The organism is Clavibacter tessellarius (assembly GCF_001618005.1).
GTDB lineage: Bacteria > Actinomycetota > Actinomycetes > Actinomycetales > Microbacteriaceae > Clavibacter > Clavibacter tessellarius_A.
The window spans coordinates 1-50414 of record NZ_LQXA01000015.1; the positions used below are offsets into that span (position 1 = coordinate 1).

The following is a 50414-nucleotide window of genomic DNA, read 5'->3' on the forward strand; positions in this document are numbered from 1 at the left end:
GCGCCCGCCGCGCCGAGCACCGGATCCATCCGCCGCCTCCCCGAGGGCACGGGCGTGATCCGCCTGCCCGACCTGTCCGACGGGCAGGGCGGCACCGCGTCCGCCGACGGACGCGACGACGCCGAGCTCGCCGAGCTCGGTCTGGCCGAGAAGCTGGGGCTCCGCGCCCGCGGCGAGTCGCCGGACGACACCGGCGCACAGGATGTGGGGCCCACGCGATGAGACTCGGACTCGTCCTCTCCGAGGTCGGCCACGGCCTCCGTCGGAACGTCAGCATGGTCGTGTCGGTCGTGCTCGTCACCTTCATCTCGCTCACGTTCGTGGGCGCCGCGGTGCTGCTGCAGATGCAGATCGGCCAGATGAAGAACTACTGGTACGACCGCGCCCAGGTCGCCATCGACTTCTGCACCGACACGTCGGTGCCGAGCGCCACGTGCGTGAACGGCAAGGCCACGCAGGAGCAGATGGACGCGGTGAAGGAGCGCCTCGACAGCGCGACGCTCACCCCGTTCATCGACAAGTACTACTTCGAGGACCAGGACACGGCGTACAAGAACTTCCAGGAGCAGTTCAAGGGCGATCCCGTCACCGAGCTGGTGCAGCCCGAGTTCCTCAACGAGGCGTTCTGGGTGAACCTCAAGGACCCGTCGAAGTCCGACATCCTCAAGGACAGCCTCTCGGGGCTCGCGGGGGTCGAGAACGTGGTGGACCAGCGGCAGTACCTCGACCAGATCTTCTCCATACTCAACGCCGCGAGCCTCACCGCGGTCGGCATCGCCGGCCTCATGCTCGTGGCCGCCGCCCTCCTCATCGCCACCACCATCCGGCTGTCCGCGTTCTCGCGGAGACGGGAGCTGGGCATCATGAGGCTGGTCGGGGCGTCGAACCGCTTCATCCAGACCCCGTTCATCCTCGAGGGCGTGTTCGCGGCGCTCATCGGGAGCGTGCTCGCGAGCGCGGCCACGGTGGCACTCGTCAAGTTCTTCGTGCAGGGCTTCCTGAGCACGCGCCTCACGTCGATATCCCTGGTGAACATGGACGACGCTCTGCTCGTGGTGCCGATCCTGCTCGCGGTGGGCGTCGTGCTGTCCGCGGTCTCGGCGAACTTCGCGATCAGCAGGTACCTGCGGATCTGATCCTCCGGTAGGCTGATGGGCTGCCCGGATCCGGGCGCATCCACCCGAACCATCGAGGAGTCCACCGTGCCCAGGGAACGTGGCGAGAAGGTGGTGGCGACCAACCGCAAGGCTCGCCACGACTACACCATCGAGTCGACCTACGAGGCCGGCCTCGTGCTCACGGGCACCGAGGTCAAGTCGCTCCGGCAGGGGCGCGCGTCCCTCGTGGACGGCTACGCCTTCGTGGACGCGGGCGAGGCGTGGCTCGACGCGGTGCACATCCCCGAGTACAACCAGGGCACCTGGAACAACCACCCGGTCAGGCGGAAGCGCAAGCTGCTCCTGCACAAGGAGCAGATCCTCAAGATCCACTCCAAGGTGAAGGAGGGCGGCTACACGGTCGTGCCCCTGCAGCTCTACTTCGTCGACGGCCGCGCCAAGGTGGAGCTCGCCATCGCGAAGGGCAAGAAGGAGTACGACAAGCGCCAGACGCTCCGGGAGCGCCAGGACAAGCGCGAGGCCGATCGCGCCATGTCGTCGCACCGCCGGCTCGGCGAGTAGGCGCACCGGCCGTCGGCGGTGGTGCGGGCGTCGCGCGTCGGCTATCATTGAGGGCTGGCCGGGGTTCGCTCCGGTCGACGATTGACAACTCGACAGCGTGGAACATGCGACCCGGCTCGGGTGCCTCTCGAGGCGCTCTGCCGTTCATGGGGATGATCGGTTTCGACATTGCCTGAATGACTGCGAGAAGCGGGTCGAGGATGCAGGGCTATCTCGTAAACGCTCTCTGCAAAATACAACTGCCAATAACAAGCAGTCGTCCTTCGCTCTCGCTGCCTAAGCGAGCGCACTAACAGGACCGTCGACCCGGTGATGCTCTCTAACCGGTAAGTCGGCGTCAGAAAAGGGAGCTCGCTGCGCGGTCGTGCCTCAGGGCCGCGCGGGACTCGAACTGAGGCTGGGCCCGTCGGATCAGATGCCAGGAGCAAGTTCCGGGGCCGAGCAGGACGCCTTTCCTGGATACACCCGTAGAAGGCGCAGGATTACAGCAGTGGACCGGGGTTCGATTCCCCGCATCTCCACCATCGCGTCGCATGTCCCACGCTCGTCGAGGGGCCGGATCCGTCCGGTCGCGACGAAGGCCCCGTCCACCGGACGGGGCCTTCCGTCTGCCCGGTCTCAGCCCACGGGCGCGCGCGGCGCGGCGGGGGCGGGTGCGCCGGGGTCGCTCGTCGCCAGCGCCGGGGCCGTCGTCTCGACCGCGGGAGATCCGGTCCGGCCGCGGCGCCGCTTCCGCCCGCCGGAGCGCCCGTACACGAGGTACATCGTGAGCCCCATGATGATCATGAGGAGCACCGTGTACACGAACGTGATGCTCATCGAGTCGAGGTTCGCCTCTCCCTCCGTGCTCGCCTTGATGGCGATGCCGAGCGGCTCGTACAGCGGCTGGTAGAGGAACACCGCGGCGTCGTAGTCGTCGAGGAGGCTGTTGAAGTTGAGCGCCGTGATGGCGGCGACCGTCGGGATCACGAGCGGCACCAGCACGCGGCGGAACGTCGTGAGCGAGCGCGCCCCGAGGATCCGCGCGGCGTCCTCGAGCGATTGCGGCACGCTCGCGAACGCGGCCTTCAGCAGCCGCAGGGTGAACGGCACCTTCACGATGATGTACGCGACGAGCAGCAGCCACGTCGTGCCCGTGAGCACCTGCCCGCCGATGAGCGGCTGCGGCCGGTCGAAGGTCTGCAGCAGCGCCAGGGCGATGAGGATGGTCGGCAGGATCCACGGGATGTGCAGCAGGTACTCGATGGCCGCGGTCGCCCAGTTGCGGTTGCGCTGCACGAGGCGCGCGACGAAGAGCAGCCCCGCCACCACGATCACGGCGGCCAGCGCGCTGTAGACGAGGCTCACGACGAACGGGCGCAGCACGTCGGGGGAGCCGAGCACGGTCGCGTAGTTCCGCAGGGTGAAGGAGTCGAGCGTGATGGTGCCCGTCTGCACGCTCTTCGAGTCGAGGAACGAGAACAGCACGATGAGCACGACGGGCAGGGCGTAGACCACGAAGAGCACGTACGCGACGACGTGCACGACGCCGTTGACGATCGGGTTCCGGATGCGCTGCTTCTGCAGCGGCGTCGCGACCTTCGCCACCGAGAAGTACACGCCCGACTTCTCGACGCGGTTCATGATCGCCAGCAGCGCGATGGTCGCGACGCCCAGCACGATGGCGAGCAGCGCCGCGAGGTCGCGGGAGCTCGTGCTCTTGGAGAAGGTGACGATCATGGGCGCCACCGTCTGGAAGCCCGTGCCGCCGAGCACCAGGGGAGCGGTGAGCGCCCCGAGGCCGGTGAGGAACGTGAGCACGGTGACCGCGAAGATCATGGGCCGCAGGGCCGGCAGCACGATGCGGAAGAGGATCCGGCCGGTGCCCGCGCCCATGCTCCGGGCCGCCTCGATGGTCTGGTGGTCGATGGCCGCGAGCGAGGAGCGGAGGAAGAGCATGTGGTTCGTGGTCGTGGCGAACGTCATCACGATGACGACCGCGAAGTACCCGGAGAACCAGTCGGGGTCGAGATCGGGGACGACGCGCTGGGCGATGGCCGTGACGAACCCGTAGCGTCCGTAGATGAAGTCGTAGCCGGCCGCGAGCACGATGCCGCCGTAGATGAGCGTGGTGGCGTACCCGAGCCAGAGCACGCGGGACCCGCGCACCACGAAGTACTCCGTGACCAGCACGATGAAGATGCCGACCACGTTGACGGTGATCGCGAGGGTCACGGCGAGCAGCAGGCTGTTGCCGACGCTCCGCATCGCCCGGTCGGAGCTGACGAGCTTCTCGAGCGCCCGCCCGCTGAACGACCCGTCGGGGAAGAACGTCGTGATCAGCAGGTTGGCGTTCGGGAACACCAGGAACGTGACGATGAACCACAGCGCGGCGATGAGCACCACGACGCCGAGGGGGGAGCGCAGCAGCGCGCGGACGGGGGTGCGCACGGCTACGACCGGTACCGCAGGATCGCGGCCGGGTCGATGCCCACGACGACCTCGGCGCCGGGCGCGAGGGGCGCGGCGCCCGTCTCGGCCACGAGCGCCTCGACGGCGTCGTCCCCGAGGTCGACCCGGTACGTGCTGTAGGACCCGTGGTACTTGCGCTCGGCCACCACGCCGTCGAGGCGGACGCGGCCGGCGTCGGTCACCGCGGATCCGCGCGGATCCACCGACACGCGCTCGAGCCGCACGTAGGCGCGGCTCGAGGCGTCGAGGCCCGGCGCCCCCGCGTCGCGGAGGCGGGCGACCGTGGACGGGCCGAGCGCGTTGATCGCCCCGACGAAGGTCGCGACGAACTCGGTGGCCGAGCGGTCGTAGATGTCCTCCGGGGTCCCGACCTGCTCGATCCGCCCCGCGTCGAAGACGGCGATGCGGTCGCTCATGGTGAGCGCCTCCTCCTGGTCGTGCGTGACGTAGACCGTCGTGATCCCGAGCCGGGACTGCAGGCCCTTCAGCTGGTCGCGCAGCTGCACACGGAGCTTGGCGTCGAGGTTGGAGAGCGGCTCGTCGAGCAGCAGGATCCGCGGCTCCAGCACGAGCGCCCGCGCGATGGCGACGCGCTGCTGCTGACCGCCGGACAGCTCGGCCACGTCCTTGTCGAGCTGGGCCGCGCTCAGCTCGACCTGATCGGCCATGGCGCGCACGAGCCGGTCGGTCTCGGCCTTGCCGGCCTTCCGCACCGTGAGGCCGAACGCGATGTTCTGCCGCACCGACATGCTCGGGAACAGCGCGTAGTTCTGGAACACCATGCCCACGCGGCGCTTCTCGCTGGGCAGCCGCGTGGCGACCTGCCCGTCGATGACGACCTCGCCGCGGCTCGGGTCGACGAAGCCGGCGAGCGTGCGCAGCGCCGTCGTCTTGCCGCAGCCCGACGGCCCGAGCAGGGTGAAGAACTCGCCCTCGTGGATCTCCAGGTCGAGCCCCGGGATCGCCACCTGGTCGCCGAAGCGCACCTCGACGTCGTCGAAGCGGATCATCAGGGCAGGTACTCCAGCTCGGTCTTCTCGACCCAGTCGGCGATGTGCTCGCGCACGAAGCCGTAGTCGACGTCCTGCTTGTCGAGCGACTCGATGAGCGTCTTCACGGCCGGCAGCGCCTTCTCCCGCGCGGTCGTGTTGACGGGGTAGCTCGAGAACTTCTCCGCGAACGCGCCCTGCACGTCGGCGCTGCCGAACCAGTCGATGAAGGCGCGGGCCCGCTCCTCCTTCTTCGTGCCGGCGATCTCGGCGATCTGCTCGGTCACGAACGGGACGCCGGCCTTCGCGGGCACGATCTCGGTGGTGGTGCCGTACTGCGCGTCGCGCGCCGCGATGCCGCTCGACGCCAGGGTGCCGAAGGACACCTCGCCGCGGGAGAGGCGCGCGTAGAGGTCCGTGCCCTCGACCGCGGGGGAGCCGTTCGCGAAGTAGTCCTTCACGACCTGCCAGCCCTCGTCGCTGATGCCCAGGTCGCCGTCGGGGTCCGCGTAGGGCGCGAGGAGGCCCGCGAGGATGAGCTGCGGCGTGGCCTCGCCGAGGCGCGTGTTGACCTCGTACTTCCCCTGGTACGCGGAGGAGTGCAGGTCGGTGACGTCCTTCGGCACGTCGCCGCCGGAGGTCTGCTTCGCGTCGTGCACGGTGACGATGGCCTGCTCCACGAGCGGCCAGTAGGCGCCGCCGTCGGGGTCGCCCGAGGCCTGGTCGACCTCGCCGGACCACGCGGGCGTGTACGCCGTGATGGCGTCCTCCGCCTTGAGGTTCTCGAAGTACATGTTGTTGAGGCCGAACACCACGTCCCCGACGGGGTTGTTCTTCTCCGCGACGATGCGGTTCGCGAGGTCGGCGCCGCCGAGGCCCACGATCTGGATGTCGAAGCCCGCCTTGGCCGCCTCGGCCGTGACCCAGTCCCCGCGGCCATCGCCGTTGGAGTTCGTGTAGACGATGAGGGTGTCGCCCGAGGCGGGGGAGGCGCCGGGATCCGCGCTGCCGCCGCCCGACGATCCGCATCCGGAGAGGGCGAGCCCGGCCGCGACGACGGCGGCGAGGGAGGCGGTGAGACGGCGGGCGCGGTTCTTCATGGTGTCCTCTCGGAGGGAGCACGTCGGCGTGCTCGCGGGCGGCGCGCCGTTCCGGCGCGAAGTCCCCACCCTAGGAGCGGGATCCGCGGCGGCCCGGTCCGGCGGTCGCTGTTGGCTCGCTGTTCAGCATAGGGACACCGGAGACGATTCCCTCACCTGGGGAGCAAGCTGGTCGGGGCGCGTCGCGCCGCTCGCGGGAGCGGGAATACATAGCACGTGCATTGGATTCGATACCTCATGACCGGACGCACCATCGCGGGGACCCCCTCGAGCACCGAACCCGCCGACGACCGCGACCGCACGCGCTGGCAGGCGTTCTGGGTCTGCGTCGGCGTCGCGGCCCTGACGATCCTCGACCTCTCGAAGGTGAACGTCGGGCTGCCGTCGATCGAGGAGTCGCTCGGCGCCGGATCCACGGACCTGCAGCTCATCGTCGCCGGCTACGCGCTCGCGTTCGGCCTGGCCCTCGTGCCGGCCGGGCGGCTCGGCGACATCCGCAGCCGGCGCCTCATGTTCGTGATCGGCCTCAGCGCCTTCACGCTCGCGAGCCTCCTCTGCGCGCTCGCGCCCGACGTGAACACGCTCGTGGTCGCGCGGATCCTGCAGGGCGTCGCCGCGGGCATCCAGATGCCGCAGGTGCTCGGCCTCATCCAGCAGCTCTTCCAGGGCGAGGAGCGCGCGCGGGCGTTCGGCCTGTTCGGCGCGGTCGTGGGCGTCGCGACGGCGTTCGGCCCGACCGTGGGCGGCCTGCTGATCCAGCTCGGTGGCCCGGAGGACGGCTGGCGGCTGCTCTTCTGGATGAACATCCCGCTCGGCATCGCCGCCATCCTCTTCGCGCTCAAGCTCCTGCCGAAGCGGCAGGCCCGGCCGGAGGGGAAGGTCGGGCTGGATCCCGTCGGCATCCTGCTTCTCGCCGTCGCCACCTTCTCGCTGATGCTGCCGTTCGTGCTCACGACCGGCGGCCCGGACGACGACCCGCGCCGCTGGCTCGCGCTCGCGGTAGCCGCGGTGGCCGCCGGGCTCTTCGTCGCGTGGGAGCGGCGCTACGCGTCGCAGGGCAAGTCGCCCGTCGTGCACTTCGCGCTGTTCCGGCTGTCGTCGTACCGGAACGGGATCCTCATCGCGACGGCGTACTTCGCCGCGATCCCGGCGGTGTTCCTGCTCACGACCCTCTACCTCCAGCAGGGCCTCGGCCTCGCACCCGTGTTCGCCGGCATGGTCGGCATCCCGTTCGCGCTGTCCTCGGCCGTGACGGCGTGGATCGGCGGACGGCTCGTGTCCCGGCTCGGCCGGCAGCTCGTGGTCATCGGCCTCGCGGTCGTCGTGGTCGGGATCACCCTGCTGCTCCTCGCGGCCGTGCTCACGCCGCGCGAGGTCACCCCGTGGGCCATGGCCGCGGCGATGCTCGTGGCGGGCATCGGCGCGGGCTTCGTCATCTCGCCGAACCAGACCCTGACGCTCGCGGAGATCCCGGTCACCGAGGGTGGCGTGGCCGGATCCATGGCGCAGGTGGGCCAGCGCGTCGGCACGGCCGTGGGCGTCGCGGCGGCCTCCGCCACGTTCTTCAGCACGCTCTACGCGGAGGCGGCCGGCGGATCCGACGCGAGCCTGGCGGTGTACCACGACGGCTTCCGCAACGGCTTCCTCGTCACCATCTCGCTGGTGGCGGTGGCGCTGCTGCTCGGCCTCGTGGACCTCGGGCAGCGGCGCCGACGTCAGCGGGCCGCGACCGCCTGAGCGCGTCGGGCCGGCCGCGTCCGGCGACGGCTCGCGACGGTCAGCGCGCCACGACCGCCAGAACGGCGTCGTGCAGGTGCCCGTTGGTCGCGAGCGCGGACCCGTGCCAGGGGCCGGCCTCGCCGTCGATGGAGGTGAAGCGGCCGCCGGCCTCCTCGATCACGGGGATGAGCGCGGCCATGTCGTAGGGCTTGAGGTCGTGCTCGCCCGCGATGTCGAGGAGCCCCTCGGCCAGGAGCATGTAGGCCCACATGTCGCCGAAGTCGCGGGAGCGCTTGACCCGGGCCGAGAGGTCGAGGAGCTCGTCGAGGCGGTCGGCGTCGCGCCAGCGCTGCACGCCGGCGACGCTCATGGAGGCGTCCTCGAGCCGGGCGACGTCCGAGACGCGGATGCGCCGCTCCTCGGAGGTGGTGGCCTGGCCGAGCGTGTCGTCGACGTAGGCGCCGAGCCCGGTCGCGCCCCACCAGCGGCGGCCGAGCGCGGGCGCGCTCACCACGCCGACCACGGGCACGCCGTCGACCGCCAGCGCGATGAGGGTGCCCCACACGGGCACCCCGCGCGCGAAGTTCGAGGTGCCGTCGATCGGGTCGACGATCCACTGCCTCGATGACGAGCCGGACGTGCCGTACTCCTCGCCGAGGACGCTGTCGTGGGGCCGGCTCTCGGCGATGCCCGCCCGGATCGCCCGCTCGACGGAGGTGTCGGCGTCGGTGACCCAGCTGGAGTCGGCCTTCGTCTCGATGGCGAGGTCGGCGGAGCGGAAGCGGTCGAGCGAGATGGCGTCGGCCATGTCGGCCAGCTCCCTCGCGAGCCGCAGGTCGGACGACAGGGAGTGCAGGGGTTCGGAGGCCACGGGGACGAGCCTAGCGATCGGCCCCGCGCCGCCCGGTCACTCTCCCTTGACGGCGTCCGACCGGTTCGACACGAGGTGCTGCAGCGAGTGGAGGCGCTCGCGCCCCGCGTCGCCGAGCTCGCCCGCCTCGACCCGGTCGACGATCTCCCAGTCGTGCGCCTCCGTGAGCGGGATGCCGCCCGGGGGCTCGCCCTCGGGCAGGTGCGCGTAGCTCGCGAACGAGCGGAGGATGTTGGCCGGATCCACGTGCCCGAGGCCGAAGGAGCGCACACCCGGGGTGTCGATGATCCAGCCGTGTCCGCCGTCGCCCGTCTCGACGCGCATCGAGACCGTGGAGCTCGACGTGTGCCGCCCGCGCCCGGTGACCTGGTTGACGACGCCCGTGGCGCGCTTGGCGTCGGGCACGAGCGCGTTGACGAGCGTGGACTTGCCGACGCCGGAATGGCCCACCGCGACGGTCGTGCGGTCGGCCAGCAGGGCGCGCAGCTCGTCGAGCGGCACGGCGTCCGAGCGGCTCAGCACGATCGGCACGTCCAGCACCCGGAAGTGCGCGGCGAACGGCGCGGGATCCGCGACGTCGGCCTTCGTGATGCAGAGGATGGGCTGGATCCCCGCGTCGAAGGCCGCGACCAGGTAGCGGTCGACGAGGCGCGCGCGCGGCTCGGGCTCGGCGGCGGCGACCACGATGAGCATCTGGTCGGCGTTGGCGACGATGACGCGCTCGACGGCGTCGGAGTCGTCGGCGCTGCGGCGCAGCAGCGTGCGGCGCGGGGCGATGCGGACGATGCGCGACAGGCTGCCCTCGTCGCCCGAGGTGTCGCCCACGATGTCGACGCGGTCGTTGGTGACCACGGCCTTCTTGCCGAGCTCGCGGGCGCGGGTGGCGGTCAGGGTGTGCTCGTCCGGGGTGTCCTCGCCCACGAGCACCCCGAAGCGGCCGCGGTCGACCGTGAGGACGCGGCCCTCGACGGCGTCCGTGTGGCCCGGCCGCTGCTTGCTGCGCGGCTTGTTGCCCTTGGGGTTCGGCCGCACGCGCACCGAGGACTCGTCGTAGGCGTCCCAGACGCCGTCGTCCTGCTCGGGATCCGCGAGCCAGCTCACAGGATCCCGCCGAGGCCGCCCGGGCCGGTCATGCCGCCGAGCGCCAGCGGATCGACGACCACGCGCGGGCCGCGGCCGAGCAGCGCGCCGAGCCACAGCTCGGGGAACTGGGGGAGCGTCTTGGCGGTCGTGCCGATGTCGTCGATCTCGACGCCCGGCACCGCGAGTCCGATGATCGCCCCCGCCGTGGCCATGCGGTGGTCCTCGTACGCGTGCCAGAGGCCGCCGTGCAGCGGCGCCGGCTCGATGGCGAGGCCGTCCTCGAGCTCCGTGACGGATCCGCCGAGCCGGGTGATCTCCGCCGCCAGCGCCGCGAGGCGGTCGGTCTCGTGCCCGCGGAGGTGGCCGATGCCGGTGATCCGGCTGGGTCCGTCCGCCAGCGCCGCGAGCGCGACCAGGGCGGGGGCGAGCTCGCCGCCGCGGCTGAGGTCGAGGTCGACGCCCGGGATGCGGCCGCCCGCGGCGAGGCCCGGCCCGCCGTCGACGACGAGCGCGCCGCCCTCGCGCGTGACGGTGGCGCCGAAGCGCGGCAGCAGCTCGATGAGGTCGGCGCCGACCTGCGTGGTCTCCGAGGGCCAGCCGGGGACCGTGACGCGTCCGCCGGCGACGAGCGCCGCGACGAGGAAGGGCGCGGCGTTGGACAGGTCGGGCTCGATGGACACGTCGCGGCCGGCGATGGCCGACGGCGGCACCACCCAGACTCTCGGCTCCGGACTCTCGACGACCACGCCGCGCTCGGCGAGCGTGCGGATCGTCATCTCGATGTGCGGCATGCTCGGCAGCGTCCGGCCCGTGTGCCGGAGCCGCAGGCCGTCGGTGAAGCGCGGCGCCGCCAGGAGGAGACCGGAGACGAACTGGCTGGAGGCGGACGCGTCGATGCCGATCTCGCCGCCCGGCACCTCGCCGGTGCCGTAGAGGCTGAAGGGGAGTGCGCGGCGGCCGTCGTCGTTCACGTCGACGCCGAGGGCCCGCAGCGCCTCGATCGTGCCCGACATGGGCCGGCGGCGGGCGCTCGGGTCGCCGTCGAACGAGACGGGTCCGAGCGCGAGCGCGGCGACGGGCGGCAGGAAGCGCATCACGGTGCCGGCGAGGCCGCACTCGATCGTGACGCCGCCCGCGAGCTCCGCCGGCGTGATCCGGAGGTCGGGTCCGAACGCGCCGTCCCCCTCGACCTCCTCGATGCCGGCGCCGAGCGCGCGCAGGGCCTCGATCATGAGCCGCGTGTCCCGCGAGTGCAGCGGCGCGCGGAGGAGGGAGGGCGCATCCGCGAGGGCGGAGAGCACGAGCTCCCGGTTCGTGAGGCTCTTGGAACCCGGCAGCGGCACGATGGCGTCGAGCGGGCCGTCCGCGACGGGCGCGGCCCACGGCCCGTCGTCCTCGGGGACCGGCTGGTGGGTCCGGTCGTCGTCGTACGGGCTGAAGGTCGGACCGGAATACCTGAAGATCTCCATGGGTTCACCAGAGTACCGGGCACGCGTCCGGCAGGCCCGGATCCCGGGCCGGGAAGGAACACCCGTGATCACGAGGACAGCACCGGCGGCCCCGTCCGCCGAGCTCGTGCGCGCCGTAGAATCTGCCTTGATGGCCAATTCGAGGAACACCAGTCACGACGCGCCGGCCGAGACCGCGGAGGGCGTCGCGCCCGCCGCATCGACCGCGCCCGCCGAGCTCGTGGAGGCCGTCGTGCACTCCACCGAGGAGGCGGCCGACCAGCAGGAGGCCGAGCGGGCCGAGGCGGAGGAGCCGCGCGCGGCCCAGCCCGGCGACAATCGCGAGCTCTTCGAGGAGCAGGCGCTCCCGTTCATCGACCAGCTGTACGCCGCGGGCCTCCGCATGACGCGCAATCCCGCCGACGCGCAGGACCTCGTGCAGGAGACGTTCGTGAAGGCCTACACCGCCTTCCACCAGTTCAAGCAGGGCACGAACCTCAAGGCCTGGCTGTACCGGATCCTCACGAACACCTTCATCAACAACTACCGCAAAAAGCAGCGGGATCCCTACAGCGGCACCATCGACGAGCTCGAGGACTGGCAGCTGGGCGGGGCCACCTCCGCCACCGCCACCACCACGCGCTCCGCCGAGGCGGAGGCCATCGACCACCTCCCGGACAGCACCGTCAAGGACGCGCTGCAGTCCATCCCGGAGGACTTCCGCATGGCGGTCTACTTCGCGGACGTCGAGGGCTTCTCCTACCAGGAGATCGCCGACATCATGAAGACCCCCGTGGGCACCGTCATGAGCCGCCTGCACCGCGGCCGCCGGATGCTGCGGGGCCTCCTTTCCGACTACGCGCGCGAGCGGGGCATCTCCACCGCGCACCTCACTGGAGCGACCAAATGAGCGACTGTGGCTGCGACAAGGCCAAGAAGGATCTCGAGGAGTACCTGCACCACGAGCTCGACAAGGCGGACGCCGCGGACATCCGCGAGCACATGGCGAACTGCGCCGACTGCGCGCGCGAGCACCGCGTGGGCGTCGTCCTGCGCGACACCGTGCGCCGCGCCTGCACCGAGGCGGCCCCGGAGGACCTCCGCACGCAGGTGATGGAGAAGCTGCGCGCGATCCAGGCGACCCACTGACCGGAGCGGTCGCGCGCGGCCGGTAATCTCGGCATGTGACCAACACGATCCAGTCCCTCGGGATGCCGTCCCCCTCCGACCTGACCGTCATCGTCGAGCTTCTGCGGCTGCTCGACTACGAGGTGGACGAGGAGCGGGTGGCAGCCCGCCTGTCGCGCATGACCGCGGCGGCGGGCCACGAGACCTGGGTCGTCCGGGACGACGCCGGCGAGATCGCCGGTCTCGCGGGCGGCCACCTCATGTGGGGCCTCGCCGACGACGAGCCGATCGCGCAGCTCATCATCCTGGTGGTCCGCGAGGGGCGGCAGGCCGGCGGCATCGGCTCCGACCTCATCCGCCACTACGAGGCCTGGGCGCGCGAGCACGGCGCCTCGCGCTTCCTCGCCACCAGCGCCGCCGCGCGCGACAACGTCACGCGGTTCTACGCCCGGCGCGGCTATCACGCGTCCGGCATCCGCTACTCGAAGCTCGGCTGATCCGGCCACGCGGGCTCGCGCCCGCCACGGACCATCGACGAGGAGAGGCCCGATCCCAGGGGGATCGGGCCTCTCGTCGTCCCAGGGCATGCGCCCCGGTGGATCACTCCGCGGTCGCGCGCGCGATCAGGTCGGTCTGCTCCGTGGCGTGGCGCTTGCTCGAGCCGGCGGCGGGCGATGCGGCCGCCGGACGCGACACGACGCGCACGGCGCGGTCGGGGAGGACCCGGCTGAGCTCCACGTGGACGAACGGCCAGGCACCCTGGTTCTCCGGCTCGTCCTGCACCCAGACCACCTCGGCGTCCGGGTACGACTCGACGACGCGGCGCACCTGCTCCTCGGGGAACGGGTAGTACTGCTCCAGGCGCACGAGGGCGATGGACGTGTCCTGGCGCTTCTCCAGCTCGCCGAGCAGGTCGTAGTGGACCTTCCCCGAGTGCAGGAGCACGCGCCGGACGGCGCCGCGGTCCTCGATGCGCACGTCGTCGATCACCGGCTCGAAGCGGCCCGAGGTGAAGGCCTCGACGTCGCTCGTCGCACCGCGCAGCCGCAGCATGGCCTTCGGCGTGAAGACCACGAGCGGGCGGCGCGGCCGCGAGTACGCCTGGCGACGCAGCAGGTGGAAGTACGACGCCGGGGTCGAGGGGCGCGCGACCGTCATGTTCTGCTCCGCGCAGAGCTGGAGGAAGCGCTCGATGCGCGCGGACGAGTGGTCCGGCCCCTGGCCCTCGTAGCCGTGCGGCAGCAGCAGCACGACGCTCGAGCGCTGGCCCCACTTCTGCTCGGCGGACGAGATGAACTCGTCGATGATGGTCTGCGCGCCGTTCGCGAAGTCGCCGAACTGGGCCTCCCACAGCACGAGGGCGTCGGGCCGCTCCACGGAGTAGCCGTACTCGAAGCCCATCGCGGCGTACTCGCTGAGCAGCGTGTCGTAGATCCAGAACCGCGCCTGGCGGTCGCTGAGGTTCGCGAGGGGCAGCCACTCCTGGCCGTTGTCGCGGTCGTGCAGCACCGCGTGGCGCTGGACGAACGTGCCGCGGCGGGAGTCCTGACCGGCGAGGCGGACGGGGGTGTTCTCCAGGAGAAGGGAGCCGATGGCGAGGAGCTCGCCGAACGCCCAGTCGATGGATCCGCTGCGGCTCATCTCCAGGCGCTTGCGCATGAGCGCCTGCAGCTTCGGGTGCACGGAGAAGCCCTGCGGCGGGTTGTCGTGCGCGTCGCCGACCGCCTGGACGACGGACTCGGAGACGCCCGTGGTCTCGGGCTCGCCGTGGCCGTCGTCCTGCTGCGAGTCGGGGCGCTCGAGGTCGGACACCGCGCCCTCGTCGTCGGTCTGGATGGGGATGGAGGAGGTCTGCGCCGCATGCGTCTCCGCGAAGGCGCGCTCCAGGCGGTCCTGGAAGTCCTTCTGCGCCGCGTCGTACTCCTCCTGCGTGATGTCGCCGCGGCCGACGAGCGCCTCCGTGTACAGCTTCCGCACCGAGCGCTTGGCCTCGATGAGGTTGTACATGAGCGGCTGCGTCATCGACGGGTCGTCGCCCTCGTTGTGGCCGCGGCGGCGGTAGCAGACGAGGTCGATGACGACGTCCTTCTTGAACTCCTGGCGGAACTCGAACGCGAGGTGCGCGACGCGCGCCACGGCCTCGGGGTCGTCGCCGTTCACGTGGAAGATCGGCGCCTGGATGCTCTTGGCCACGTCGGTCGAGTACACCGACGAGCGGGACTCCGACGGCGGCGTCGTGAAGCCGACCTGGTTGTTGATCACGATGTGGACCGTGCCGCCCGTGCGGTACGCGCGCAGCTGCGAGAGCTGCAGCGTCTCGAACACGACGCCCTGGCCGGCCATCGACGCGTCGCCGTGCACGAGGATCGGCAGCACCGAGAACGAGCCGATCGGCTTCCGGTCCTGCTTCGCGCGCACGATGCCCTCGAGCACGCCGTTGACGGCCTCGAGGTGCGACGGGTTCGCCGCGAGGTACACCGGCATCTCCTCGCCGTGGACGCCGCGGAAGGTGCCCTCGGTGCCGAGGTGGTACTTGACGTCGCCGGAGCCCTGCACGGTGCGCGGGTCCTGCGTGCCCTCGAACTCGCGGAAGATCTGGCCGTAGCTCTTGCCCGCGATGTTGGTGAGGACGTTGAGGCGGCCGCGGTGGGCCATGCCGATCGCGACCTCGTCGAGGCCGTGGTCGGCCGCGCCCTGGAGCAGGGTGTCGAGCAGCGAGATGGTGGACTCGCCGCCCTCGAGGCTGAAGCGCTTCTGCCCGACGTACTTGGTCTGCAGGAACGTCTCGAAGGCCTCCGACTCGTTGAGCTTGGAGAGGATGCGCATCTGCTCGTCGTGCGTGGGCTTGGCGTAGGGCTGCTCGACCTTGCCCTGGATCCACTCGCGCTCGTCGGGCTGCTGGATGTGCATGTACTCGATGCCGATGGTGCGGCAGTACGAGTCGCGCAGGATGCCGAGGATGTCGCGGAGGAGCGCCTGCCGGCGTCCGCCGAAGCCGCCCGTGACGAACTCCCGGTCGAGGTCCCAGAAGGTGAGGCCGTGGTTCGTGATCTCGAGGTCGGGGTGCGTGCGCTGCTGGTACTCGAGCGGGTCGATGTCCGCCATGAGGTGGCCGCGGACGCGGTACGCGTTGATGAGCTCCTGCACGCGGCCGGTCTTGGAGACGCGCTCCGAGAGGTCGACGTTGATGTCCGTGGCCCACTGGATGGGGTCGTAGGGGATGCGCAGCGCCGCGAAGATGTCCTCGTAGAAGCCGTGCTGGCCGATGAGGCGCTCATGCACGATCTTCAGGAACTCGCCGGAGCCCGCGCCCTGGATCACGCGGTGGTCGTACGTGCTCGTGAGCGTGATGGTCTTGCCGATGCCGAGCTCGACGAGCGTCTTCGGGCTCGCGCCCTGGAACTCGGCCGGGTACTCCAGCGCGCCGGCGCCGATGATGGCGCCCTGGCCCTTCATGAGGCGGGGGACCGAGTGCACGGTGCCGATGCCGCCGGGGTTCGTGAGGGAGATGGTGGTGCCGGCGAAGTCGCCCGCGGCGAGCTTGTTGCCGCGCGCCTTCTTCACGAGGTCCTCGTAGGCGGTGAGGAACTCGCCGAAGGTCATGCCCTCGGCCTCCTTGATGCTCGGCACGAGGAGGGCGCGGGTCCCGTCGGGCTTCGGCATGTCGATGGCGATGCCGAGGTTGATGTGCGCGGGGGAGACGACGCTGGGCTTGCCGTCGACCTCGTCGTAGTGCACGTTCTGGCTCGGGAACTCCTTGAGCGCCTGGATGAGCGCCCAGCCGATGAGGTGCGTGAAGGAGACCTTGCCGCCGCGGGCGCGCTTGAGGTGGTTGTTGATGACGATGCGGTTGTCGATCATCAGCTTCGCCGGGATCGTGCGCACGCTCGTCGCGGTGGGGATCGAGAGCGACGCGTCCATGTTGGTCGCGAGGCTCTTCGCCATGCCGCGGAGCGGGGACACCTCGTCCTCGCCGGGCGGGGTGGGCTCGGCGCCCTTCTTGGCCGGCGCCTTCGCGGGGGCCTGGGCCGGGATCGGCTGCTGCTTGGGCGCGATGCTCGTGGTGCGCGCCGCGGGCTGCGACCCGGTCGCGGGCTGCTGCGCCTGCGCGTCGGGCTGGCCGGCGGAGGCGGGGGACGGCGTCGCGGCCGGGGCGCCCGTGTTGGTCGCGGCGGGCGCGGACGTCTCGTCCGACTCCGGGATCTGCGGCTCGGCGGTCTGGTCGCCGGTGGCCGGCGTCGCCTCGCGGCCCTCGATCACGGTCGCGTGGTAGTTCTCCAGGATCGGCCACCAGCTGCGGTCCACCGCGTCCTTGTCGACCACGTACCTCTCGTACATCTCGTCGACGAGCCACTCGTTGGCTCCGAAGTCGCCCGTGGAACCGTCATCGGTCCCCGTACCAGTCACCTGGCTCGACACAGTTGATCGCCCGCTCTCTTGCTGTTGGTCGTCTGCCTCGCGCGGTCGTTCGCTCGCCGCGCGTCCACGATGACCCAGCCTAAACCTTCCGCCGGTGGGGCCGGAGGGGTCGTCGGCGGAGCGGCGCGTCGCGCGCGCCCGATCCATCCGGAGGGTGCCCTGGTGCGGACGCGGAGCCCGGGTTAGCGTCGGGGCATGAGGTTCACCGGAGAGGCTCCCGCCCACGACCTGACGTACTCGGACGTGTTCCTGAGCCCCGGACGGTCGGACGTCGGCAGCCGCATGGACGTGGACCTCGCGCCGGGCGACGACACCCCGTGCACCATCCCGGTCGTCGCCAGCAACATGGGCTCGGTCACCGGCCCGCGGCTGGCGGCCGTGCTCGCGCGGCGCGGCGGCATCGGGATCCTCCCGCAGGACCTGCGACCGCAGGAGCTCGACGCGGCCATCCGCCGGGTGAAGGACCAGCCGGTCGCCTACGACTCGCCGCTCGAGCTGCCGCCGGACGCGACGGCCGGGCAGGCGCGGGAGCTGCTGCCGCCCATCGCCGGCCACGGGATCGTGCTGCGGGACGCCGACGGGGAGATGGTCGGCTGCCTCGAGGGGACCCAGCTCGCCGGGGTCCCGGACGGCACGCGCCTCGCCGACCTCCCGCACGGCGCGCTCGCCTCCCTGGACGCCGACGACGTGCCCACGGGCCGCGCCGCGTTCGAGCTGATGCACGCGGCCGGCATCGACTTCGCGCCCGTCCTCGCGCACGGCCGCCTCGTCGGCACGCTGAGCCGTCGCAGCGCCCTCCGCTCCACCGTCTACGCGCCCGCCGTCGACGGACACGGCCGCCTCGCCGTGGGGGCCGCCGTCGGGGTCAACGGCGATCCGGTCGGCCGGGCCCGCGCGCTCCTCGCCGCCGGGGTGGACGTCATCGTGCTCGACACCGCCCACGGGCACCAGGAGGCGATGCTCCGCGCGGTCCGCGCCGTGCGGGCGCTCGATCCCGCGGTGCCGCTCGTCGCCGGCAACGTCGTGACCGCGGGCGGCGCGCGCGACCTGGTCGAGGCGGGAGCGGACATCGTCAAGGTCGGCGTCGGCCCCGGCGCCATGTGCACCACGCGCATGATGACCGCCGTCGGCCGCCCGCAGTTCTCCGCCGTGCTCGACACGGCGGAGGCCGCGCGGGCCGCCGGCGCGCTCGTCTGGGCGGACGGGGGCGTGCGGTACCCGCGCGACGTGGCCCTCGCGTTGGCCGCGGGCGCCGCGAGCGTGATGATCGGATCGTGGTTCGCGGGCACCGTCGAGTCGCCCGGCCGCCTGCTCGTCGACGAGGACGGCGGCCTGGCCAAGGAGAGCTGGGGCATGGCGTCCACCCGCGCCGTGCAGGAGCGCTTCGGCCGCCGCGAGGCGTTCGAGCTGGCCCGGCGCACGCTGTTCGCGGAGGGGATCTCGACGAGCCGCATCCGCATCGACCCGCTCCGTCCCGGGCTCGAGGACCTGCTCGACACCATCACCTCCGGGGTCCGCAGCGCGTTCACCTACGCCGGGGCGCGCACGCGGGCCGAGTTCGCCGAGCGCGCCACCGTCGGGATCCAGTCCGCGGCGGGCTACGAGGAGGGCAAGCCCCTGCCGGTCGGCTGGTGAGCCCCGGTATGCTCGACGGACGATGGACGACCCCCCTCCTGCTCATAGACCCCCGCCCCGCGCCGCCCACGACCTGAGGCCGGCCGCGCGCCCGGTGCCCGGGAGCCGCTCCGGTGCATGAATGGCTCCTCCTCGCCGTCGGCCTGCTCCTCACCCTCGGCACCGGCCTCTTCGTGGCCAGCGAGTTCGCGCTCGTCAACCTCGACCGCTCCGACCTCGAGAAGCGCCAGGAGCGCGGCGAGAAGCGGCTCGGCCCGCCCATCCGCGCCCTCCGAATCACCTCCACGCACCTCTCGAGCGCCCAGCTCGGCATCACCCTGACCACGCTCCTCACCGGATACACGATGGAGCCGGCACTCAGCCTGCTGCTCGCCGGTCCGCTCACGTCCGCGGGCCTCGCCGAGGGGCTCGTGTCGCCGGTGTCGACCGTGGTGGCGCTCGTCGTCGCGACGCTCCTGTCGATGATCATCGGCGAGCTGGTGCCCAAGAACTTCGCCCTGGCCCTGCCGCGCGAGACGGCCAAGCTCGTCATCCCGTTCCAGACCCTGTTCACCACGGTCTTCAAGCCCGCCGTGCTGCTGCTCAACGACAGCGCGAACGGCATCCTGCGCCTCGTCGGCATCGAGCCGAAGGAGGAGCTGTCGGGCGCCCGGAGCGCCGAGGAGCTGTCCTCGCTCGTGCGGCGCTCGGCGCTCGCCGGCCTCCTCGAGGACGACACGGCGATGCTCCTCAGCCGCACGCTGCGCTTCGCCGACCTCACGGCGTCCGACGTCATGACGCCGCGGCTCCGCGTGAAGTCGGTCGAGCGCACCGACAGCGCGCAGACCGTGATCGAGCTGGCCATGACCACGGGCTACTCCCGCTTCCCGGTCACCGACGACGGCGTGGACGACGTCATCGGCCTCGTGCACGTGAAGCAGGCCGTGGCCGTGCCGCGGGAGAAGCGGGCCCAGGTGCCCGTCACGGCGCTGCAGTCCGAGGCGATCCGCGTGCCCGAGACCATGAAGCTCGACGATCTGCTCGGCGAGCTGCGCGGCCGCGGCTTCCAGATGGCCGTCGTGGTGGACGAGTACGGCGGCACCGCCGGCGTCGCGACGCTCGAGGACCTGGTGGAGGAGCTGGTCGGCGAGCTCGCCGACGAGCACGACCGCACGCGAGCCGGCGTCGTCCGCTCGCGCGACTCGCTGACGTTCCCCGGCATGCTGCGGCCCGACGAGCTCCTCGAGCGCACCGGGCTCCGGATCCCCGAGGAGGGCCCCTACGAGACGGCCGCCGGCTTCGTCATGAGCGAGCTCGGCCGCCTGCCCGTCGTGGGCGACGAGCTGCAGCTCGAGACGGGGATCCTCCGGGTCGAGCGGCTCGACGGCCGGCGCATCGACCGCATCCGCTTCACCCCGTCGCCCGAGCCCGTCGCCACCGCGGTGGGCACCACCCGCGCCGAGCGCCAGGCCGACAGGCAGGCGGGCCGCCAGGCCGATCGCGAGGCGGGCCGCCAGGCCGTCGCGGATCGCGCCGCCAGCAGGAAGGAGCCGTCCCGTGGGTGAGTACGCCGGGGGGATCATCGCGCTCGTCGTGCTGCTCGCCGTCAACGCGTTCTTCGTCGGCGCCGAGTTCGCGGTCATCTCCGCGAAGCGGTCGCAGATCGAGCCGCGGGCGGAGGAGGGCAGCCGCGCCGCGCGCGTCACGCTCTACGCCATGGAGCACGCGACGCTCATGCTCGCGACGACGCAGCTCGGCATCACCGTGTGCTCGCTGCTGATCCTCAACGTGTCCGAGCCGGCGATCCACCACCTGCTCGAGATCCCGCTGCACGCGACCGGGCTGCCCGAGGAGGCGATCTCGACGATCGCGTTCGTCATCGCGCTGCTCCTGGTGTCGTTCCTGCACGTCGTGCTCGGCGAGATGGTGCCGAAGAACATCTCGTTCTCGGTGCCCGACCGGGCGGCGCTGCTGCTCGCGCCGCCGCTCGTGGGCATCGCCCGCGTGGTGAAGCCGCTCATCGTGGCCCTCAACGCCATCTCGAACGCCGTGCTGCGCGCGTTCCGGGTGGAGCCGAAGGACGAGGCCGCGAGCGCCTTCACGCTGGACGAGGTGCAGGGCATCGTCGACCAGTCGACGCGCGAGGGGCTGCTGGAGGACCGCACGGGCGCGCTCACCGCGGCGTTCGAGTTCACGGGCAAGAAGGTCGAGGACATCGCGATCCCGCTCGGCGCGCTCGTCAGCCTGCCCGAGACCGCGTCGCCCTCCGACGTGGAGCGCGCCGTCGCGCGGCACGGCTTCTCGCGCTACGTGCTGGTGGACGAGGCCGGTGAGCCGTCCGGCTACCTGCACCTGAAGGACGTGATCGACCTCGACGAGGCCGACGAGTTCGTCCGCCCGGTGCCGGCCAAGCGGATCCGCCAGCTCGTCTCCGTCTTCGAGGGCACCGAGCTCGAGGACGCGCTCGCGATGATGCGCCGGTCCGGAGCCCACCTCGCGCGCGCCTTCACGGAGGCGGGCGAGACGACGGGCGTGCTGTTCCTCGAGGACATCATCGAGGAGCTCGTCGGCGAGGTGCAGGACGCCACCCGGCGGGTCTGACCCCGTGCACGACGACGGCCCGGCACCCCTCGCGGGTGCCGGGCCGTCGTGGTCGGCGCGGGGAGGTCAGGCCGCCCAGCGGGCGCGGTCGTACTGCTTGGGCCAGTAGTCGATCTCGACGCCGAGCTCGTGCGCGGCGCGGAGCGCGAAGTGCGGGTCGCGCAGCATCTCGCGGCCGAGCATCACGGCGTCCGCGCGGCCCTCGGCGACGACCGCCTCGGCCTGCGCGGGCTCCGTGATGAGGCCCACGGCGTTGAGGGCGACCTTCGCGTGCTCCTTCACGTACTCGGCGAAGGGCACCTGGTAGCCGGGGGCGACGGGGATGGTGACGCCCGTGGTGTTGCCGCCCGTGGAGATGTCGAAGAAGTCCGCTCCGTGCTCGGCCGCCCAGCCGGCGACGGTCGCGGTCTGCGCCTCGTCCCAGCCGGCGTCGCCCGCCCAGTCGGTGGCGGAGAAGCGCACCAGCAGCGGCGCGTCGGGGACCTCGGCGCGCACGGCGTCGATCACCTGGAGCAGCAGGCGCGCCCGGTTCTCGAGGCTGCCGCCGAACTCGTCCTCGCGGTGGTTGCTGAGCGGCGAGAGGAACTGGTGCAGGAGGTACCCGTGCGCCGCGTGGAGCTCGAGCACGTCGAAGCCGGCGTCCACGGAGCGGCGCGCGGCCGCGGCGAAGTCGTCGACGACCTTCCGGATCCCCGCGGCGTCGAGCGCGACGGGCGTGCCGTAGCCGGGGAACGGCTCGGCCGACGGGGCGACCGTCTCCCAGCCGCCCTCCTCGGCCGGCATCGTGCCGCGCCCCGAGAACGAGTACGTGGATGCCTTGCGGCCGGCGTGCGCGAGCTGGATCGCGGCGACGGCGCCCATCCCGTGGATGAAGTCGACGATCGGCCTCCAGGCGTCGCGCTGGGCGTCGTCCCAGATGCCGGTGTCCTCGGGCGTGATGCGCGCCTCGGGGCTGACGCCCGTGGCCTCCGCCATCACGAGGCCGGCGCCGCCCCGGGCGAACGAGCCGAGGTGCGCGAGGTGCCACGCGCCCGGGACGCCGTCGCGCGCGTCGATGCTGTACTGGCACATGGGCGCGACCCAGATGCGGTTGCGGGCGGTGACGCCGCGGACGGTGATCGGCTCGAAGAGCGGGGACGTGGTCATGGGGATCCTTCCAGGCGGGCGGCGGCGCGGATCCGGGTGGGAGGCGCGGCGCGCGGGGACGGGCGGAGGGCGACGGCGGCCTCATGGACCCAAGGCCCGGCGTGGTCGTCGCATTCCCTCCCGCCTATCGTGAGGGGATGAGCGACGCGCGCGACGACCAGGTGCCCGAGGGCTGGATCCGGCAGGACGAGGAGCGCACCCGGCGGGAGATCCGCCTCCCGCGGGACGACGACGACAAGTACACGCGCGGCGTCCTGGGCGTGCGCACGGGGTCCGACCGCTACCCGGGCGCCGCGGTCCTCGGCGTGGAGGCCGCCGCGCGCACGGGCGTCGGCATGATCCGGTACCTCGGCCCCGCGGGCGCCTCCGCCTCGGTCCTCGCGCGACGCCCCGAGGTCGTCACGGCCGACGGCCGCGTGCAGGCGTGGCTGGTGGGATCCGGCATGGACGCCGCCCATCGGGACGACGAGACGACCGCGGCGCTCGCAGCGGCGCTCGCGCAGGGCCTGCCGGCGCTCGTCGACGCGGGCGCGCTCGACCTCGTGGACCGCGCGACCGGTCCGGTCGTCGTGACCCCGCACTTCCGCGAGCTGTCGCGGCTGCTGGCGGGGGCGGGCATCCGCGCGTCGGCCGAGGACATCGCCGCGGACGCGCCCGCGTGGGCCGAGCGCGCGGCGCGCGAGCTCGGGGTGTGCGTGCTGCTGAAGGGCGCGACCACGCTCGTCGTCGGCGGGGCGGCGCGCATCGCCGTGCGCGCGGGCACGCCGTGGCTCGCGACGGCGGGGTCCGGCGACGTGCTGGGCGGCGTGCTCGGGGCCCTGCTGGCCGGGGCGTCGACGCGCGTGGCGGACGCCGCCGATCCGCTCGCCGAGCTCGCCGCGGTGGCCGCCGCCGCCGCGTGGCTGCACGGCCGGGCGGGGGAGCGCGCGTCCGGTGGCGGACCGATCACGGCCCTCGACGTCGCCGAGGCGATGCCGAGGGCCGTGCGGGACCTGGTGGCGGGATCCGCCTCCGACTAGGCCTTCGGCGCGACGTCGAGCGAGAACTCGACGGACCCGTGGTCCTCGACCGTGACGAAGCCGAGGCTCGGCGCCTGGACGCCGAAGTCCTGGAACGTGATGGGGATGGAGCCCGTGATCTGGCCGGACCCCTCGGTGAAGGCGGCCTGCATCTTCGCGGTGACGGGCTTGGTGACACCGTGCAGCGTCAGGTCGCCGGTCACGTCGTACGTGGCGGGGACGCCCGCCTCGACGCCGTCGGTCGTGATCGGCTGCGTGAGCGTGAAGGTGGCCGTCGGGAACTCCGACGTCTTCATCGCCTCGCCCTGGAAGTACGCATCGCGCGGCGCCGCGTCCGTCGCCATGGTCGTCACGTCCACCTGGATGGTGCCGGCGGTGACCTGCTGCCCGGTCACCGTGATGTCGCCCGTGACGCCCTTCGTGCGGCCGTTCACGGTGACGGGCGTGCCGTTCAGGACCTCGTTCACCCGGTAGCCGGCGTAGGAGTCGCCGCCCACGGACCAGTCGCCGGACAGGTTCGTGAGCGCCTGGCCGGATGCCGCGTTGGCGGAGAGCGACGGCGGCGCGTCGGGCGTGCCGGCGAGCTGCGCGTAGAGGGGGCCGCCGAACGCCGCGAACGCGCCGACGACGACGATCGCGCCGCCCGCCACCCCGATGATGATCTTCGTCTTCTTCTCCATGGCGTGCTCCTCCTGGTGCGATGCGGGCGGCCGCACGGGATCGCCCGGTATGTGAACCCTCAAGTACTCGACGAGTGTCGCGGCAGGCGTGGACGCGCGTCGGTGACCGTCCACAGGAGCCGCGCGCTCGGTAGCCTGGGCGCACAGCCGGCCGCCGGCCGGGCGCCCGCCCGGAGCACCGCCGCCCGTCGATCCCCGGGGGTCCCCATGCTCGTCGCCTTCTCCGTCGCTCCCAGCGGGGGCGACGCGCCCGACGCGTCCGTCCACGACGCCGTGGCCGCCGCCGTCGAGGTGATCCGCGCCTCCGGGCTGCCGAACCGCACCGACTCGATGTTCACCACGATCGAGGGCGAGTGGGACGAGTGCTTCGACGTCGTCAGGCGGGCCACCGAGGCCGTCGTGCCCTTCGGGACGCGCGTCTCGCTCGTGCTCAAGGCGGACATCCGGCCCGGCTACGCGGGCGAGCTGACGGGCAAGCTGGAGCGGCTCGAGTCCGCGCTCGAGGCCCGCGGCACCGGGGCCTGACGCGCCGGGCGGTCGCCTCCGTCGTCGGAGCCGCCGTTAGGCTCGTCGGGTGAATCCCCCCACCTCCGGGCGGGCGACGCTGTCGCCGGCCCGCGTCCGCATCGCCCTGCTCGCCCTCGCGATGGGCGGGTTCGCCATCGGGACCACCGAGTTCGTCGCGATGGGGCTGCTGCCGCAGCTCGCCGCCGACCTGCTGCCGGAGGTGGCCGCGCGCTCCACCGAGGCCGCGAACGCGCAGGCCGGCACGCTCATCAGCGCCTACGCCCTCGGGGTGGTCGTGGGAGCGCCGACCATCGCCGCCGCGTCGGCCCGTGCGCCGCGGCGGAAGCTCCTCCTCTGGCTGCTGCTCGCGTTCACGCTGGGCACGGTCCTCAGCGCGATCCTGCCGAGCTTCGGCCTCGTGGTCCTCGCCCGCTTCATCGCGGGCCTGCCGCACGGCGCGTACTTCGGCATCGCGTCGCTCGTGGCCGCGCAGCTGATGGGGGAGGGCAAGCGGGCCCGCGGCGTCGCGTTCGTCCTGGCCGGGCTCACCATCGCGAACGTCATCGGGGTGCCCATCGTCACCTGGATCGGGCAGAACGCCACGTGGCGCATCGCGTACCTCGTGGTCGCCGCGATCTTCGCCGCCACCTTCCTCGCCGTCTTCCTCGCCGTGCCCGCGCAGGACGGCAACCCGGATGCCACGCTCCGCCGGGAGCTGCGCGCCTTCACCCGCATGCAGGTGTGGCTCGCGCTCCTCATCGGCGCCATCGGCTTCGGCGGGTTCTTCGCCGTCTACACCTTCGTGTCGCCCATGGTCACCGAGGTGACCGGCCTGCCGGAGTGGTCGGTGCCGCTCGCGCTGGTGGTGGTGGGGCTCGGCATGACGACGGGCAACCTCGTCGGCGGCTGGTGGGCGGATCGCGACGTCCGGGCGTCGCTGCTGTCGCTGTTCGGCCTGCTGATCGCCTCGCTCGTGGGGCTGGTGCTCACCGCCTCGAACCCGGTCGGGCTCTTCGCGTTCCTGTTCCTCATCGGCGGGTCGGCCGCGGCGCTGTCGCCCGGGATCCAGATCCGGCTGATGGACGTGGCGCACGACTCGCAGTCCATCGCCGCGGCGCTGAACCACTCCGCGCTCAACACGGGGAACGCCGTCGGCGCGGCGCTCGGCGGCGTGACGGTGGGGGCCGGCCTCGGCTACACCTCGCCGGCGCTGGTGGGCGTCGGGCTGAGCGTCGCGGGCCTCGGCATCGCGCTGGCGAGCTTCGGGCTCGACCGCCGGCGTCGCGGGGCGCGCGGGCCGGTCGACGGGTCGCGTCCCTCGACCCAGCCCATCGGCATCGGGGGCTGACCGCGCCTCCGGGGCCCGGCGCCCGGGCTACTCGCCCTGGAGCAGGATGCCGTCCTGGATGGCGCGCTTCCGCAGGGCCACCTTCGTGCCCACGTCGAAGCCCGCGACGCGGTACTTCTCGCGGATCCGCTTGAGGTACGACTTCGCCGTCTCCTCGGAGATGCCCAGGCTGTAGGCCACCGACTTGACCGGCTCGCCGCCGCCGTAGAGGGCCATGACCCGGCGCTCCTGCGCGCTGAGCTTGGGCACGCCGCCCACGTCGGTGCTGTTGATCGCGAGGTCGAGCTCGCTCGAGATGTAGGACTGCCCGTCGGCCGCGAGGCGGATGGCGTCGACGATCATGCTCGCGTCCTCGCTCTTCACGAGGTAGCCGAGCGCACCCGACGCGAGCGCCTCGCGCACCACGTTGGGCTCCGAGTACGTGCTCATGAGCACGGTGGGCACGCCCGTGGTCTTCAGCATCGAGAGCTTGAGCGAGATGGGCAGGTTGTCCTTGAGGTCGAGGTCGAGGAGGACCACGTCGACGGGGAAGCGCGGGTGGGTGAGCAGCTCCGGCCAGGTGGACACGGCGGCGACCATCTCGATGTCGGAGGCGGCGTTGCGGATCCACTCGGTCAGCGCCCCGAGCAGCATCTTGTGGTCGTCCACGATGGCGAGGGTGATCGGTCGGTTCTCAGCTGGCACGTGCTCTCCGGTCCTTGTGCGGGGCCCTCACCGGTCGGCGGGGTCGTCCACGACGCAGTCGATCGTGATGAGGAGGCTCGCACCGCGGGTGGTGTCCGTGTGCGCGCCGACCTTGTCGATAGCATCCCACGTCGAGGGATCGAGTCGGGTCCGGGGGAGACCCGTGGTCGTGATGGCGATCGGCACGATCGCGCGGCGCAGCGGCACCGGCTGCTCGCCCGCTGGCCGACCGCGCAGGGGCCCGAGCGCGAGCTGCACCGAGACGCCGGGCACGCCGTTGCGCCGCTCCGTCGAGGTGAGCAGGAGCCACACGGCGGAGAGGAGGCCGTCGCGCTGGCGGCGGTCGAGGAGGCCCGCGAGCGCGTTCGGGTCGCTGAGGGTCACGTCCGGTCCGAGGAACTCCGACTCCGTGATCGCGTGGTGCAGCCACGTCTCGCGGCGCCCCTCGATGAGGTGCAGGCGCAGCTCGGTGGCGAGCGAGGCGGCGGTCGACGCGGCCAGCGGCGACAGGGGCAGCGGCTCGTCGCCCGTCGCCACGCCCTCGAGCAGCTGCTCGGCGGCGAGGTCCAGTCGCGCGAGCTCCTCGGACGCGAGCATGCCCACCGCGTAGCGCGGCGCGGAGACGGTGCTCTGCACGAGCACGCGGTCGAGCTCCATCTCCACGACGCGACGGAAGCCGCGGACGACGGCGACGCCGAACGCGGCGGGGACCACGGCGCGGGCGATGGCCGAGATCTCGGGCGCGAGATCACCGGGCCGCACGGGATCCGACACCAGGAAGACGAGGAGGAGCACGGCACCGAGGGCCGCGTCGACCACGAGGACCTCCCGGGCCGGGCGGTAGGTCACGGTCGTGAGCAGGGCCGCGCCGGCCGCGACGCCCGCGGTGGCGTGCTGCATCACGTCGCCCAGGGGCCACACGGCCACCAGGTCGAGGGCGACGACGATGCCGAGCCCGGCGACGAAGACGGCCATGAGCGGGCCGGGCATCCTGTCGCGGAGCGCCCGCACGGCGACGACGGACGCGACGAGGAGCGCGACCAGGAGGATCCAGGCCGTCGCGGCGAGGCCCGGCGCCGGGAGCGTGCGGTACTCGAGCGCGAACCGCACGAGCCCGTAGCCCAGCGCGATGGCGCACACGACCGCGGACCCCGCTCCCAGGTAGCCGAGGCCGATGGACGTGGGCTGCGCCGGCGTCCCCTCCGGCAGCCGGATGCGGCGGCTGGTGCGGGCCGGCGCGGACCGGTCGGTGCGGCTCACCTGGGCACCTCCAGCACGACGGTCGTGCCGGATCCGGGCGACGAGAACAGCCGCGCGTTCCCGCCGACGTCCTTGAGCCGCGCGACGACGGACTCCTTGAAGCCGAGCTTCGCCGGATCCACGTGCGAGAGGTCGAAGCCCACGCCCGCGTCGGTGACCATGGCCCGCACGGTCGTGTCGTCGTCGGTGATGGTCACGTGCGCCTCGGTGACGCCCGCGTGCCGGCGGACGTTCTCCAGGCACTCGGCGAGGGAGAGCAGGAAGGCGTCGAGGATGTCGCTCGGCAGCAGCACCTGGCCGGTCCCGTGCCAGCTGACCTCGAGGCCCATCCGGCCGAACCGCTGCTTGACCGACTCGAGCGTGTTCCCGAGCACCGACTGCTCCACGGGCTCCAGCGTGTAGCCGCCGGAGGCCTGCGGCGTCGGATTGGCGCCCAGCCGGAGCTGCCGGAGGAGCCGCGCGTCGTCCGCCGCCTGCTGGCGCATGGCCTGCGGGGTGACGCCGACGCCCGAGTGGGCGAGGAGCGTGAGGGTCGCGAGCACGGTGTCGTGCAGCAGGCGCGCGCCCTGGCGGCGCTGGGCCTCGAGCTCGCTGGCCAACCGCTCGGCCCGGTGGGCGCGGCCGACGTCGGTGATGCGCCGGCCGACCCGACGGATCGCCACGCTGAGCCAGTAGCCGAGGATCGCGACGAGCAGCCAGCCAAACACGTGCACGAGGACGACGTACGGGAACGCCGGGGTGCCCCAGGACGAGGCGACGGCCGCGGTGCTGGTGAGGGCGAACGCGGCCACGACGATGCGGAGCCGCCCGCGCTTCATGGTCTCTAGGAGGGCGAGGGAGCCGACGGAACCGGCGGAGACGTGGGTGAGCGCGGTGAGCGACGAGGCGCTCCGTCCGCCGAGCTGCGCGACGACCATCGCGGCGATGCCCGCGACCACGACCGCCACCATCCACCGGCGGCCCGCGTCGACGCCGAGGCGCCACTGCGCGAGGGCGAGGACGGCCAGGAGGGCGAGGCTCGCGGCCTCGACGGGCAGCGACAGCTCGCCCGGCAGCACGATGCAGGCGGCGGCGACGGCCGTGAAGCACAGGCCGTAGACGCGCGCCGTCCTCTGCAGCAGGCGCTCGCGCTCGCGCTTCATGCGATCCATCGGGTCCCCGCTCGGAGTGCGACGCCGCCGGAGGCGCGCGCTGGGTGTGCCTCGATCCTAGGCGCGTGCACGAAGCACTTGTCACGTCCGGGTCTCGCGCGCGCTGATCATCCACATGCCCTACCCTCGGTGGCCCGCCGGCCTCGGGCGACCACGCGGATCCGGCTACTCCGGGGAGATCCAGCCGTGGCGGATGGCGTGACGGCGCAGCAGCACCTTGGTGCCGAGGTCGGTGCCCGCGTGCAGGTACTTCCGGCGGCCGCGCTTGATGTACGACTTGACGGTCTCCTCGGTCGTGCTCATCGCCTCCGCGACGTCGCGGATCGAGCGCCCGCCCGCGTAGAGCACGAGCGCGCGCTGCTCCTGCTGGCCGAGGCGCGGGTCCTCCGCGGCGTGGAAGTCCTGCATCGCGCGCTGCACGAGCGTGGTCTGGCGCGGCGTGCCGTCTGCGGCCGCGTGGATGGTCGCGATCAGCTCCTCCGACGACTCGGCCTTGGGCACGACGGCTGCGGCGCCCGCCCGCATGGCCCCGTGGATGGTCGACGCGTCGGCATGCGTGCTGAGCAGCACGGAGCTGAGGCCGGCGCCCGTGAGCGTGCGGATCTTCTGCGCCACCGGCACGTCGTCCCGGAGGGCGAGGTCGAGGACCACGACGTCGAAGGCGTCGGGGAAGCGCTCGTCGCGGATCAGCCCGCTCCAGGTGGGCGACGTCGCCACGACGTCGACCCCCGTGCGCGGCCGGGACAGGCGCGCGCTCAGCCCGTCGAGCAGCAGGACGTGGTCGTCCACGAGGGCCACGCGGACCCGGTGGCCCTGACCCGTCGCGTGCGGCGGCCGTCGGCTCATCGGTGCTCCCCTCGTGCGCCGGCGCCCGGAGGCGGCGGCGTGCTCCCAGGGGAAGCATAGGAACGCATGATGTCGCGCGGCGACGGCGCACGCCGAACTCACCCCCGGACTGGGGCGCTGCTCCTAGGCCTCCGTAGCCAGGAGCCGGGCGAGCTCTCGGCCCACGGCCTCACCCTCGATGAGGAAGCCGTCGTGCCCGTAGTCGGAGGAGATCACCACCACCTCGCCGCCGTCGATCGAGCCCGGGACGTGTCGGGCGATGAGCCGCTGGTCGTCCACGGGGAAGAGCCGGTCGCTGTCGATCCCGAGCACGAGCGTGGCGGCGCGGACCCGGGCGAGCGCGGCAGGGATGCCGTCTCGTCCCCGGCCGACGTCGTGCGAGCTCATGGCGTCGATGAGGCGGATGTAGCTCGTCGCGTCGAAGCGTCGCGTGAACTTGTTGCCGTGGAAGTCGAGGTACGACTCGACCGCGTACCGTCCGGCATCGCCCAGGGGGCTGATGCCGCTCTGCCACGACCGCGCGAAGCGCTGGTTGAGCTCGTCGGGGCTCCGGTAGTTGAGGAGCGCCATGCGGCGGGCGAGGGCGAGTCCGCGGTGTGGCCCGTCGCCGTCGGCCGCGTCGAAGTAGTCGCCGTCCCGGTAGGCGGGATCCATCCGGATCGCCTCGGCTTGGACGGAGTTGAGCGCGATCTGGTCGGCGCTCGCGAGGGCCGGGGCCGCGAGCACCGCGAGCCGCCGCATCCGGTCGGGGTGGCCGACCCCCCACTCGAGCGCCTGCATGCCGCCCATGGACCCGCCGACGACCGCCGCCCACACGTCGATCCCGAGCGCGTCCGCCAACGCCGCCTGCACGGCGACCTGGTCGCGGATGGTGATGAAGGGGAACCGGTCGCCCCACTCCGCGCCGTCGGGCGCGAGCGAGGCCGGACCCGTCGTGCCCTGGCAGCCCCCGAGCATGTTGGGGGCGACGACGAACCAGCGGTCGGTGTCGATCGCGAGCCCGGGCCCGACGATGCCGGACCACCACCCGCCGGTCGGCTGCCCGGGGCCGGCGGGACCGCGCAGGTGGCTGTCCCCCGTGAGCGCGTGGAGGACGAGGACGGCGTTCCGCCCGTCCGCGTCCCGCTCGCCGAAGGTCTCGTACGCGACGCGGACGGAGGGCACCCGCCCGCCCACCTCGAGCTCCACGTCGCCGATCGACGCGAAGAGCCGGTCGGCGACGGGGTCGCCCTCGCGCCACGCCCCGGATGCGGGCGGCCGGCCGATCAGGGAGCGGATCTGCGCGTCCGTCACCAGGCTCGACGGGACGGTGTCCTCGGGTGTCTGCCAGTCCATCCCGACCAGTGAAGCACCGCGGGCGACGCGCGCGCGGAGTGTTACGCCCCGTGCGCCGCGGCGTCCGCGGACGCCGATCCGTTCGCGGCCTCCTTGACGGCCCGCGCCGCCCGCAGGCCGCTCCCGAGGTCGTCGAGGATGTCGTCGATGCTCTCGAGCCCGACGGACAGCCGCACCAGCCCCGGGGTGACGCCGGCGGTGAGCTGCTGCTCGGGCGTCAGCTGGGCGTGCGTGGTCGACGCGGGGTGGATCACGAGGCTCCGCACGTCGCCGATGTTCGCCAGGTGGCTGAACAGCTGCAGCGAGTCCACGAGCGCACGCCCGGCGTCCACGCCGCCCTTGAGCTCGAACGAGAGCACGGCGCCGACGCCGCGCGGGGCGTAGCGGTCGGCCGCCGCCCGCCACGGGCTCGACGGCAGGCCGGCGTAGTACACCGCCGCGACGTCCTCGTGCGCCTCGAGCCACTCCGCGACGGCCTGGGCGTTCTGCACGTGCCGCTCGATCCGCAGGCTCAGAGTCTCGATGCCCTGGATGAGCTGCCAGGCGCTCGCCGGCGCGATCGAGGCGCCCAGGTCGCGGAGCAGCTGCACGCGCGCCTTGGTGACGTAGGCGATCCCGTCGCCCACGGCGTCCGCGTACGTGACGCCGTGGTACGAGGCGTCGGGCGTCGTGAGCCCCGGGAAGCGCTCCGCGTGCTCGGACCACGGGAAGCGCCCGCCGTCCACGACGAGGCCGCCGATCACGGTGCCGTGGCCGCCGAGGAACTTGGTCGCCGAGTGCACCACGACGTCCGCGCCGTGCTCGAACGGGCGGATGAGGTAGGGCGTCGCGATCGTGTTGTCCACGATGAGCGGGACGCCGGCCTCGTGCGCCCGGTCGGCGACGCTCCGGATGTCGAGGATGTTGATGCGCGGGTTGCCGATGGTCTCCGCGAAGAAGAGCTTGGTGTTCGGCCGCACCGCGCGTGACCAAGCCTCGGGGTCGTCCTGGTCCTCGACGAACGTCGTCTCGATCCCGAGCTTCGCGAGCGTGTACTTGAAGAGGTTGTAGGTGCCGCCGTAGATGGAGGAGCTGGAGACGATGTGGTCGCCCGCCTCGGCGATGTTGAGCACCGCGAACGTCGACGCCGACTGCCCGGACGCCACCAGGAGCGCCGCCGTGCCGCCCTCGAGGGCGGCGACGCGCTCCTCGACCACGGCCTGCGTCGGGTTCATGATGCGCGTGTAGATGTTCCCGGGCTGCGCCAGCGCGAAGAGGTCCTGCGCGTGCTGCGCGTCGTCGAACACGTAGGACGTGGTCTGGTAGATCGGCGTGGCGCGTGCGTGCGTGACCGGATCCGGCGCCGCCCCCGCGTGGATCTGCTGCGTCTCGAAGCGCCAGCCGGCCGCTCGGTCCTCGTCGTGGTCGCTCATGTCGGGCCCGTCCTTCCCCTGTCGGTGCGCGCCGCGGTCGGGCGCACGCCGACACTAGGAAGGGCGTCGCGGCCGGGTCAACGCGAGGCGTCGCGGGGCGTAACCCTCCGGGTCCGCGCGTTCCCTACGCTGGGGTCATGTCCACAGCCAAGAGGGTCGTCGTCACGGGTGCGAGCTCGGGCATCGGCGCCGCCACCGTCCGCCTGTTCCGGAGCCGCGGATGGGACGTCGTCGGCGTCGCCCGCCGCGAGGACCGCCTGCGGGCGCTCGCCGAGGAGACCGGCGCCTCCTACGCGGTCGCCGACCTCACCGTGCAGGCCGACGTCGACTCCCTGCGCGACCACCTCCGCGAGACGGGGGACGTGCACGCGCTCGTCAACAACGCCGGGGGAGCGGTCGGCACCGACTCGGTCGAGGGCGGATCCGCCGCGGACTGGGCCTGGATGTACGAGATCAACGTGCTCGCCGTGCAGCGTGTGACGAGCGCGCTGCTGCCGCTGCTGCGCGCGGGCGTGCCGGCGGGCGGCAGCGCCGACGTGGTGACGGTCAGCTCGATCGCCGCGCACGTTCCCTACGAGGGCGGCGGCGGGTACAACGCCGCGAAGGCCGCGGTGCACGCGATGCTCGGCGTGCTGCGCCTGGAGCTCGCGGGCGAGCCGATCCGCGTGATCGAGATCGCGCCCGGCCAGGTGCGCACCGAGGAGTTCTCCCTCGTGCGCTTCGGCGGGGACCGGGCCCGGGCCGACGCCGTCTACGACGGCGTGCCCGGCCCGCTCACGGCGGAGGACGTGGCCGAGGCCATCGTCCACGCGGTGGAGCTGCCGCCGCACGTGAACGTCGACCTGCTCACCCTCAAGCCCGTCGCGCAGGCCGCCCCGCACAAGCTCGTGCGGAAGCCGCTGGCCGTGCGCGAGGAGCTGACCGACCGCCCCTGAACCGCAGCGCCGGTCCCGGGCCGCCTCGGCCCGTCCGGTCAGGCGGCGGGCTGCGTGGCGTCGGCGGCCGGCAGGTCCGGGAGGGGCCCCGTCAGGAACCCCTGCACGACGGGTCCGTGCAGGGCGACGACCATCTCGCGGGGCATGCTCGCGATGGGCTCGCTGCGCCAGATGTAGCGCGTGATGGCGATGCCGCCGAGCGCCGCGCCGACGAGGGAGTTGCGGATGTCCGCCTCCTCGGGGGGCGTGCCCTCGGGCAGCGCGTTGGTCCAGTGCTGCGGGGCGGCCTCGACGAAGCGGCGGTACGCGCCGCTGTCGTGGTCCGAGGTGACGGTGACCCAGCGCATGATCGTGGACCCCACCGGGTGCTCCCACGTGTGCAGAGCCGCGTCGACGAGGGCGGCGCCGCGCTCCTCGACGGGCAGCTCGCGGAGGCGGAGGTACGGGGCGACCAGGTCGTCCGAGGGGCGCAGCGCCTCCTCGAGGAGCGCCTCCAGCGAGCCGAAGTAGTAGCGGACGAGGCTGGGGTCGACGCCGGCCGTGGCGGCGATGCGGCGGGCGCTGACGCGGTCGGCGCCCGACTCGATGAACAGCATGCGGGCCGCGTCGATGATGCTGGCGCGCGCGTCGCCGGAGGTGCGCGGCCCCCGGCGCCTCGGGGTGGCGGCGTCGTCGGCGCGGTCGCGGGCATCGAGCTCGTTCGCCAGGACGGCCATGGGGCGTGCGTCTCGTGTCATGGTCCATCAACGTAGTGCGGGGCCGCTGGCCGGATGCCCCGCATGAGGGAATTGTGAACAACCCGTCGGGCGACCTGTAGTTTCGTCGAGGCGTCCTCGTGCCGCCTCCCCCTCCCTCCCGCTGAAGAAGGCGTCCGCGTGCCCCTGGTCCTCCCGCCCCTGTTCGAGATCGTCTCGCTGACGATCCTGGTCGTCGTCCTCGTCGCCGACCTGCTCATCGTGTACCGGCGCCCGCACGTGCCGTCCACGAAGGAGTCGGCCCTCTGGGTCGCGTTCTACGTGGGGCTCGCGCTCGTGTTCGCGGTCATCATGCTCGTCGTCGGCGGACCCGAGCACGCGGGCCAGTTCGTGGCGGGCTGGCTCACCGAGTACAGCCTCAGCATCGACAACCTCTTCGTCTTCGTCATCATCATGGGGCGGTTCAGCGTGCCCCGGAAGTACCAGCAGGAGGTGCTGATGGTGGGCATCATCATCGCGCTCGTGCTGCGCGGCGTCTTCATCCTGCTGGGCGCCGAGCTCATCGAGAGCTACAGCTGGATCTTCTACATCTTCGGCGCGTTCCTGCTCTACACGGCTGTGAAGCAGGCCGTCGGCGACGAGGACGAGGACAGCGAGGACTCGCTGTTCATCCGCTTCCTCCGCCGACGTCTGAAGATCGCGCCCGACTTCGACGGCTCCAAGGTGCGCACCGTCGTCGACGGCCGCAAGGTGCTCACGCCGATGGTGATCGTGTTCGTCTCGATCGGCACGACGGACCTGATCTTCGCGCTCGACTCGATCCCGGCCATCTTCGGCATCACGGAGTCGCCGTTCATCGTGTTCACCGCGAACATCTTCGCCCTCATGGGCCTCCGCCAGCTCTACTTCCTGCTCGGCGGGCTGCTCGACCGGCTCGTGTACCTCAAGTACGGGATCGCGTTCATCCTCTTCTTCATCGGCGTCAAGCTCGTGCTGCACGCGATGCACGAGAACACCCTGCCGTTCGTCAACGGCGGCCGGGGGATCGAGTGGGCGCCCGAGATCCCGACCGTGGTGAGCCTCGTGGTGATCCTCGCCTCCATGCTCGTCGCGACGGTCGCGAGCCTCATCAGGATGCGCGCCGACGGCACGCCCGTCACCGGCCCCGACGCCGGTGCCGCGCCGGTCGATCGCGCCGACGACGACCGGTCCGACCGGTGACCGACGCCCGCAGCATCGCGATCGGCGGCCGCAGGATCGACGTCTCCTGGGCCGCCCGCACCGACGTGGGCAGCGTCCGCGCCGTCAACGAGGACGGCCTGCTGGCGGATCCGCCGGTGTGGCTCGTGGCCGACGGCATGGGCGGCCACGCGTTCGGCGACCGGGCGAGCGCCACGCTCGTCGAGACCTTCGGCGGGCTGACGGGCGAGCAGCCCGTGACGCGCGACCTCATCGTGGAGGCCGTCGAGGCCTCCAACGAGGCGATCGGCGACCTCATCACGGGCGACGACCCGCCGGGCACGGTGGCGGGCACCACGCTCGCCGGCATCGCCCTCGTGCGCGCCGATGACGGCGAGCCCCTCTGGATGGTCTTCAACGTCGGCGACTCGCGCGTCTACGCGTGGACGGACGGGCGCCTGCAGCAGGTCACCGTCGACCACTCCGCCGTGCAGGAGCTCGTCGACCAGGGGCGCATGACGCGCGCGGAGGCCGAGCGCAGCCCGGTGCGGAACCTCATCACGCGGGCCGTGGGCTCGCACGACGAGGTCGCCGCGGACGAGTGGCTGCTGCCGGTCGCCGCGCACCAGGTCTTCCTCATCTGCTCGGACGGGCTCACCAAGGAGCTCGACGACGACGCCATCGACGCGGTCCTGCGCCTCGCGCACGAGGACGGCGGCGGCGTGGACCGCGCCGCCGACGCGCTGGTGGCGCAGGCCCTGGCGTCCGGGGGCCGGGACAACGTCACGGTCGTCGTGATCGAGGCGGCGTCCGACGAGCAGCCGGAGGCCGACGCGTCCGCGGGCGCGCCCCGCACCTGAGGAATAGCCGCGGGCACCCGGCGTTAGACTCCCATGATGCGCGAGGGCACCCTCGCGCCCCTGCCATGAGGAGAGCCGCGTGCGGACTGCGAAGACCCTGGCCGAGAAGGTGTGGGCCGACCACCTGGTCGCCGCGGGGGAGGATGGCACCCCCGACCTCCTCTACATCGACCTCCATCTCGTGCACGAGGTCACCAGCGCCCAGGCCTTCGACGGCCTCCGCCTCGCCGGCCGCCCCGTGCGCCGCCCGGACCTCACCATCGCCACCGAGGACCACAACACGCCGACGGTCGGCATCGACCGGCCCATCGCCGACCTCACGAGCCGCACGCAGATCCACGCCCTCCGCGCCAACGCCGAGGAGTTCGGGATCCGCCTGCACTCCCTCGGCGACATCGAGCAGGGCATCGTCCACGTGGTCGGCCCGCAGCTGGGCCTGACGATGCCCGGCATCACGGTCGTCTGCGGCGACTCGCACACGTCCACCCACGGCGCGTTCGGCGCCATGGCCTTCGGCATCGGCACGAGCGAGGTCGAGCACGTCCTGGCGACGCAGACGCTGCCGCTCCAGCCGTTCAAGACCATGGCGGTCACCGTGGAGGGCACCCTGCGCCCGGGTGTCACGGCCAAGGACATCATCCTCGCGGTCATCGCGCGGATCGGCACGGGCGGGGGCCAGGGCCACGTGCTCGAGTACCGCGGCAGCGCCATCCGCTCGCTCTCCATGGAGGGCCGCATGACGATCTGCAACATGTCGATCGAGGCCGGCGCGCGCGCGGGCATGATCGCTCCCGACCAGACCACGTACGACTACCTCCGCGGTCGGCCGCACGCCCCGACGGGCGCCGACTGGGACGAGGCCGTCGCCTACTGGGAGACGCTCGCCACCGACGACGACGCGGTGTTCGACGCCGAGGTCCACCTCGACGCCGACGCGCTCGAGCCCTTCGTGACGTGGGGCACGAACCCCGGCCAGGGCGTCTCGCTGAGCGAGCCCGTGCCGGATCCCGCCGCCGTCGCCGACCCGAACGAGCGCGCCGCCGCCGAGCGCGCCCTCGCCTACATGGACCTCGCCCCCGGCACGCCCATGAAGGACATCCGGGTCGACACCGTGTTCATCGGCTCCTGCACCAACAGCCGGGTGGAGGACCTGCGCGCCGCCGCCGAGATCGTGCGCGGCCGCACCAAGGCCGAGGGCGTCCGCGTGATGGTCGTCCCCGGCAGCGCGCGCGTCCGGCTCGAGGCCGAGGCCGAGGGCATCGACGAGGTCTTCATGGACTTCGGTGCCGAGTGGCGCTTCGCGGGCTGCTCGATGTGCCTCGGCATGAACCCGGACCAGCTCGCGCCGGGGGAGCGCTGCGCCTCCACCAGCAACCGCAACTTCGAGGGCCGCCAGGGCAAGGGCGGTCGCACGCACCTCGTGTCGCCGCTCGTGGCCGCGGCCACCGCCATCCGCGGCACGCTGTCGAGCCCGTGGGACCTGCAGGAGGACGGCGTCGTCGACGCGTCCACGGTGCGCATGGCCGCCGCCGTCGGACAGGGGGCCTGAGCCGTGGAGCCCATCACCCGCGTCACCGGCACCGCCGTCCCGCTCAGGCAGTCCAACGTCGACACCGACCAGATCGTCCCGTCCCAGTTCCTCAAGCGGGTCACCAAGACCGGGTTCGAGGACGCGCTGTTCTTCCAGTGGCGCAAGGACCCCGGCTTCTTCATCAACCAGCCGGTCTACGAGGGCGCCACCGTCCTCGTCGCCGGTCCGGACTTCGGCACGGGCTCGTCCCGCGAGCACGCCGTGTGGGCGCTGCGCGACTACGGCTTCCGCGCCGTGCTCAGCCCGAGGTTCGGCGACATCTTCCGGGGCAACTCCGGGAAGCAGGGCCTCCTCACGGGCATCGTGAGCGAGGACGACGTCGAGAGGCTGTGGACCGCGATGGACGCGGAGCCCGGGCTCGACCTCACCGTCGATCTCATCGAGCGGGTCGCCACGGCACCCGGCCTGACGGTCCCCTTCGAGATCGACGAATACACTCGGTGGCGGCTCCTCGAGGGGCTCGACGACATCGCCCTCACCCTCCGGGATGAGGACGCCATCACCACCTTCGAACACGAACGGGCCGCATGGCGCCCGCGCACCTTGCCGGCCCGGCCGGCAGCTCTGGAGAACTGAATGAACTCACTAGTCAGCGACGCCAAGAAGGCGGGGGAGCGGGTGGGCCTCCTGTCCGACTCCATCGTCATCAACGGCGGGATCCCGCTGCGTGGCCGCATCGAGGTCCGCGGGGCGAAGAACCTGGCCACCAAGGCCATGGTCGCCTCCCTCCTCGGCGAGAGCCCCAGCCTGCTGCGCTCGGTTCCCGACATCAGCGACGTCCGCGTCGTCTCCGGGCTCCTCGAGGTGCACGGCGTGACGCTCCGCAAGGGCGAGCAGGAGGGCGACCTCATCCTCGACCCGAAGGACGTCGAGAGCGCCCACATGGCGGACATCGACGCGCACGCCGGCAGCTCGCGGATCCCGATCCTCTTCTGCGGCCCGCTGCTGCACCGCCTCGGCGAGGCGTTCATCCCCGACCTCGGCGGCTGCCGCATCGGCGACCGCCCCATCGACTTCCACCTGGACGCGCTGCGCGCGTTCGGCGCCGTCGTCGAGAAGCTCCCGAGCGGCATCCGCCTCACGGCGCCGGACGGGCTGAAGGGCGCGAACGTCGAGCTGCCCTACCCGAGCGTGGGCGCGACCGAGCAGGTGCTCCTCACGGGCGTCCGCGCGAAGGGCGTCACGGAGCTGAAGAACGCGGCCATCGAGCCGGAGATCATGGACCTCATCGCGATCCTGCAGAAGATGGGCGCGATCATCTCCGTGGAGCCGAACCGCGTGATCCTCATCGAGGGCGTCGACCGCCTCGAGGGCTACACGCACCGCGCGCTCTTCGACCGCAACGAGGCCGCGAGCTGGGCCTCCGCCGCGCTCGCGACCGGCGGCGACATCTTCGTCGGCGGTGTCCGCCAGGCCGAGATGATGACGTTCCTCAACGTGTTCCGGAAGGTGGGCGGCGCGTTCGACATCGAGGAGGACGGCATCCGGTTCTACCACCCGGGCGGCGACCTCAAGCCCGTGGTCATCGAGACCGACGTGCACCCGGGCTTCATGACGGACTGGCAGCAGCCGCTCGTCGTGGCGCTCACGCAGGCGCCCGGCGTCTCGATCATCCACGAGACCGTGTACGAGAACCGCTTCGGCTTCACGGACGCGCTCAACGAGATGGGCGCGGACATCGTCGTCCACAAGGAGGGCCTCGAGGGCCACGAGCGCCGCGTGGCGCGGCGCGACTTCGAGCAGGCCGCGGTCATCACGGGGCCGACGCACCTGCACGGCGCGGACATCACCGTGCCGGACCTGCGCGGCGGCTTCAGCCACCTCATCGCCGCGCTGACGGCCGAGGGCCGGTCCACCGTCAGCAACGTGGGGATCATCTCCCGCGGCTACGAGGACTTCATCGGGAAGCTGCGCCAGCTCGGCGCGGACTTCTCCTACGAGGGCTAGCCTCGCCGGCGGCGCCCCGCGCCGCCCCGCCGGCCGGGCCCGTCCGCAGGGACGCGCCCGGCCATCCGCCGGGTGGACCGCACCCGGCGGGCGCCCGACGACGACCGCGACCCGACCGGAGCACCCATGGCGAACGAGAAGGCCCTACCGTCGATCTTCTGGGTGCTGGCCGCCCTCGTGCTGCCGGTGCTGAACACGGCCGTCCGGTTCGAGATCCGGCACCCCGAGCGGCTCCCGCGAACGGGCTCGTACGTGCTGGCGCCCAACCACTACAGCGAGATCGACCCGGTGGTCATGGGGGCCGTGGCGTGGAAGCTCGGGCGGCTGCCGCGGTTCCTCGCGAAGGCGTCGCTGTTCGACGTCCCGGTGGTCGGCTGGTTCCTCCGCCGCTCGGGGCAGATCCCGGTGCAGCGCGACGGCGGCGTCCGCGGCGGCGAGGCCCTCACCGCCGCGAAGGACCTGGCGCGCGACGGCCGCATCGTCGTCGTGTATCCGGAGGGCACGCTCACGCGCGACCCCGACCTCTGGCCCATGCGGGGCAAGACCGGCGCCGTGCGGCTCGCGCTGCAGGCCGGGATCCCCGTGGTCCCGATGGCGCACTGGGGCACGCAGCAGCTCATGGGCCGCTACTCGAAGCGCGTGCGCCTGTTCCCGCGCTCGACCGTCCACGTGGCCGTCGGCGAGCCGGTCGACCTCTCCCGCTTCCGCGACCGGAGCCTCGACTCCGCGACCCTGACCGAGGCGACCGCGGTCGTCATGGCCGCCATCACGGAGCTCCTCGAGGAGCTCCGCGGCGAGACCGCCCCCACCGAGCGCTGGGACCCCCGCTCGAACAACCAGAAGGAGACCGGCCGATTTGAGTGACGCGACCGCGAGCCCCCGACCCGCAGGATCCACCGTCCCGAGCGCGTCCGCATCGACGCCCGTCGACGCGACGGCAGGCCCGGGGGAGCGCCGCAAGGTCGTCGTCCTCGGCGCCGGCAGCTGGGGCACGACCTTCGCCAAGGTCATGGCCGACGGCGGCAGCGACGTGCTCATGTGGGCACGCCGCCCCGAGCTCGCGCGGGAGATCTCCGAGGCGCAGCGCAACAGCGACTACCTGCCGGGCGTGAACCTCCCGCGCCGGCTCACGGCGGACGCCTCCCTGGAGCGGGTGCTCGACGGCGCCACGGACGTGTTCGTCTCGGTCCCCAGCCAGACGCTGCGCCAGAACCTCGAGGCGGCCCGGGAGCTGATCCCGGCGGACGCCGTCGTCGTCAGCCTCATGAAGGGCGTGGAGAAGGGCACGGGCCTGCGCATGAGCGAGGTCATCGCGGAGACGCTGGGGCTCGGTGCCGCGCGCATCGCCGTGGCGTCGGGCCCGAACCTGGCGCTCGAGATCGCGCGCGAGCAGCCGACCGCCGCGGTCGTGTCGTCGGCGGATCCGGCCACGGCGGAGCGCATCGCCAAGATCGCCCGCAACCCCTACTTCCGGTCGTTCGTGAACACCGACGTGATCGGGACCGAGTTCGGCGGCGTGCTCAAGAACCTCATCGCGGTGGCGGTCGGGATCGTCGACGGCGTGGGGTACGGCGAGAACACGAAGGCGTCGATCATCACCCGCGGCCTCGCCGAGATGACCGCGTTCTCCGTCGCCTACGGCGCCCGGGCCGAGACCCTCGCGGGCCTCGCGGGGCTCGGCGACCTCATCGCCACGTGCGAGTCGTCGCTGTCCCGCAACAACACGGCCGGCCGCCTGCTCGGCCAGGGCTACAGCTTCGGCGACGTCGTGTCGCGCATGCAGCAGACCGCCGAGGGGCTCTCCTCCGTGGCGCCCGTGCTCGAGCTCGCCCGCCAGCGCGGCGTGGTGATGCCCATCGTCGAGCAGGTGTCGCAGGTGCTCGCGGGCACGCTCTCGCCGCGCGACATCGCCCCGCACCTCACGACCGACGACGACACTCCGCAGGGGGAATGACCATGGCCGACCGCATCCGCGTCGTCCTGCTGTTCGGCGGGACGTCCAGCGAGCACTCCATCAGCTGCGCGACGGCGAGCGGGGTCCTCGGCGCGCTCGACCGGGAGCGCTTCGAGGTGATCCCGGTGGGCGTCACCCGCCGCGGCGCCATGACGCTGCAGGCGGACGACGCGTCCGCCCTCGCGCTCGACGCCGAGGCCCTGCCCGAGGTCGCCGACAACGGCACGCGCGTGCGCTGGCCGGAGGACGCGTCGTCGCGCGAGCTGCACGTGCGGGACGCGGACGGCCCCGAGCGCTCGCTCGGCCGCGTCGACGTCGTGTTCCCCATCCTCCACGGCACCCAGGGCGAGGACGGGACGGTGCAGGGGATGCTCGAGCTCGCCGGCCTCCCGTACGTCGGCTCGGGCGTGCTGGCCTCGGCGCTCGGGATGGACAAGCACTTCGCGAAGACGGTGCTGCGCGACGCCGGAATCGCCGTGGCGCCGTGGACCACCGTGACGCGACGCGACTGGGAGGCCGACCCCGACGCCGTCCGCGCCCGGGCGGCGGAGCTCGCCCTGCCCGCGTTCGTGAAGCCGGCGCGCGCCGGATCGAGCGTCGGCGTGAGCCGCGTGGCGGAGCCGGGGGAGCTCGACGCCGCCCTCGCGACCGCGTTCCGGGAGGACGACCGCGTGCTCGTCGAGGCCGGCCTCGTCGGACGCGAGGTGGAGTGCGCGATCCTCGACGGCGGGCCCGGCACGCTGCCGCGCGCGTCCGTCGCGGGCGAGATCGTCGTCTCCGGCCGCGACTTCTACGACTTCGAGGCGAAGTACCTGGGCGCCGACGGCATCCAGCTGGTGTGCCCGGCGGACGTGACCGCGGATCAGCTCGCCGACATGCAGGAGCTGTCGATCCGCGCCTTCCGCGCCGTCGGCGCCCGCGGCCTCGCGCGCGTGGACTTCTTCCTGACGGCCGAGGGGTTCGTGCTCAACGAGATCAACACGATGCCCGGCTTCACGCCCATCTCGATGTTCCCCGCCTGCTGGGGCGCGTCGGGCGTCGCGTACCCCGACCTCATCTCGGAGCTGCTCGACGTGGCGCTCGCCTGGGAGGCGGAGGGACGGCGCACCTGAGGCGGCTCTCCGGGGCCGCGGCGGGCATCCGCGGGGCAGGCCGTCGAGGCAGGCGGCCGACGCCGACCGCCGGTCGCCGCGACGGGGAGAGCCTAGGCTCGACGCATGCTCGTAGGACGATCCGTCGCCCGGCCCCGCCTCCACCCCGACGCCCGGATCGGGTTCGCGGTGCGCCCGGCGGCCCGTCTCCGCGGCGAAGGCTCGCGGCCGGTGGGCGAGACCCCGACCGTCCGGCGGCCGACGGTCTCCGTCGTCATCCCCGTCCGCGACGACGCCGGGCACCTGCGGGCCTGCCTCCGGGCCCTCGCCGGCCAGACGGTCGCGCCGGACGAGGTCGTGGTCGTGGACAACGCCTCCCGCGACGACAGCGCGGAGGTCGCCCGCGCGGGCGGCGCGCGCGTCGTCCACGAGCCCGTGGTCGGGATCCCGGCGGCCGCGTCGACCGGCTACGACGCGGCGCGGCACGAGGTCATCGCGCGGCTCGACGCCGACTGCGTACCGCCCGCGGACTGGATCGAGCGGCTCGGCGACGTGCTCGCCGCGCGTCCCGACATCGCCGCCGTCACGGGCGCCGCGCGCTTCCTCGACGGCCCGCGCGCGCTCCGCGGCGTCGCGGCCGTCGCCTACCTCGGCGCCTACTTCGCCTCGGTGACGCTCGCGCTCGGGCACCCGCCGCTGTTCGGATCCAACTTCGCCCTCCGCGCCGACGCCTGGCGCGAGGTGCGCCACGAGGTGCACCGCGCGGGGACGCACCTGCACGACGACATCGACCTCTCGGTGCACCTGGGGCCCGAGCGGCGGATCGTGCTCGACCCGCGCCTGGGCATGGGGATCAGCATGCGTCCGCTGACGCGCCCGTCGACACTGCCGCTGCGGATGAGCCGGGGCATGGCGTCGCTCACGACGCACTGGCCGCGCGAGCTGCCGTGGCTGCGATGGTGGCGCGCGGGCCGGCTGGTCGTGGCCGCGCGCCGGGGGCACGGGCCGGATGCGCTCGAGGCGCCGGTCAGCTCCCGGGCGGCGGTGCCACGCCGAGGTCCTGCGCGCTGACGCAGCGGTTCGTCTGCGGGATGGCGCCGACGACCCGGCTCAGGTCCGTGAGGGCCGTGTAGCTCGCCTGCGTGGAGTCGATGACGACCTCCACGGCGGGCGTGCGCCCGTAGGTCGTGTAGCGGATGTTCGGCGCCCTGGTGTCGTCCTCCACCCAGTCGACGTCGTCGTAGCTGATGCAGGCGTCGGTCGTGGGCCCGGGCGGCGTCACGCCGCAGCGCAGGATCACCGTGCTCTGCGGATCGCCCCACGCTCCCGTGCCCTGGGCGTCGGTCTCGCGGAGCGGAGCGGAGCCGAGCTCGGCGGGCAGGTGCACGACCACGTCGGCGCAGAGCGGATCCGCCGCGTCGGCCGCGGGCTCGAGCGAGACGGTGGGGGTGCAGCCGGCGAGGAGGACGGCGAGGCCGCACGCGGCGACGGCGGCTGCGGCGGCGCGCACGGCGCGGGCGGGGCGGCGGGGAGTCATCGGGGTCAGGCTACCGTGGCACCCGTGACGACTCCTGAGACGCCCCGGCCCGACGACGCGACCCTGGGCAGCGCGGGGGAGCTCGCGACCCTCGCGCGGATCCTGCCCCGCCTGCCGGACGCCGACGCCGCCGACGCCGGGCCGGGTGACGACTGCGCCGTCGTGCGGGCGCCCGACGGCCGGTTCGTCATCACGACCGACATGATGGTCGAGGGGCCCGACTTCCGCCTGGCGTGGTCGACGCCGCACGACCTCGGGATGCGCGCCGCCGCCTCCAACCTCGCCGACGTCGCCGCGATGGGCGCCCGACCGACCGCCCTCCTCGTCGCGATCGCCGCGCCCGCCGACACGCCCGTGCGGGACCTCGAGGCGCTGGCCGACGGGCTGCGCGACGGCTGCCGCGCCCAGGCGCCCGGCTGCGGCGTGGTCGGCGGCGACCTCTCCGTGTCGGACGCGCTCGTCATCACGGTCACCGCGACGGGCGACCTCGAGGGCCGCGCCCCGGTGCTGCGCTCCGGCGCGCGCCCCGGGGACGTGATCGCCGTGGCGGGCACGCTCGGCATGGCCGCCGCCGGCGTCCGGCTGCTGTTCGACCACGCGCGCCGGGCCGATGCGGGCGGCGAACCGGTCCCCGACGCTGACCTCGCGCGGGCGCTCCGGTCCGCGCATCCCGACGCGGTCGAGGCGCAGCTCTCGCCGGTCGCGCCCATCGCCGCCGGGGTGGAGGCGGCCCGCGCCGGGGCCACGGCGATGCTCGACGTCTCCGACGGGCCGCTCCTCGACCTCGCCCGGATGGCGCGCGCGAGCGGCGTGGCCATCGACCTCGCGACCGCGGCCCTCGCCGCCGACGTCCGGCGCGTCGCGGACGCGCATCCTGCTCTCCCGTCCCTGGCCCTCGACCTCGTCCTCACGGGCGGCGAGGACCACGGACTCGCCGCCGCCTTCCCCGCGGGCGCCCCGATCCCCGGGTCGTTCCGGGTCGTCGGCGTCGTGCGGGAGGCGGGCGCCCGGGGTCCGTCGGTCACGGTCGACGGCGCTCCGTACGAGGGCCCGCGGACCCCGCGCGGCGGCTGGGACCCGTACGCCGACTGGGACGGCGCGCGCTAGCCCCGATCCGCCGCGGCCCACCACACGACGGTGTCGCCGTAGGCCCGGCGTCGGTCGAGCGCGATGCCGACGGGCCACGCGGGCTCCGCCGATCGGGCGCTCCGCTCCACCATGACGACCGCGTCGTCGGCGAGCCGCGGCGCGAGGGCGGCCAGCTCCTCGGCGAGCTCCGCGTCGCCCACCTCGTACGGCGGATCCAGGAACGCGACGTCGTAGGTGCCGCGGTCGCCGAGGAGGAAGGCGTGCACGCTCTGGGCGGCGACGCGGATGGCCAGTTCGGCTCCGCGCGGCGCCGCGCCCTCGAGGATGCGCGCGTTCGACCGGCACACGGACGCGGCCGGGGTGGCGCGCTCCACCAGCACCACCTCGCGCGCCCCGCGGCTCGCGGCCTCGAGGCCGAGGGCGCCGGATCCGGCGTAGAGGTCCAGGACCCGTGCGCCGTCGAGCGCGTCGCGGGCCTCGAGACCGGAGAAGAGGGCCTCGCGCACCCGGTCGCTCGTGGGGCGCGTGCCGGTCCTCGGGACCCGGAGCACGAGGGAGCCGGCGAACCCGGCGACGATGCGGGTCACGACGTGCGTCCGGCGGGACGCGGAGCGGCAGGGATCGGGGCGGGGTCCACGGGCGTCCACGCTACCCGTCCGCGGCCGCGTCCAGCCGCTCACGGCCGCTCCCCGGACGCGCGGGGGGAGCTGACGTATGCTCGCAAGACGCCCACGACGCTGGAGGATCCGCGTGACGAGCCCCGAGTCCGAGTCCGTTCCCCTGCACGGCGATCCGGGCGTCGCGCCCGCGCGCATCCACCCCGCCCCGCGGACGGGGGCCCACGCCCCCGCCTCACGCGGGTCCCGGGCCATGCCGCTGACGGAGGTGCGCCGGCTCGCCGACCTCATCCTCGGCAACGTCGACGCCGTCATGTCCGGCAAGCAGGACGCCACCCGCATGGCCCTCACCGTGTTCCTCTCCGGCGGCCACCTCCTCATCGAGGACGTGCCGGGGGTCGGGAAGACCATGCTCGCCAAGGCGCTGGCGCGGAGCGTCGACTGCACCGTCAACCGGATCCAGTTCACGCCCGACCTGCTCCCCTCGGACGTCACGGGCGTCTCCGTGTACAGCCAGGCCGACCACCGCTTCGAGTTCCAGCCGGGCGCCGTGTTCGCGAACATCGTCATCGGCGACGAGATCAACCGCGCGAGTCCCAAGACGCAGTCCGCGCTCCTCGAGTGCATGGAGGAGGGGCAGGTCACGGTCGACGGCGTCACGCACGGGCTCCAGCAGCCGTTCACGGTCGTCGCCACGCAGAACCCGGTCGAGATGGAGGGCACGTACGCGCTCCCCGAGGCGCAGCGCGACCGCTTCATGGCCCGGATCTCGATGGGCTACCCCGACGCCGACGCCGAGCTGGCGATGCTCCGCGACCGCGACACGGTGAGCCCGCTCGACGAGCTGCGGCCCGTGGTCGACGCCGACGAGCTCGACGCGATGATGCACGCGGCCCGCGGGGTCTACGTGTCCGATCCCGTCTCGCGCTACGCGGTGGCGATCGTGCAGGCCACCCGCGGTCACGAGGACATCCGCCTGGGCGCGAGCCCCCGCGCCACCCTGCAGCTCATCCGCGCCGCGAAGACCCGCGCCGCGCTCGACGGCCGCGACTTCGTGCTGCCCGACGACATCGACGCGCTGGCCGCGCCGGTGCTCGGGCACCGGCTCGTCGCCACGGGCCGGGCGCTCGGCCGGCGCGGCAGCGGGCAGGCGGCCGTGGTCGAGATCCTCGAGCGGATCGTCGCCACCACGTCCGTGCCGCTGAGCGCCGCGGGCCGGGCGCGCTGACGTCGTGCGGCCCCTCGCGCGCCTGATGCGGAGGGTCGGCATCGAGGCCGTCCCGCATCCGACCCTCCGGGGCATCGCCCTGCTCGCCGCGGGCGTCGCGGCGTTCGCGGGCGCGTTCCTCGCGGGGCGGCGCGAGTTCGTCTTCATCGGCGCCGCGGTGCTCGCGCTGCCGCTGCTCGCGGCCGCCTGGCTCGTGGTCGCGCGCATCCGGCTGCACGTCGAGCGCTCCTTCTCCTCGGACGTCGTCGAGTCCGGCACCGCGACGACCGTCACCGTGTCCGTGTCGAGCACGGGCCCCTTCGCGACGCCGCCGGCGCAGGTGCTGGACGTCGTGCCCGGCGTGGAGGGAGCGACCCCGCCCGCGGCGCTGCCGTCCCTTCGGGGGCTCGCCCGCGGATCACGGCGCGCCGCCGTCCGGCCGGTCCTCCGCTACGACCTGACGCCCGAGCGCCGCGGCGTGCACGAGGTGGGGCCGCTCGCGGTCGAGGAGAACGACCCGTTCCGCCTCATGCTGCTGCGCCACGTCGCCGGCGGCACCTCGCGGCTCGTCGTGACGCCGCGCATCGCCGACCTCGAGGCGGAGCCCTCCGGCCAGGTGTCGTCGGAGGGCGAGTCCGAGCGCGTCCAGCGCCGGGCGGACGGCGGCGAGGACGACCTCGGCACGCGCGAGTACCGGGCGGGGGATCCGCTCCGCCGCGTGCACTGGCGCGCCACCGCCCGCCACGGCGAGCTCATGGTGCGACAGGAGGAGCAGCGGTCGAGCCCGCGCTCGCTCGTGCTCCTCGACACCCGCGCGTCCGCCTTCCCCCGGTACGCGGACGACGACGACGAGGGCGACCGCGCGTTCGAGCGCGCGGTGTCCTTCGCCGCGAGCGTCGCCGTGCACCTCCAGCGCGGCGGATACGCGGTGCAGCTCCTCGAGACCGCGGGCGCCTCCGACGCCCCCGCCCCGGGCCGCGGCGCCGAGCCCGCGAGCGAGGCCGACCTGCTGCTCCGCCTCGCCGAGGTGCGCCCGACCGATCCCGACCCCGACCGCGACGCCGTGCAGGAGCTGCTGTCCGACCTCCGCCGCAGCCGCCGGGCCGTCCCCCTGCACGCGGTGCTCGGCCACCTCGACGAGGCCGAGGCCCGGCGCCTCGCCGGGCTCGGATCCACCTGCCGTCCCGCCGTCGCGTTCCTCGCGCACCCCGGCCGCGTCGACGGACGCGACGACCGGGAGGCCCTCCGCATCCTCCGCGAGTCCGGCTGGACCACCGTGGTCCTCGGCGAGGGCATCCGACCCGCAGACGCGTGGCACGCCGCGCGCTCCGAGGAGATGGCCCGGTGACCGACCTCGGCTCCGTCGGACTCGGCGGCCGCGAGCGCTGGACCGTCGAGCCGCGGCCCCTGCCGGGCGAACGGCGCGGGGGACGCGGCGCGGGCGCATCCGGCATGCCCGGGCGCGACGGCCGTCCGCCCCGTCCCCGCGGCCGCGCCGCCGCCCGCTGGCCGCTCACGGCCGCCCTCGCGGTGGCTCTCCTGGCCGCCGCCGCGAGCCTCCACCTGCTCATCGAGACCGGTCCCTGGTTCCTGCTCTGCGCGGTCGTCGTGGCGGCGGTCCTCGGATCCGCCGCGCTGCTCCGCGCCGCGGGCGCGCCGCGGATCCTCGCCTCGGGCGGCGCGCTCGTCGTGCTCGTGCTCCTCGTCACGCTCGTGTTCGCGGGACGCACGGCGATCCTCGGCGTGCTGCCGACCCCGGAGACCGTGCGGACGCTCGTGGCCGTGGGGGAGCAGGCGGGGGAGGAGATCTACCGCCGCTCCGCGCCCGTGCCGCCGCTCGCGTCCATCGTCTTCGTGGCCGTCGCGTCGATCGGGGCTCTCGCCGTCCTGCTCGACGTGCTCGCGTCGGTGCTCCGCATGCCCGCCGTCACGGGCCTGCCGCTGCTCGTGCTCGTGTCCGTGCCGGGCGCGATCCTCGTCGGCGAGTTCTCGGTCGCGTCCTTCGCCGTCACGGCGCTGGCGTGGTTCGCGGTGCTCGCGGCCGATGCGCGCGACCGCGGGAGCGACCTGCCGGGCGGGCGGGCGTCGTCGGGCGACCGCGGATCCGGCCGCGGGAGCCCGGGCGCCGCGCGCGCGACCCTCGTCTCCGCGGGCGCGCTCGCGGCCGGCGCCGTCGTCGTCGCGTTGGTCGCCCCCGCGATCGTCCCCGGGCTCACGAGCGCCACGTTCCCCACCGCCTCCGGAGCGGGAGCCAGCGGCTCCCGCGTCGTCAACCCGATCCTCGACCTCGGCGACGACCTCCGCCGCCCGGTCGACGTCGACGCGCTCCGCTACTCGACCGGGTCGTCGACGCCCCTCTACTTCAAGGTCACCACGCTGTCCCGCTTCGAGGGCGAGGAATGGGCGCCGTCGCCGCTCCGGCCGCCCGAGGAGAACACGGTCGACGCGATCGGGCCCGACCTGGGCGCCGGCCGCGACGTGCCCGTCGAGGACGTCGAGGCGCGCGTGCAGGTCGAGGGCTCCTCGAGCGCCTGGCTGCCCGCGCCGTACGCCCCGCGCAGCGTCGCCGGTCTCGAGGGCACGTGGCGGTGGTCGGAGCAGGGCCTCGCGATCCGCTCGTCCGACTCCGATAGCCGCGACCAGAGCTACACCGTGCGCTCCGAGCTCCCCCGTCCGTCCGCCGAGCAGCTGAGGGCCGCACCGCCGGCGACCGCGGGCGATCTGTCGCCGTTCCTGCAGATCCCGGACGGGACGCCGGCCGTGGTGGGCACCACGACGGCCGACGTGCTCGCCGGGATCGACGACCCCTACGACAAGGCCCTCGCGCTCCAGCGGTTCTTCACGGACGGCCGGTTCCGCTACTCCGAGGAGGCGCCCGTCCAGCAGGGCTACGACGGCAGCGGCGTCGACGTCGTCGGCGAGTTCCTGCGGGTGCGCGCGGGGTACTGCGTGCACTTCGCGTCGGCCATGGCGATCATGGCGCGCGAGGCCGGCATCCCGTCGCGCGTGGCCGTGGGCTACCTCCCGGGCTCGCAGGTCGGCCGCGACGGCGACCTCATCACCTACCGCGTCGGCTCGCACGACCTGCACTCGTGGCCGGAGCTGTACTTCGCGGGCATCGGCTGGATCCCCTTCGAGCCGACCCCCGGCCGCGGGCAGGCCGCGCCGTACGCGCAGCCCTCCGCCGCCCCGACCGCCGCGCCGACCCCCTCCGCCGCGCCG

General features: G+C 73.2%; 44 protein-coding genes, 1 other RNA gene and 1 pseudogene. 28 read left to right on the plus strand and 18 right to left on the minus strand.

Going from position 1 to position 50414, the window contains the following annotated elements; all coding sequences use genetic code 11:
* From AWH51_RS03295 to ssrA, 4 genes and pseudogenes are all read left to right on the plus strand, one after another.
* A pseudogene (locus AWH51_RS03295) lies at window positions 1-222 on the plus strand (cell division ATP-binding protein FtsE); the annotation flags it as partial.
* Window positions 219-1136: a permease-like cell division protein FtsX gene (gene ftsX, locus AWH51_RS03300; RefSeq protein WP_063070712.1), complete on the plus strand. Its 918-nt coding sequence runs from the start codon at window positions 219-221 to the stop codon at window positions 1134-1136. The pseudogene AWH51_RS03295 and the gene ftsX, both read left to right, overlap by 4 nt.
* Window positions 1137-1202: 66 nt before the next feature.
* On the plus strand, window positions 1203-1679 hold the full coding sequence (gene smpB, locus AWH51_RS03305; RefSeq protein ID WP_012037997.1) for an SsrA-binding protein SmpB: 477 nt from the start codon (window positions 1203-1205) through the stop codon (window positions 1677-1679).
* Between the two features lie 148 nt (window positions 1680-1827).
* Window positions 1828-2203: a transfer-messenger RNA gene (ssrA, locus tag AWH51_RS03310) on the plus strand.
* Window positions 2204-2297: 94 nt separating this feature from the next.
* Here the strand turns inward: ssrA and AWH51_RS03315 are convergent.
* From AWH51_RS03315 to AWH51_RS03325, 3 genes are read right to left on the minus strand one after another with little or no spacing between them, the layout of a single operon-like run.
* Window positions 2298-4109 (minus strand): ABC transporter permease, encoded by a 1812-nt coding sequence (locus tag AWH51_RS03315; RefSeq protein WP_063070713.1) that lies wholly within the window; start codon window positions 4107-4109, stop codon window positions 2298-2300.
* 2 nt (window positions 4110-4111) lie between these two features.
* Window positions 4112-5140, minus strand: coding sequence for an ABC transporter ATP-binding protein (locus tag AWH51_RS03320; protein ID WP_063070714.1), 1029 nt, complete (start codon window positions 5138-5140; stop codon window positions 4112-4114).
* Window positions 5140-6219, minus strand: a complete 1080-nt coding sequence (locus AWH51_RS03325) for an extracellular solute-binding protein (RefSeq protein WP_063070715.1) — start codon at window positions 6217-6219, stop codon at window positions 5140-5142. The genes AWH51_RS03320 and AWH51_RS03325 overlap by 1 nt, the downstream gene beginning before the upstream one ends.
* A gap of 237 nt (window positions 6220-6456) precedes the next feature.
* On the opposite strand from AWH51_RS03325, the gene AWH51_RS03330 reads away from it, so the two are divergent.
* Window positions 6457-7956, plus strand: coding sequence for an MFS transporter (locus AWH51_RS03330; protein WP_063070716.1), 1500 nt, complete (start codon window positions 6457-6459; stop codon window positions 7954-7956).
* Between the two features lie 40 nt (window positions 7957-7996).
* Here the strand turns inward: AWH51_RS03330 and AWH51_RS03335 are convergent, their stop codons facing one another.
* Genes AWH51_RS03335 through aroA form a run of 3 tightly spaced genes read right to left on the minus strand, consistent with a single transcriptional unit; the run spans window position 7997 to window position 11361 of the window.
* Entirely contained in the window at window positions 7997-8809 is an 813-nt protein-coding gene (locus AWH51_RS03335; protein ID WP_063070717.1) for an inositol monophosphatase family protein, read from the minus strand.
* Between the two features lie 36 nt (window positions 8810-8845).
* Entirely contained in the window at window positions 8846-9910 is a 1065-nt protein-coding gene (gene rsgA, locus AWH51_RS03340) for a ribosome small subunit-dependent GTPase A (RefSeq protein WP_063070718.1), read from the minus strand.
* The gene (gene aroA, locus AWH51_RS03345; protein WP_063070719.1) at window positions 9907-11361 is read right to left on the minus strand and encodes a 3-phosphoshikimate 1-carboxyvinyltransferase; all 1455 of its coding nucleotides are present in this window, start codon (window positions 11359-11361) and stop codon (window positions 9907-9909) included. Before aroA ends, rsgA begins: the two co-directional genes overlap by 4 nt.
* 130 nt (window positions 11362-11491) lie before the next feature.
* Between aroA and AWH51_RS03350 the strand changes: the two genes are divergently transcribed.
* The 3 genes from AWH51_RS03350 to AWH51_RS03360 are packed head-to-tail and all read left to right on the plus strand — an operon-like array spanning window position 11492 to window position 12965.
* On the plus strand, window positions 11492-12250 hold the full coding sequence (locus tag AWH51_RS03350; RefSeq protein ID WP_270980499.1) for a sigma-70 family RNA polymerase sigma factor: 759 nt from the start codon (window positions 11492-11494) through the stop codon (window positions 12248-12250).
* Window positions 12247-12489 carry a mycothiol system anti-sigma-R factor gene (gene rsrA / locus AWH51_RS03355; protein ID WP_012299392.1) on the plus strand — a complete coding sequence of 81 codons (243 nt, stop codon included), beginning with the start codon at window positions 12247-12249 and terminating at the stop codon, window positions 12487-12489. The genes AWH51_RS03350 and rsrA overlap by 4 nt, the downstream gene beginning before the upstream one ends.
* Before the next feature lie 35 nt (window positions 12490-12524).
* Window positions 12525-12965 (plus strand): GNAT family N-acetyltransferase, encoded by a 441-nt coding sequence (locus AWH51_RS03360; RefSeq protein ID WP_063070720.1) that lies wholly within the window; start codon window positions 12525-12527, stop codon window positions 12963-12965.
* 103 nt (window positions 12966-13068) lie between these two features.
* Here the strand turns inward: AWH51_RS03360 and AWH51_RS03365 are convergent, their stop codons facing one another.
* A complete protein-coding gene (locus tag AWH51_RS03365) occupies window positions 13069-16887 on the minus strand; it encodes a multifunctional oxoglutarate decarboxylase/oxoglutarate dehydrogenase thiamine pyrophosphate-binding subunit/dihydrolipoyllysine-residue succinyltransferase subunit (RefSeq protein WP_063070721.1) in 3819 nt (1272 codons plus the stop codon).
* A 195-nt stretch (window positions 16888-17082) separates the two neighbouring features.
* Here AWH51_RS03365 and AWH51_RS03370 point away from each other — a divergent pair, with 195 nt between their 5' ends.
* The 3 genes from AWH51_RS03370 (at window position 17083) to AWH51_RS03380 (ending at window position 21102) form a co-directional block, all read left to right on the plus strand.
* Window positions 17083-18522, plus strand: coding sequence for a GuaB1 family IMP dehydrogenase-related protein (locus tag AWH51_RS03370; RefSeq protein ID WP_063070722.1), 1440 nt, complete (start codon window positions 17083-17085; stop codon window positions 18520-18522).
* Window positions 18523-18635: 113 nt separating this feature from the next.
* On the plus strand, window positions 18636-20066 hold the full coding sequence (locus AWH51_RS03375) for a hemolysin family protein (RefSeq protein ID WP_063070723.1): 1431 nt from the start codon (window positions 18636-18638) through the stop codon (window positions 20064-20066).
* A complete protein-coding gene (locus AWH51_RS03380) occupies window positions 20059-21102 on the plus strand; it encodes a hemolysin family protein (protein ID WP_063070724.1) in 1044 nt (347 codons plus the stop codon). Before AWH51_RS03375 ends, AWH51_RS03380 begins: the two co-directional genes overlap by 8 nt.
* 66 nt (window positions 21103-21168) lie before the next feature.
* Here AWH51_RS03380 and AWH51_RS03385 read toward each other — a convergent pair whose 3' ends face one another.
* Window positions 21169-22248, minus strand: coding sequence for an NADH:flavin oxidoreductase/NADH oxidase (locus tag AWH51_RS03385; RefSeq protein ID WP_063070725.1), 1080 nt, complete (start codon window positions 22246-22248; stop codon window positions 21169-21171).
* 137 nt (window positions 22249-22385) lie between these two features.
* Here AWH51_RS03385 and AWH51_RS03390 point away from each other — a divergent pair, with 137 nt between their 5' ends.
* Complete coding sequence (locus AWH51_RS03390) at window positions 22386-23267, plus strand: ADP-dependent NAD(P)H-hydrate dehydratase (RefSeq protein ID WP_414146343.1); 882 nt, start codon at window positions 22386-22388, stop codon at window positions 23265-23267.
* Here AWH51_RS03390 and AWH51_RS03395 read toward each other — a convergent pair.
* Window positions 23264-23947 (minus strand): YceI family protein, encoded by a 684-nt coding sequence (locus tag AWH51_RS03395; RefSeq protein ID WP_063070727.1) that lies wholly within the window; start codon window positions 23945-23947, stop codon window positions 23264-23266. The two genes, AWH51_RS03390 and AWH51_RS03395, sit on opposite strands and share 4 nt — an antisense overlap.
* Window positions 23948-24154: 207 nt before the next feature.
* Between AWH51_RS03395 and AWH51_RS03400 the strand changes: the two genes are divergently transcribed.
* Complete coding sequence (locus tag AWH51_RS03400; RefSeq protein ID WP_063070728.1) at window positions 24155-24472, plus strand: thiamine-binding protein; 318 nt, start codon at window positions 24155-24157, stop codon at window positions 24470-24472.
* Between the two features lie 49 nt (window positions 24473-24521).
* Window positions 24522-25802: an MFS transporter gene (locus tag AWH51_RS03405; RefSeq protein WP_063070729.1), complete on the plus strand. Its 1281-nt coding sequence runs from the start codon at window positions 24522-24524 to the stop codon at window positions 25800-25802.
* A gap of 27 nt (window positions 25803-25829) precedes the next feature.
* Here the strand turns inward: AWH51_RS03405 and AWH51_RS03410 are convergent, their stop codons facing one another.
* The 6 genes from AWH51_RS03410 to AWH51_RS03435 form a co-directional block, all read right to left on the minus strand.
* Complete coding sequence (locus AWH51_RS03410; protein ID WP_081234834.1) at window positions 25830-26486, minus strand: response regulator transcription factor; 657 nt, start codon at window positions 26484-26486, stop codon at window positions 25830-25832.
* Window positions 26487-26513: 27 nt separating this feature from the next.
* A complete protein-coding gene (locus AWH51_RS03415) occupies window positions 26514-27746 on the minus strand; it encodes a hypothetical protein (RefSeq protein WP_063070730.1) in 1233 nt (410 codons plus the stop codon).
* On the minus strand, window positions 27743-28897 hold the full coding sequence (locus AWH51_RS03420) for a sensor histidine kinase (RefSeq protein ID WP_063070731.1): 1155 nt from the start codon (window positions 28895-28897) through the stop codon (window positions 27743-27745). The genes AWH51_RS03415 and AWH51_RS03420 overlap by 4 nt, the downstream gene beginning before the upstream one ends.
* 165 nt (window positions 28898-29062) lie before the next feature.
* Window positions 29063-29743 carry a response regulator transcription factor gene (locus AWH51_RS03425; RefSeq protein ID WP_063070732.1) on the minus strand — a complete coding sequence of 227 codons (681 nt, stop codon included), beginning with the start codon at window positions 29741-29743 and terminating at the stop codon, window positions 29063-29065.
* Between the two features lie 123 nt (window positions 29744-29866).
* On the minus strand, window positions 29867-31078 hold the full coding sequence (gene metX, locus AWH51_RS03430; protein ID WP_063070733.1) for a homoserine O-acetyltransferase MetX: 1212 nt from the start codon (window positions 31076-31078) through the stop codon (window positions 29867-29869).
* A gap of 41 nt (window positions 31079-31119) precedes the next feature.
* Entirely contained in the window at window positions 31120-32490 is a 1371-nt protein-coding gene (locus AWH51_RS03435; protein ID WP_063070734.1) for a bifunctional o-acetylhomoserine/o-acetylserine sulfhydrylase, read from the minus strand.
* A 137-nt stretch (window positions 32491-32627) separates the two neighbouring features.
* Between AWH51_RS03435 and AWH51_RS03440 the strand changes: the two genes are divergently transcribed.
* On the plus strand, window positions 32628-33425 hold the full coding sequence (locus AWH51_RS03440) for an SDR family NAD(P)-dependent oxidoreductase (RefSeq protein ID WP_063070735.1): 798 nt from the start codon (window positions 32628-32630) through the stop codon (window positions 33423-33425).
* A 38-nt stretch (window positions 33426-33463) separates the two neighbouring features.
* Here the strand turns inward: AWH51_RS03440 and AWH51_RS03445 are convergent, their stop codons facing one another.
* Window positions 33464-34162 carry a TetR/AcrR family transcriptional regulator gene (locus tag AWH51_RS03445; RefSeq protein WP_254654461.1) on the minus strand — a complete coding sequence of 233 codons (699 nt, stop codon included), beginning with the start codon at window positions 34160-34162 and terminating at the stop codon, window positions 33464-33466.
* Window positions 34163-34300: 138 nt separating this feature from the next.
* On the opposite strand from AWH51_RS03445, the gene AWH51_RS03450 reads away from it, so the two are divergent.
* The 9 genes from AWH51_RS03450 to AWH51_RS03490 all read left to right on the plus strand — a co-directional run bounded on the left by AWH51_RS03450 (window position 34301) and on the right by AWH51_RS03490 (window position 43813).
* Window positions 34301-35341, plus strand: a complete 1041-nt coding sequence (locus AWH51_RS03450) for a TerC family protein (RefSeq protein WP_081234836.1) — start codon at window positions 34301-34303, stop codon at window positions 35339-35341.
* Window positions 35338-36159 (plus strand): PP2C family protein-serine/threonine phosphatase, encoded by an 822-nt coding sequence (locus AWH51_RS03455; RefSeq protein ID WP_063070737.1) that lies wholly within the window; start codon window positions 35338-35340, stop codon window positions 36157-36159. The genes AWH51_RS03450 and AWH51_RS03455 overlap by 4 nt, the downstream gene beginning before the upstream one ends.
* A 79-nt stretch (window positions 36160-36238) precedes the next feature.
* Window positions 36239-37708: a 3-isopropylmalate dehydratase large subunit gene (gene leuC, locus AWH51_RS03460; protein ID WP_063070738.1), complete on the plus strand. Its 1470-nt coding sequence runs from the start codon at window positions 36239-36241 to the stop codon at window positions 37706-37708.
* Window positions 37709-37711: 3 nt separating this feature from the next.
* Entirely contained in the window at window positions 37712-38326 is a 615-nt protein-coding gene (gene leuD, locus AWH51_RS03465) for a 3-isopropylmalate dehydratase small subunit (protein WP_063070739.1), read from the plus strand.
* The gene (gene murA, locus AWH51_RS03470) at window positions 38327-39697 is read left to right on the plus strand and encodes a UDP-N-acetylglucosamine 1-carboxyvinyltransferase (RefSeq protein ID WP_063070740.1); all 1371 of its coding nucleotides are present in this window, start codon (window positions 38327-38329) and stop codon (window positions 39695-39697) included.
* A gap of 126 nt (window positions 39698-39823) precedes the next feature.
* Window positions 39824-40561: a lysophospholipid acyltransferase family protein gene (locus AWH51_RS03475; protein WP_063070741.1), complete on the plus strand. Its 738-nt coding sequence runs from the start codon at window positions 39824-39826 to the stop codon at window positions 40559-40561.
* A complete protein-coding gene (locus AWH51_RS03480; RefSeq protein WP_063070742.1) occupies window positions 40554-41651 on the plus strand; it encodes an NAD(P)H-dependent glycerol-3-phosphate dehydrogenase in 1098 nt (365 codons plus the stop codon). The genes AWH51_RS03475 and AWH51_RS03480 overlap by 8 nt, the downstream gene beginning before the upstream one ends.
* 2 nt (window positions 41652-41653) lie before the next feature.
* Window positions 41654-42763 (plus strand): D-alanine--D-alanine ligase family protein, encoded by a 1110-nt coding sequence (locus tag AWH51_RS03485; RefSeq protein WP_063070743.1) that lies wholly within the window; start codon window positions 41654-41656, stop codon window positions 42761-42763.
* Between the two features lie 105 nt (window positions 42764-42868).
* A complete protein-coding gene (locus AWH51_RS03490) occupies window positions 42869-43813 on the plus strand; it encodes a glycosyltransferase family 2 protein (protein ID WP_081234838.1) in 945 nt (314 codons plus the stop codon).
* Here AWH51_RS03490 and AWH51_RS03495 read toward each other — a convergent pair.
* A complete protein-coding gene (locus tag AWH51_RS03495; protein ID WP_063070744.1) occupies window positions 43770-44279 on the minus strand; it encodes a DUF3515 domain-containing protein in 510 nt (169 codons plus the stop codon). The genes AWH51_RS03490 and AWH51_RS03495 overlap by 44 nt on opposite strands.
* A 24-nt stretch (window positions 44280-44303) precedes the next feature.
* Here AWH51_RS03495 and AWH51_RS03500 point away from each other — a divergent pair, with 24 nt between their 5' ends.
* The gene (locus tag AWH51_RS03500; RefSeq protein ID WP_063070745.1) at window positions 44304-45386 is read left to right on the plus strand and encodes a thiamine-phosphate kinase; all 1083 of its coding nucleotides are present in this window, start codon (window positions 44304-44306) and stop codon (window positions 45384-45386) included.
* Here AWH51_RS03500 and rsmD read toward each other — a convergent pair.
* Entirely contained in the window at window positions 45383-45955 is a 573-nt protein-coding gene (gene rsmD / locus AWH51_RS03505; RefSeq protein ID WP_063070746.1) for a 16S rRNA (guanine(966)-N(2))-methyltransferase RsmD, read from the minus strand. The genes AWH51_RS03500 and rsmD overlap by 4 nt on opposite strands.
* A gap of 283 nt (window positions 45956-46238) precedes the next feature.
* Between rsmD and AWH51_RS03510 the strand changes: the two genes are divergently transcribed.
* The 3 genes from AWH51_RS03510 to AWH51_RS03520 all read left to right on the plus strand — a co-directional run.
* Window positions 46239-47213: an AAA family ATPase gene (locus AWH51_RS03510; protein ID WP_107490156.1), complete on the plus strand. Its 975-nt coding sequence runs from the start codon at window positions 46239-46241 to the stop codon at window positions 47211-47213.
* Between the two features lie 4 nt (window positions 47214-47217).
* On the plus strand, window positions 47218-48540 hold the full coding sequence (locus AWH51_RS03515) for a DUF58 domain-containing protein (protein ID WP_254654462.1): 1323 nt from the start codon (window positions 47218-47220) through the stop codon (window positions 48538-48540).
* Window positions 48537-50414 (plus strand): transglutaminaseTgpA domain-containing protein (locus AWH51_RS03520; protein WP_063070747.1); only part of this gene is annotated, 1878 nt, incomplete at its 3' end. The genes AWH51_RS03515 and AWH51_RS03520, both read left to right, overlap by 4 nt.

What these genes read in the sequence shown, in the direction of transcription:
- AWH51_RS03385 (WP_063070725.1), bottom strand. Translation starts at nt 22,248, where the DNA reads ATGACCACGTCCCCGCTCTTCGAGCCGATCACCGTCCGCGGCGTCACC.
- AWH51_RS03485 (WP_063070743.1), top strand. Translation starts at nt 41,654, where the DNA reads ATGGCCGACCGCATCCGCGTCGTCCTGCTGTTCGGCGGGACGTCCAGC.
- AWH51_RS03320 (WP_063070714.1), bottom strand. Translation starts at nt 5,140, where the DNA reads ATGATCCGCTTCGACGACGTCGAGGTGCGCTTCGGCGACCAGGTGGCG.
- AWH51_RS03390 (WP_414146343.1), top strand. Translation starts at nt 22,386, where the DNA reads ATGAGCGACGCGCGCGACGACCAGGTGCCCGAGGGCTGGATCCGGCAG.
- murA (WP_063070740.1), top strand. Translation starts at nt 38,327, where the DNA reads ATGAACTCACTAGTCAGCGACGCCAAGAAGGCGGGGGAGCGGGTGGGC.
- metX (WP_063070733.1), bottom strand. Translation starts at nt 31,078, where the DNA reads ATGGACTGGCAGACACCCGAGGACACCGTCCCGTCGAGCCTGGTGACG.
- AWH51_RS03445 (WP_254654461.1), bottom strand. Translation starts at nt 34,162, where the DNA reads ATGACACGAGACGCACGCCCCATGGCCGTCCTGGCGAACGAGCTCGAT.
- AWH51_RS03330 (WP_063070716.1), top strand. Translation starts at nt 6,457, where the DNA reads ATGACCGGACGCACCATCGCGGGGACCCCCTCGAGCACCGAACCCGCC.
- AWH51_RS03490 (WP_081234838.1), top strand. Translation starts at nt 42,869, where the DNA reads ATGCTCGTAGGACGATCCGTCGCCCGGCCCCGCCTCCACCCCGACGCC.
- AWH51_RS03400 (WP_063070728.1), top strand. Translation starts at nt 24,155, where the DNA reads ATGCTCGTCGCCTTCTCCGTCGCTCCCAGCGGGGGCGACGCGCCCGAC.
- AWH51_RS03435 (WP_063070734.1), bottom strand. Translation starts at nt 32,490, where the DNA reads ATGAGCGACCACGACGAGGACCGAGCGGCCGGCTGGCGCTTCGAGACG.
- AWH51_RS03510 (WP_107490156.1), top strand. Translation starts at nt 46,239, where the DNA reads ATGCCGCTGACGGAGGTGCGCCGGCTCGCCGACCTCATCCTCGGCAAC.
- AWH51_RS03495 (WP_063070744.1), bottom strand. Translation starts at nt 44,279, where the DNA reads ATGACTCCCCGCCGCCCCGCCCGCGCCGTGCGCGCCGCCGCAGCCGCC.
- AWH51_RS03420 (WP_063070731.1), bottom strand. Translation starts at nt 28,897, where the DNA reads ATGGATCGCATGAAGCGCGAGCGCGAGCGCCTGCTGCAGAGGACGGCG.
- AWH51_RS03475 (WP_063070741.1), top strand. Translation starts at nt 39,824, where the DNA reads ATGGCGAACGAGAAGGCCCTACCGTCGATCTTCTGGGTGCTGGCCGCC.
- ftsX (WP_063070712.1), top strand. Translation starts at nt 219, where the DNA reads ATGAGACTCGGACTCGTCCTCTCCGAGGTCGGCCACGGCCTCCGTCGG.
- AWH51_RS03440 (WP_063070735.1), top strand. Translation starts at nt 32,628, where the DNA reads ATGTCCACAGCCAAGAGGGTCGTCGTCACGGGTGCGAGCTCGGGCATC.
- AWH51_RS03370 (WP_063070722.1), top strand. Translation starts at nt 17,083, where the DNA reads ATGAGGTTCACCGGAGAGGCTCCCGCCCACGACCTGACGTACTCGGAC.
- AWH51_RS03350 (WP_270980499.1), top strand. Translation starts at nt 11,492, where the DNA reads ATGGCCAATTCGAGGAACACCAGTCACGACGCGCCGGCCGAGACCGCG.
- AWH51_RS03325 (WP_063070715.1), bottom strand. Translation starts at nt 6,219, where the DNA reads ATGAAGAACCGCGCCCGCCGTCTCACCGCCTCCCTCGCCGCCGTCGTC.
- AWH51_RS03425 (WP_063070732.1), bottom strand. Translation starts at nt 29,743, where the DNA reads ATGAGCCGACGGCCGCCGCACGCGACGGGTCAGGGCCACCGGGTCCGC.
- AWH51_RS03395 (WP_063070727.1), bottom strand. Translation starts at nt 23,947, where the DNA reads ATGGAGAAGAAGACGAAGATCATCATCGGGGTGGCGGGCGGCGCGATC.
- rsrA (WP_012299392.1), top strand. Translation starts at nt 12,247, where the DNA reads ATGAGCGACTGTGGCTGCGACAAGGCCAAGAAGGATCTCGAGGAGTAC.
- aroA (WP_063070719.1), bottom strand. Translation starts at nt 11,361, where the DNA reads ATGGAGATCTTCAGGTATTCCGGTCCGACCTTCAGCCCGTACGACGAC.